The following is a 52,611-nucleotide window of genomic DNA, read 5'->3' as shown; positions in this document are numbered from 1 at the left end:
GTACATGCTTGTGGGACGGCTACCGGGAGATTCCCTACCCGCACGACTGGGCTCGGGCGTCTGCCGATCAAGGCCGGTAGGCTGACCCCATAACTGAACACCCGGGCATCGGCCCGGACCTTTGCCGAGGCGTACGAGCGAGCGCCTGGCACACCGCTCCGAATCAATCAGAAGGGCAGTCCCATGCCTCCTGCTTCCGTGGTCTCTTCCGGCTTCGGCCTCTCCATCGCGACGTGACGTGACGCACCCCTGACCTGGTGTTTCCTCTGCAATCCGCGTCACGTCACTTCCCAGGAGACTGCTGTGCCTTCGTCCGACTCGATACTTGCGCGCGCCGCGTTGGGAGCCGCGAGCGCGTTCGGTTCGGCCTGCCGCTGGTGTACGCGCCGCCGCTACGAGGTCGCCCCGGCGGCCGCGACGGCGTCCCTGACCGGCATGTCGTGGCTTCACCACCTCGACGGCATCAGCCCCACCGAGCATGCCGTCTACGGACTCGTCACGGCCGCCGCCGGCGCGCTCACGGCCGGGGGGCTGAAGCACAAGCACAAGGGCATCGCGACCGCGGGCGCCAGCAGTGTCGTCGTGATGGCCAACACCTGGATCGGCGCCGGGGTCGGCCCGTCGGTGCCGTCCCTGGTCGCCAGCTTCCTGGTGACCGGCGGCGCGTACGCGGCGTACGTGCCGTGGCTGGTGAAGTCGCGCCAGGACCGTCTCGCGCTCCAGGTGAAGGCCGCCAAGGCGGGCGTCACCGCCGAGGGCCTGGGCGACAACGTCCTTACGCCGGGCGTCACGGGCTCGACGACGGAGGAGACCGCGCTCCTGCGGGCCCTGGTCGCGATGCTGGCCGTACCCGCGGTCGATGTGACCTCCTTGGACTACACCCCGTTCGGCTGGCGGGCGGTCGTTGTTCTTCCGGCCGGCCGCAACACCGCCCCGCAGAAGGTCATCGCCCGCAAGGACCAGCTCGCGAACAATCTGGGGCTCGGTGGGAAGCTGCGCCTGGCGAAGGGTGAGAGGGACAACGAACTGGTCGTCTCGCTGTACGAGTCCGACCCGCTCGCCTCCCCCATTCCCTGGCCCGGCCCGTCGACCACGACGTGCCAGGAGCCGGCAGTTCTCGGCGTGGACGCGTTCGGGCAGCCCGTGCTCGCCCCGCTGCTCTACAACCACGTCCTCATCGGCGGAGCGACCGACAACGGGAAGTCCGGCATCCAGAGCGTGCTCATCGCGTACGCGGTCGCCTGCGAGGACGCCGAAGCGCTCCTCATCGACATGAAGCCCGGTGCCGTGGAGTTCGGTCCCTGGCGCGACAGTGCCCTCGCCCTCGCGGACACCCCGAGCCGCGCAATGCAGCTCCTCAAGGGGGTGTGGGCCGAGGTCGAGCGCCGCGGTGCGCTCCTGGCCTCGCTGGGGGAGAAGAAGTGGGTCCCCGGCAAGCACGGGCCGGCGTGGTTCGTGTTCATCGACGAGCTGGCCGAGCTGGTACGCCGCGTACCGCAGGCCGCCAAGCTGATCGAGTCGCTGCTCCAGGTCGCACGGTTCGTGGGCATCACCCTGGTGTGTGCCACGCAGTCGCCCTCGAACCGGGTGTTCGGCGGGTCCACCGACGGCCGCCAGCAGTACCAGCTCCGTATCGGCCTCGGCGCGCGGGAATCCACCACCTCCAACCTGATCTTCGGCCCGGGTGCGTACGGCGACGGCTGGTGCCTGGACGAGCTGGACGCCCCGGGCAAGTTCCTGCGCTGGGACCGCGAGCACCAGGTCCCGGTCGAGGCCCGCGCGTTCTTGATGACCGACGAGGACGTTGCGGCGACGAACCGCCGCTACGCCCCCGCCAAGGCGGACAGCGAGGCCAGGGAGCACCCGCAGCCGCCCCCGGAGCCGGAGGACGACCCGACGCCCCCGAAGCCGCCCACCCCGCCCTCTGGCGGCCCCGGAGGCGGCCGCCCGGTACTCCGCGCGGTGCCGACGTATCCGGACGGCTCGGAGATCGCCGACGAGCGGCATCTCGCGCTGTGGCAGGCGATCGAGAAGGCGGGGCCGGCCGGGATCACGATCGACGCCCTGGTGGCGCTCGGGCTGCCCGAGTTCAATGCCCGCTCGTCGGTGAACGGACCACTGGGGCAGTGGCGCCACAAGGGGTGGGTGATCGAGGCTGGCAAGCACGGGCGCGCGATGGCGTTCCGTACGGTGCCGCGGCTTCCGGTCGCCGAGGTGCCGGCGGCCGCCGAGGACTCCGAGTCGGTCACGATCGGTGGGTGAGGCGGCGCCAGCAGCCCGGGACACTGTCCGGGGCGTGGGCGTAGAGACAGGGATACCGGCGGTCGCGGGCGGCACCGTCCCCGCGACCGCCGTGGTGCGTGTGCCCTCGGGCGGCCCTGTTCTCGTGCCGCTCCAAGGAGGCGCTCGCCCATGCTCCTCTGGAACACTTAAGGCCTCGCCCATGAGGAGGAGCACTTGTACCAGATCCGAGCGATGTGGCACGCCTGGCGCACCGGTCACCGGCCCTGGTCCGATCAGATCTTCTGGCCCGGTGGGTATGGGAGGGTCTGGTTCTGCGACTGCGGTGAGCAGTGGTGGCCCGAAGGCGAGGGCGTCCCCAACTGGCGTGAGAGCACGGTCCGCAGGGAGCGGCCCGAGTGACAGATCCCGGGGAACGCCGCGGCGGTGACTGCGTGGGATGATCTCCGCCATGACCAAAGGGTGGGGAAGAACCGCGGCGAGCGCACTGCTCGCGGCCGCGGTGTTGAGCACGGCGGGATGCGGCGGCGGAGAGGCGGATGCCAAGACGCCCGCGTCGCCGAGTCCGAGCGTCAGCAAGCTGCCGGCGACGGTCCCGGAAGCGGCACGGCTGTACCAGGAAGACCTGCGCGAGTTGCAGATCGAGGGGTGCCCTGCGGACTGTGGGCTGGAGCTCACCGAGGTCTACAACAACGCGGCACTGCTCCGCAAGACGATGCGCGAGTCCGACGCGCCCCTCGGCACGTTCACCGGCGCGTACCGGGCGATGGACGCCCTGACCAAGGGCTACGTCCTGCACGGCCAGGGCGAGGACACGGAGAGCACGCGCCCGCTGGTCCTCGGCCCGGCGTACGAGCTCAACGACTGGCTGACACAGAACCCCGTCGAGTAGCCGCAACCTCTGCCGCTCGTTGACCTGACAGAGGCTGCGAGAGCCGTTCTTTCTATCAACCTTGATAGATAATCAATCAACCTTGATAGGTAAATTCGATGAGCACCGAAAAGTTCTCTTTCGCTATTGATGTCATTCACGCTTCGCGACTTACTGCCATCAAGAAAAAGCATGCGCGGGCTATGGCTAAGCATGCCCAGGAGCTGCGCGGTGAAGGAATGAGTGCGACTGAGGCGCGGTTGACTGTCCGTCGTCTGCGTCCGGAGCTGTGGCCGACGCTGAGTGGCATCGTCGCGCGTGCGGTCGAGAAGCGTCTGGCCGAGCCGGACCTGGCCGGCCCGTGGACGCCGCTGGACCCGGACGAGGAGGAGATCGCGGCTCTCTCGGGTCGCGGGCCGGGCAAGAACTACTTGGGGCACCTGGTCACGCGCACCTATGAGCTGCCGACTGCGCTGGTCAAAGCTCTGCGCACAGCTTCAGTACGGGTGAGCGCCGCGCCCTTGGCGAAACTGGACGAGCTGGGGCTGACCTACAACAGCCTCCACTACAGCGAGGAGGAGCAGCGCCAGCGCGAGGAGTTGATCGAGCTGGTGTTCTCCGCTCCGCGGATCGTGCGCCAGGCCCTGGAGCGGTACGGGCCGTGGCCGTCGGAGGATCACCCGCCGTCGTTCCCGCCAGCCCCGCCTAGCCGTTAATTCAATCAACCTTGATAGAGTAATCCGGCTTCGCGCGGCGCAAAATTACTCCCATTGAGCGAATTCCCGAAGGAGCTTGAATTCTTGTTGTCGGTAGGTTAAGAATTCTCTTGCTTCGGAATTTTGAACATGAGGAGGGCGTTGTGCCTGCTGCCGTACCACCGATTCCGGATCTCCCCCGGTACACGACGTGGGCCGCCGTACCGGAGAAGCTCTACACGAAGACACAGCTCGCGCAGTTGGACCCGCCGCTCAAGCCGGCCGCCGCCCCGGTCGGCCAGGTCCTCTACCACGGCAACTGCTACGCCCCGCTGTACGAGGTGACCACCGCGGTGCCGAAGCGTCGGGTCTCACCCGCGCAGCGCGCCGCGCTCGACCGCGCCCGAGAGTTGCAGTACCGGTGCCAGCGCTGCGGTGTGTGCGAGCAAGCACCGCTCGGCAAGGGCCGGTTCTGCGAGCCGTGCCGGTACGCGATGACGATGTGGGACCAGCACGAGCAGGCGCAGGCCCTCGCCCGCGAGCTGGTCGCCGACCCGGCCGCCGTGCTCCTGGTCGTGGACGTCGAACCCGACTCACTCCCGGAGGCGCAGGGCGTCGCCGTCGTCTCCGTCCACGACCGCCAGGTCCTCTACGCCGCCCCGGCCGGGGAGTACGGCACCCCCGAGCGCGGTGCCGTACTCGACCGGCTCGATGCTCTCCTGGCGGGCCGCCGCGTGGTCGAGGAGCCCGACTTCATGGGCCCGCACAGCCGCTACCCGTGGGCCCTGCTGCGCCTGCCGAACTCAGGGCCGGTCGTCTCCGGCCGCGACCCGCTGCACCCATGGGCCGCGCCTTCCTCGGCGGCCAACGCGAGCGTCACGAGGATCTGGGCAGGGTGGTTCGGCTGGACCGACCGCCGCTCGTCCACGACCGCGTGCGCCCCGTGGGAGTGGAGCGGCGACATCCCGATGCCGTGGACGCGGTCGCTGGACCTGGCGGCTGACGGACGGTCGATGGCCGGTGTGCTGCACCGCATCGCGGACGGCACCGAGCCGGTGTGGGAGCGGGCGGCGTGGACGCTGGACGACCACGGGGTCGGCACCCCGGACAGGAGCGGAGTCTGATGTCGTCGCTTCGAATCATGGACTCCGACCCCGGCAAGGCGCAGCGCACTGCGGCGGCCGTACAGCGCGCCCTGGAAGCGTCGCCGGAGGTCGTCGTCGGCAACGTGTCGGAGAAGGCGAACCACCGGGACGCCGGCCTACGCGTCTTCATGGAGGTGCTGCTGCTGGAGGCACCCACCGGGCGCAAGGACGTCGCCCAGGAGGTGACCGTCGAGCGCGCCGACCGCCCCCGGCAGCGCACGCCCCGGCGGCCACTGCCGCACGGCCGCCGCAGGGAGGGAAGCGCATGACGCCCACCGCCGACGTCTGGCGCTCCCTCGAGGGCGGGAACTTCCGGTCCTGGGGGCAGGAGTAGGGGTCCGAGTAGGAACGGACCAGGAACCCGGTGTTGCTGTCAGAAGTTTTGACAGTCGCTGATCCGGGCCGGCCGTGGCGGCCGGGCACCCCGCCGCCGACGCCGATCGACCCGGACCTGCCGAGCGCGGACATCCGCATCGGGTACGCCCGCTGCTCGACCCTCGGGCAGGAACTCGACTCCCAGCTCGACGCCCTCAGCAAGCACGGCATCCCCAGGGACAAGATCTTCAGCGAGAAGATCAGCACCCGCATCCGCGTACGGCCCAAGTTCGAGGAAGCGCTGCGGACAGCGCGGCAGGTCAAGGCCCACGCCCCGCACTGCCGGGTCATCTTCACCGTGTACGAGATGAAGCGCCTCGGCCGCGACGCCGCCGAACTCACCGCGCTCGCCGACCACCTCACCGCCCACGGCCTCATCCTGGAGATGCTCGCCGGGCCCCTGCCCGGCATCTACGACCCCACCGGTCCGGGGAAGCTGCTGTTCGCGTTCTTCGCGGCGATGGCGGAGACCGAGCGGGAGAACATCCGCGAGTCGACCCTGGAGGGGCTCGACACCGCGGCCCGCAAGGGCAAGCACGGCGGCCGGCCGCCGGTCATCACCGACGACATGCTCCACACCGTGCTCCGCAGGCGGGCGCTCGGGGAGTCCGTCGAGCAGATCCAGCCCGACCTGTTCATCCCCACCGGCAAGCGCAAGGGCCAGAACCCGTCGGTGGCCAGCGTCTACCGGGCGCTGGCCGAGCACGCCAAGCGCGAGGCGTACCCGGAAGCCGTCGAGGCCGCGCACACAGACTTCGCTGCCCTGAAGGCCGGGGAAGTTCCCGGGCCTCGCGGTACGGACGAGGTGCCGCAGATGCCGGGAGCCGTCCAGTGATCCCCGCCCCGCACCGGATGAAGGGCGGCGCCCCGCTTCTCGGAGCGCTGCCCGGACAGGTCGGCCCCTTCGGCCCGTACGGCGCCGACATGCGTGATCCTGGAGACATGGAGATCGAGATCCTGGTCGTGCCGGACTGCCCCCACCAGCAGCTCGCCGAGGAGCGACTGCGGCAGGCCCTGGACGACGCTGGGCTGAACACCACCGGCTTCACCACCCGGGTGGTCACCGACCAAGCCGAGGCCGAGCGGTCGGCCTTCACCGGCTCCCCGACGATCCTGATCGACGGCCGCGACCCGTTCGCCGAGCCCGGCACCACGCCCTCGCTCTCCTGCCGGATCTACCGCACCCCGCAGGGCCCGGCCGGGGAGCCCGGGCTCGACCAGCTCCGCCAAGCCCTCCACGAAGCCGCCGGCACCGCAGCCTGACCGCCGAGGAGCGGCACGACGCACAGGACCCCGACGGTCACCGCCGGGGTCCTGTGCTGTTCAACCCGACAGTGGGCTACAGCGGTTCCGCGGTGGCCAGCGCGTCGCGTAGATCGGCGGGAAGCGCGGGGTGGTCGCGCCAGACGACGCAGGTGTTCAGCATGCTCCGCCAGATCGAGCGGGCCGCCTTCGGGTCGGCGAACGGGCCGCCGAGGGCGTCCAGGAGCAGACGGGCGTAGTGGTTGATGGCCTTGCCCAGGGTCTCCGGGACGCTCAGGATCAGCTCCGCTTCGGCGCTGCGAGGTTCTTCCGCCAGTTCGGGCAAGCACTGCTTGAGCTTGTCGGCGGTCTGCTGCACCTGGTCGGTACCGAACTCGGCGAGGGCGCTCACCTGCTCGGCAGTGGGCAGGGGCGTGACGGTCGTGGTCATGGCTCTGGAGCGTACGGGTGCGGAACCCGGCGGATCAGCCGGACAGGTGAAGTGGCCCGGACGTCACGGGCGGACCAGCTCATGCGTCCCTTCGATCCGAAAGCTACTGGCGGGTTACTTGTCACCTCGTTCGCTGCTCGTTAACGGCACCCCATCTACCGCGCACTCGCCGAGAACGAGAAGCAGGAGGCGTACCCCGAAGCCGTCGCCCAGGCGCACGCCGACTTCGCCGACCTCCAGGACGTCGACGACATCCCTCGCCCCCGCCGGGTCCGTATCCGACGTCCTGGCGACCCGCTCGCAGCCGACGAAGCCGACCTCCGCCAGCAACTCCAGACCCAGCCTCACCCGAACTCGGAGACCGCCACCCAGGAACCATGATCGTTCTCAGCGCCAACCGCTGTACCGATGTTCCCCAAGCCCGAAGTTCGCGGCAGGGTCTGCCACCCCGCCGCCGCCCCGGGCCTAGCGCACGATCTGGCATGAAGGTTCCTCAATCCTCTTACCCGAGATAACTTCGGCCGCCGGTCCCGGGTGCCCGGGACGTAAGGGAGCGAGGTCCCGCAGTCTTCCCCTTCGTGCGCCTGCCTCATCACGGCAGACCGCTTACCGAAGGGAATTTCTATGACCAACTGGACGCCCAAGCTCACCAACGTCAAGGGCACCGACGGCACCGTCGGGACCGGCGAGTACGTCGAGTCGAACGGAGTCGCGACCTTCACCGCCCAGATCGTGGCGAAGACGGAGACCTTCGCCGTGGACTCGGCCGGCTTCGGTCTGACCCTGCCGGTCCCGGCGAAGACCGGCACCCGGTACGTCTTCGCCCTCAGCCTGGACGGCCGCGACGCCGACCAGGGCATCTGGACCGGCGAGGCGCAGATTTACGCCGGCGCGGACGGCAACACCATCGAGCGGCTGCGCACGGTGGGTGACATGGCCAACGGCGCGGCGCTCCAGAACGTGACCCACGTCTACGGCGGCGACAAGGGCGAGATCATCACGGTGACCGGCTCCTACCTCACCGCCTAGTCTCCAGCGGCCCCGTACACGGCGCCGCGCAACCGAGCCCGGCACCCTTCCTCGGGTGCCGGGCTTCTAGCTGCCCTCGCTGCGGGCCCGCAAGGCGGCGGCCGCGGTGTCGAGCGCGGCATGCAGCTCGGGTACGAGGGTGAGAGCGGCGGCCACCACGTCGGCCGGCGCCTCGGGGTCGGCCTGGACGATGCCGAATGCCTCAAGAGGCGTCAGTGGGACGAGTCGGGCGGCCCATGCCCGATGGGCCTTGCCGGAGGCGTAGCGGTCCGTCAGCAGTTCGATGGGAGACAGCGCAGGAGCCTCTTCCGTACCGCCCCGCAGGAGCCAGGCGATGCCCTTGGTGCTGACGAGTTTGCACATCCGTTCATCATCCGGGTACGAAGACGTGCTGCTGACGGAGGCTTCCACCAGGCGGGTCGCCATCGCCCGCTCGCGCTCGTTGCGGGGCCGCGGGTTCTTCACCTTGTCGAGCCACCGCCGGGCCTCCCAGGCGCTGATCCAGGGGAAGTCCTCTGCCTCTTCGGCGGCCATGGCCATCCGGATCGCGGCCAGCGCCCACACGGGGTTGGTGTAGTCGCGGCGGAACGTCACATCCGTCAGGACCTCGGCGTCACGCTTCTTCGCGGCCCGCTGCATCTGGCCGGCCGTGGGGCCGTCGAGCCACTGGATGCTCCACACCCGACGTCTCTCGTCGTACTCAGCCTCGACTTCCCTGGGCCGGAGACCGAACTCCTCCGCGAGCTGGGAGGTGAGCCGGTGCAGGCGCGCCGAGCGGTTAGCGACCGCCATCGGAGGTCATCCCGCCGATAATCCGCACCGTCCGGCCGCTGATCTCGCTGGCGGCCGCTTCGTCCCCGGCGCTCAGGGCCTCGCGGAATCGGCGGGCCTGGTCCTTCTCCGCACGGATCTTCTCGACGGCGGCCGGGTTCTCCAGGTTCTTGATGGGGAAGAGGACGGGACCGAGCCGGCCGCCGTACTGCTGGGCGTACGCGGTGATCAGTTGCAGGGTCTGGTGGGGGTCGACGCCCGGGTCGCGGTAGACCTCGTGCTCCTCGTCACCGTCGAGCGCCACGCTTTCGCTGATACGCCGCTCGAAGTCGCGAAGCGCGGTGCGCAGCGATGCGATCTTCTCGTGCGCGCGTCGCCAGTTGGCGTCTTCGGCGGCCCCCTGGAGCTCGGAGAACTTCTGCACGACGTGCGCGTAGTCCTCGGCGAGATCCTGTTCCTCGCTGGTGCCGCCCACGATCTGGGACAGGTAAGGTCCGTCGGTCATTTTGCGCCCTTCGCCGGGAAGTTGGGGTGCGGCCAGTCTTCCACGGCTACGGTGACCATTCGGGCTCGATGTCGCATTCCCCCGTGTGCGACATCGAGCCCATTCGTTTGCGGCCCGCCCAGTAGGTGGCGTCAGTCCATGTACTCGCGTGGGATGACCAGAGCCGTGGCCGGCTGGTTGGGCGGAGGGCTGACGGTGATCCAGCCGCGTGAGGTCTCGTAGGCGAGGTTGTCGTCGCCCGGGTAGACCGGCTCTGTCTCGCTCGCGCCGTCCCAGCGGACCGCGATGTACTGGCCAGCGGTGTCCTCGATGACGCCTTCGACGCCGGTGTCGTGGCGCTTGAGGCGCCCGCCGATGAGGATGCGTACACCGTGGCGCTCTTCGAGCTGGTAGTACCAGCGGATGTAGATGAGGTCACGCATCTGCCGGCGGACGTTGCGGGCGGCGACTTCGGCCGCGGCGTCGGCGTCCGTCGTAGGTGCACGCGCACGGCTGCTGCGCCGGCTCGTCGTCTTCGAGGTTGTCGTCGAGAAGGTCGTACGGGGCTGTGGTCATACCGGTGCAACGAGCCGGGCCGTGTGGACGTGACGGTCAACGGGTGGTCCGCAGCGCTCCCGGGCGCAGGGGGGTGCCCAGAATGCCGAGGACAAGCGTGCGGTGAGCGGCGTGCAGGGTGCGGATCGCGGCGCGGCGGGCGCCGGGCGGGGGAACGTCGCCGCGGGGGCGGCCGGGCTTGGTGGGGACCCACAGGTAGCCCGGGTCGGTGCCTTCGAGTACGGCGGGGATGGCCTTGCGTTGGCGCAGCCACCGTTTGAGGGTGCGCACGGTGGCGGCGTCGAGAGCCAGGGGGCCTTCCTCCAGGAGGATGCGCGGGGGCTGGTGGTCGAGCTGGAGGTCGGTGGTGTCGAGTTCGGCGAGCTTCCTGATGGGGTACCCGGTGGCCGCGACGAGGGAGGCGAGGGCCGCGGTGCGGATGGTCGTGGCGGCGTTGGCGCCGGTGGGGCGGCGTACGGCGAGGGTGTGGATGATGCGGTCGGCCTCGTCGGGGTCGAGGTGTTCGCCGGTGGGGTTGGGCGGCACCTCCAAGCGCCAGGGTGTGCCCAGGTACTCGGCGAACATGTTGTACGTGATGACGCGGCTGCGGGTGGTTGCTTCAGCGGAGTCGGCGTGGGGGCCGCGCAAGGTGTTGCGCTGGCGTGTGAGGCCGGCTCGGGCGTCTTCGAGCCAGGCGTGGGCGCGGGGGAGAGCCAGGAGGTCTTCGGCGCTCAGATCGCGCGGTGTGCCCTCGGTGTTCAGGGCGTGTTCCAGGTACTCGGTGAGGTAGCGGCCGCGCAGGCGCCGGGTGCCGAGGGCGAATTTGCGCTCCTCCAGGTCTTCGAGGAACGCGCTGATGGCGTCGAGGGCGGGGGTCACGCCGTCAGCGTACGTAAGACGCGGCGCCTGCTTCATGTGGTTGCCGCGCGGAGCGCGTCCGCTTCTTCTGTTCCACGGCCCGCGGACTGCCGTCGGCCGGTTGGGGGGTGTGAAGAGATGCAGCGCGGAGGCGCGGGACGGGGCCCTGCGCGCGCCGGTACGGCGGGGAGGGTGCTTGGCACCGGCGGTCCCCGGCCCCGTCCCGCGCCTCCGCCCCGCTTTGCGCGCCGCAGGCGCGCTCCTTCGGAAGCATGGTTACAGCAAAAAGCAGCTCACGACCGCATCCCGTCCTCCTGCGGCTAGTCCCTGGGTCCGTGTCGGAACGGTACGGTCCGGCTTGGTCCGTTACGGTTCGACACGGACCCAGAACGACCCGCAGGGGATTACGTGCCTGGCTGAGGCAGGATGGTGCTTTTTACTGTAACCACGCCTCTCTGAAGTGGTCGGCGCCCGCCGGCACCAGCGGCAGGGTGATGAGTCCTCGCTGGCAGTCCCCCGGGGGGCGCGTCACCACATAGACGCAGTGGAAGCGCGAAGCGTTACACCTGTGCTGACCGAGATACGGCAGAAAGCCCTGGGAGCTATCGGCGGGTTACTTGGGGGGAAGAGCAACCGTGCCGGATCGTGCGGCAACGGCCCGGCGACGCGATGCCACAGATAACGGGCCATTGCCCGTGGCAGATCATCACGGACAGCACAGGCGCACGATCTGACGTCGAAGTTCCCCAACCCCCTACTTGCTCCCAGGTGCTCGAGTTAGGACTGCAAGGCCGCCTACGCTGGAACCCTCACCTCGGAGGGACCCGATGGCCTACATAGTCACGCTCCAGTTCAAGCCGCCTATCGGCCCGTGCGTCACCGGCTGGTGGGACGACAGCGTGACCGCTGAGCAGAAATGGCGGGAGTGGGTGGGCACCTACGGCAGCCACCCCACCGCCCGTATCCAGCTCGTGGAGCAGACGGCGGACGGCGAGGTGCCGGTGAAGTGCTGGCCACAGGAGACCGGCGAAGTGCGGGCCCTCGCCTGACCCGCCGGTCACCGGCTGGCGACGCGCTCGCGCACGGCCCGACGGACCGGCCCCAGGTCCGCGACTGGGATCATGCCCTGCATCGGCAGGCCGGCGTCCCGCCACATTTGCGCGGCCAGCCGAGCGTCGCCGCCGGCGTCCGCGGTGACGACCTGCTGAGCGATGGAGAACGCGAGCGCGCCTTCCCCGAGGTCCATGAGCCGAGCGACCATCCGTACCGTGCCGAACTCGCCGCGCTGTTTCTTGCTGGCGGCCGTCGGCTCGTTGTACCGGTACACCAGCACCCAGCGGCCCGTCAGCTCCCGAGCCCGCCGGATCATCGCCGCCCCTCGCACTGTCTGCTCCTGCTCGGTGCGGATGGTCTCCACGTTCCCGCTGTCGGGGCGCAGCGTCAGCAGGCCGCGCCGGCTAGGGGACTCGATCTCGACCTTCTCCAGGAACGCCGCGAACGGGTGTGTCTCGTCGAGGGTTTTCATCGACTGCTCGACCTGCCGGGCGCTGAACGCGAGGTCGACGGCCAGGGCCTCGACGCGGCGCAGCCAGGGCGCTTCCTGGCCTTCGGGGCACGGGCCGGCCGCATGCGCTGCGGCGGCCACCAGAGGGGTGTAGTCACTCATTGGACCATCATCCTCTCGCGGCACCGGCGGCCACGCCGCCGGTGCAGGTTCAGGCAATGAGGCCGCGGCGGTGGACGTGCGGCTCGTAGACGGCCAGGAGGATGGCTTCAGCGCGGTCAGGGGATTTCATGCCGCGGGCCTGCATCTGCTTCTTCGACTCCACGACGGCGTGGCCGCCGGCGTTGTTGCCGAGGTTGGGGGTGGTGAGCTGGATGCCTGCGTCGCGGTCGACGCGCAGGCGCAGGCGGCCGGAGCCGGTAGCCGGGTCGGGCTGGAGGAGGGCGCGGGTGGCGAGCCACATCTCGTCCCGCTTGCGGTAGGGCCGCATGACGGCGCCAGGGTCGTCGCGCTCGGGTGATTCGGAGACCATCACACCGATGATCTCGCTGTTGTGCTTGCCGTTGTCACCCCAGACTTCGAGCATTCCGACGGCTCCGTGGCCGAGGCCGTTCTTGTCGATCTTGACGTGGACCTTCGCGGTGGACCCGAGGGCCTGCGCCAGGCGCTCCGCGGCGTGGACCTCTTCGAGGATCTTCTTAGCGACCTTGACCTGGTTGTCGTTGACGCTGCCGCTGGAGTGGTGGCGGTGCTCGATGGCGTCGCCGACGATCCTGTAAATAGTGAATTCGTCGCCGCCGTCGGCCGCCACATCCACGCCCAAGCGCACCCAGGAGCCGCGTCTGACGGTGTGGGTGGCGGTCTCGCCTTGCAGGCCGAGGTCGCACAGGCGAACCCAGCCGGGGCCGGTGGGGTCGTCGTTCTTCTGGGCGTCCTCGACCCAGGTGACGGGGATGACCTTGCCGCCGCCGCCCTTGGGGAACTTGGCGTAGACCTTGGCGATCACGTACGGGTGGTCTTCTCCGTACTCGCGGATCGTGCGGTCCACCCAGTCCATGTCGGGCAGGTGGATCGCGAGAGAGTGCTTCGGTACGCCGGCGGGGCAGTCGTTGCAGAAGGGGACGCGTTCCTTCGTGATCGCGGGGGAGTCGAACGTGGCGATCGGCACCGTGACGGTGGTGGGCTCCTCGGGGCTGTCCCCTTCCTCGCACAGGCCCTCGAACCAGGAGCGCGGGTCGTCCGCCGGCGGGTTGCCGATCGCGAGCATCCGCGCGTCACCGGTCAAGAGGTTGTTGGTGCCGTTGCCAACGCCGCGCCCGATGCCGCCTGCTTCGTCCACGATGATCAGGAGCTTGGGGGTGCCGTGGATGCCCTGCATGGCCGCCTCGTCGTTCTCGGGGGCGGTGAAGCCGTACGCCACGACCACGTCATTGCCGAAGTTGTCCGGCATCTTCCACTGGGTGGTGTCACACCAACCGGGCAAGCCTGCGCGCGCGACGGTCTTGCGGATGTGCGGCCAGAGCTGGTTTCTGACCTGCCGGAACCGGGTGGCGGTCGTGACGATGACCATGGTCCCGGGCGGGTTCACTGCTCCGGCCCACGCGACCAGGCGGCCGGCGATCCACGTCTTGCCGACCCCAAATCCGGCGGGGACGGCGATGCGCTTGTGGAAGGGGACCGCGTCCACGATGTCCCGCTGCTTCGACCAGATCGACTCCCCCAGCACGTCCTCGATGAAGCCCGAGGGGGTGTCGTGCCAGAGGCCGTACATGGTGCCGGTCTCGCGCTCGACCTCGGTGAGGACGTGCGCCAGATCCACCGGGTCGAGCGTCTTGATCACGGCGCGGCGTGTAGCCACCGGGGCACGCAGCAGCAGGTCGGCGATGCTGGAGGCGTCGGAGGAGCGCACGCCCTGGCGCTGCTCCTTCGACGCGTGGGCGGCGACCACGACGGGGGTCGGTGTGCGCGGGGCGGGCATGGCGCGCACGATGCATCGCCTGCGCCGTTAGCGTCCCGGGGTGCCCTCGGCCCACCTGTAGCAGTACCCGCACTTGTACGGGTTGCCGTCGCATTCCTCGATCAGGTGGTAATCGCCTCTGCATCCGCAGTCGCAGCCGCCCAACAGGCCCTTGGCGAACAGCTTCCTGACCTTCGCGAGGAACAGCCGCTCAGGTACGGGCCCCATCGTGGCTTCGAGAGCGGCCTGTACGTCCCAACTCATCCGCCAAGGCACTGTGTCGGGGCTGGGGTGCCGGGCGGGGGTGCTCCGTACGGCCTCGCACAGTGCGTCGTCGGGGATGTCCTTGCACTGCATACGGCGGCCGCCGATGTAGCGGATCGTCGGCCGTTCAGTCGTGAGGAGCATGCGACCTCCGGGAAAGACTGCGGCCCCCGTCCGGACTCACGTCTCCGAACGGTCACCGAGGGAGCGGCGGTTCGAGCGGTGCGTGATTGGAAGGGGGGCCGGTGAGTGAGGCGGGGCGGCCCCGGGGGGGTGGGGCCGCCCCTGGCGGGGGGTGTGACTGACCTACCTCGTGAGGGACTGTGCCCTCACCGCCATAGACGGAGTGAGTCCCCCAGGCGTTACAGGTCTGCCGAAGAAAATTTCCGCGCTACTCCGCAGGGCTCTTCAGTACCCGGTAGACGATCATGAAGTGACGGTCGATGAACTCTGCGATGCGCTCCCCGTCCCATCCGTACGGCTCGGCATGGAGCACCTGGATGGCAGCGTTGCGGATCTTGACGGCCGCCGCGTGCCGGGCTCTCGCTGCCTCGTGCGCCGCGGCGATCTGCGGCAGTTCCTTGTCGGCGTTCTTCACGAACTCCACGCCGGCGGCGCGGGCTGCGGCGGGCTGTTCGGGGCGTGCCGGGAGCTTGCCGTCGCGCGGAAGGCCCAGGGCGCGTCGCTGAACACGGATAAGCCCCTGGCGGGTGATGCCGGCGGAGAGGTCAATGCCGCGGGCGGTGGTGTAGAAGGCGAGGCTGTTCGCGTGCTTGTCCCGCTCGGCCCTCAGAATCGCCATCTCTTCTTCGCCCTGGTCCACGGTCTCGGCCGCCAGGCGCAGGCGTTCTTCCGGGCCGGCGGCGAGGGTGGCGAATTCAGCGTTGACTTCCCGGGTTGCTTCTTCGCGGATCTTCTCGAAGTCCGGGCGGTCGATGGCACCGACTTCGCGGCGCCCGCCTGCGGTGCGTACTGCTTCCTGTGCGGGTTCGAGGAGGGTGACGGCCGCGTTCCGTCGGGCTTCCGCGGCTTCGTACTTGGCGGCAAGCTCAGCAGCGCGCGCCGAGACTCCTGGGGTGTACGGAATCCCGGCGTCTCGTGCGGCCTTGGCTCGGTCCTTCGGCCAGGCCGGCACGATGAGCTGGTTCTCCAGCGTGCCGAGCGCGATGCTGGCGATTCGCTTCATGGAGAGGTAGCTGATGCCGAATTCCTCATAGAGCAATGCCCGCGGCTCGTAGAGGGCTACGGCGGCAACAAGCTGGTCCCGTTCGGGCTTGAGGACGCTCATCTCCATGTACGCCTGGTCGCGGATCTCCTCGGTGCGAGTGCGGCGCTCGAAGGGGTCCTTGATCGCATCCAGTTCGTTGGCGACCTCGGCTGCTGCGTCGGCGCGGAGCTGGTCGTAGTTGATGCTGCTCATGGTGGTATCCCGTTTCCGGGTGCGTGCCCGGAGGCACTGGTGGCAGGGGCCTCCCCTAGCCGTTCATCCTTCGCTTTGAACTGTACACCACGTCTTCCTGTGGGATGGGGTTGCCCCTCGCCAGATCACGGAGCGCGAGCAGCAGCAACTCGTCGTCCAGCGGCGGCCAGGCCGGATCGATCCGGCCCCGGGGCGGGATGGTGCGGGGCGCAGTGCTCGTCACCGGCTCCGCCTCTTGCGCTCGCGGCCGCTGTGAGGGCGCGCCCCGCGGCCGTGCAGGGCACATTCTGCTCGGTACTCGCGGTAGTCGGCCCTGGTCCACATACGGAGGAGGTAGAAGGTGCGGGACGCCACGGTGATCAGCGCTCCCGCCCGTTCGTCATTTCCTAGGACCCACCCGGTGCTGAGCGGCACGTTCCGGCAGGTACGCCACCCGCCGATGGAGAACCGGCCGAAGTCCCGGTACCAGTTTTCGGTGGTCCCGGGCGGAGTGGTGCCGAGGTACGCCAGACCAGTGGTGAAGCCGGCGATGCTGAGGGTGCCTCCGATCGTTCGGGCGTTGCCTTCCTCGTAGACGCGGACGGGGCCAGCGGCGAGGCGAGAGCCGCCGCGCCACAGCAGCAGGTACCAGCGCATCGTCAGGGGAATGGCGCGGGCCTTCATCGCTCACCGCCGACGTGCCAGACGCGGATGGTGTTGCCGCCGAAGTCGATGGCGGACTCCGCGTCCGGCTCAGCGGAGGTGCGAATGGGGGCCCGGGTGCCGTCGGGGTAGAGGACGTACTGGCGGCCGCCGGGGTAGGTGACGGGCATTTCGCCCGGGAGCATCGGGCGGCGGACCTTCCAGCCGGAGCTGTAGGACTCGCGGGGGTGGTCCTCGAACCAGGAGTTGCACGTCCTGCACACGAGCAGCAGGTTGTGCGGCTGGTTGATCCACTCCTCCCGGGCCCCGCCCATGCCGCGGTTGACCCGGTGGTGGATGGTCAGGCTGTTCGCGCTGTTGCAGCGGACACAGCGCGCGCCGTCGCGGTGGTGCACGAGCTGGCCGACCGCGTCCGTGGGGCCCGTGCGGCGTCGAGAGGCCACGGCAGAGTTCTCCGTCCTGCTCCCGTGCGCTGGGCCGTCGAGCGACGGCCGAGGGAAGCGGCGGGAGCGAGGACGTGAAGATGCACGCCGGAGCGGGTTACCGTCCCGGGCCGGCTGCGCTCACGAGCGGCGGCGCTGCTCGTGGACGGCGAGCATGAGTTCCCTGAGGGCACGCTGAGCCGCGACAGGGTCACGCCCGTCGTCGATCGCTTCGAGAGCGGCGGCCGCGGTCTCGCGGACGTGGTGAGGGAGCCCCTCGGTTGCCGTGAGCTGGTAGGCGGCCTGACGGCGTGCCTCGCGCTCGACGGCGGCGACTTTGTCAGGGCCGGAGAGCGGGAAGACGGAGTATGCGTACGCGCTGAGTCCGATCACCACCGTGTCCCCGACCGCGTCGGCGTAGCCGAGTTCGGCGGCCCTTTCGCGACCCTTCTTAATGATCTTGAGGGTCCGGTGGCGGGTCAGGAATGTGCCCAGCGCGCTGCCGCCTCCCATCCCCACTGCGCAGACAGCCGCAAGGACCGGGCCGTCCAGGAGGAAGCCGGTCATGGCGCCGATGCCCGTCAGGCCAGCAGTCCATCCCGCCGCTATCCGAAAGCGGGCTTGCTCGGGTGTGGTGTCCATGGGTGAAGTGTGGCAGCCGGGGCGGGCCGCCGGTGAGCGGCCCGCCTTCGGTCATCGTCAGCCGGCGTCGGCCCGCTGCTCCTGGCGGTGGCGGGCAGTCGTCATCGCGTCGAGGAGCTCGACGGCGTACGGGACGGGGACGTAAGCGACGTGAACTGAACCGATGTCGTTCTCGCCCAGGACCACTTCGTACTCCGCGTTGGTGCTCTCGTCGTCGTAGTTGTACGTACCGGGCCCGGCTTCCTCCAACGGGCCGTCCGCTCCGTCGAACCAGGCGATCCCGAAGACGGCGTCAACGGCTTCGGCGATGACCTCGTTGGGCACGTCGGTGAGTTCGATGGTGGCCCGGGTGTCGTCATCGACGCAGATCTTCCCCTCCCCGAGGACGTTCGGCTCATCGAGGTTGAGGGTGACGGGGCAGCAGTAGGTGGGCGTCTTGGTCGGGGCGAGACCGGGCAGGGCCAGGCGCAGCGCGTTGACCGCGCACTCCTGGGTTTGGTCGAAGGCTTCTTTCCACTGTTCGAGGGCCTTCATGACGGTGGGCTGCATGGCGATGGGTCTCCGTTCGTCCGTACCGGGCGTGCCGCCTGTGTGACCGTCCGGCCTGGAGCGGGTGTGAACGGATCAAGGTGTCGGTGTGCTCATGCTTGCGTCTCGGTGAGGCCGCTTGTCGGCCGAGGAACCCACCTGGTCATGACGGCGCCCGCAGCGGGCCACGGAGGTCCACCACAGGCGAGTTCTTCTTCTTCTTTCGGTTGTGTTGGGTTCTTCTTGTTTACGTGCGCTGCAACGCATCAGACCACATGCGCCACAGCGCATCAGGCCTCGTGCGCTGTGGCGCATGTGGGTTTTACCTCGTGCGCTGTGGCGCATCAGGAAACCCACATGCGCCACAGCGCACGAGGATAAAAAACAGCAGGTCAGAGACGTCCGGTTCGAGGGGTGATGAGGAGCAGCGCACGGACCTTGGAGAGAAGCCGACGGCTACGCCTCTGCTCGATGGTCATGGCTGGGAGAGACGTCCACTCGGCACGCGGGGAGACCATCACCCCACCCGCCCCACCGTCGCGGCAGGCCTTCGTGAAGTTCTCACGCAGCAGCTCGGCGTCGACCGTGCTGTCGGCCGCGCTGATAGAGAGGAGGCCCGGCGTGCTCTCCTGATCGGGCTCCGCAGCCGGCTTCAGGGCTGCGTCCACGGAACTGATGCGCGTGCGCAGAACACCACACAGCCGCTCGAAGTCGCTGGCGTGCACCCCCGAGTCCACCACCTTCTGCCCCAGAGTCAGCCAGCGGGCGAAGGAGCGGTGAGAGATCCCGGCGTACTCGGCAGCCTCAGTCCGGTTCAGCCCGGCCTCGACTGCCTGCACGAGAGACCCGATCAGTGCGGGGCTGATCAGGGACGGGCGGCCGCGGCGCGGCGAAGAGGTGTTCGTCATGGCGCGGAACATAGGCATGCCCCACGCTTTGTGTCCCGGCCTGCCGCCTCGGGCCGGCTGAACGGCGCCAGACACTAACGTCCGCCCCTCAAGGGGTCACACCCCAGCTTCTGGACGGTGCTGCACAACTAGGTGGGCTGGGCCCGATGACGGGGCCGAGACACGCGCCGTACGTGGCGGGGTGAAAGTGTGAGCGGTTCGGGCTCAAGGTGTGGGGGCGGGAGCGTGCAGGGCGTGCACAGCGGCCTGCACGCGGGGGTGACCGGCCCCGTAGCGGCGAACCAGACGATCGGCCGTCTGCGGGCCCGAGAAGTGCGCGGCCTCGTGGTGGGTGGGCACGGTGTCGGCACAGTCCCTACACACGGCGGTGGGCTCGCCGGTGGCCGACGGCAGATCGCTGATCGCGGTGCGCACGGTGGCGACATCGGCCCGGCCGCAGAGCTCTTCGAACCATGTGCCGGGCTCGGGCGCGGGGGTGCCGATCACGACCAGGCGCTGCGGCCCGTTCGCGGCGGTCTCGATCAGCGCGCCGGCGTCGCCGTCGATATGGCTGGTCCCCACCACGACGACGAGCGGGTTGTGCATCCTGCTCAGCGCGAACTCGTGCGCCAGGACTCCGCCGAAGGCGACGTTGTGCTCGTGGCCGAACTCGTCCTTCTGGTGCCACGCGGTGGCATTCCCCACGGTCCCCGGCAGACCAGCACGGTCGATGAAGGCGCGGAGGTGAAACCACACCGCCTCGACCTCCTCCATCTGCGAGGAGAGGACCACCGGCATCTCGTACCCGTATCCACTGACCGCACCGGCCCAGGCGACCAGGAGCGCCGCCGTCTGCGTCTTCGCGCCGCCGAAGCACGTGGGCGCGGCCACCTGCCGGTGGGTGACCACCGCGTCGAGGACCTGGCGCCGCTTCTCCCACACGCTCACCCCCACAACGTCCTCGGCGAACCCGGACGGCGAGTCGTGCCACAGGGCGTACGGGGCGCCGCGCTCTTCGGCGACGGCGGTCATGACAGCGACGAGGTCGGTGTACGGCAGCTTCGCGAGCTGGGCGCGGCGTACGTCGGCCGGCTCGCGAAGCAGCCTGTGGGCAAGCACCGTATGCACCGGGGTCGGGAGGAGGATGTGGCTGCGGCGCGTCTGGACAGCGGCGGCGGCGTATCGCGTGAAGTGGCTGGTCGTCATGGCGCGCACCCTAGGGAGCGCCACGCCTTACGTCGCCCGCTGCTCCTGGCGGTGCGCAGCCCGGTACTTGGCGATCTGCCGGGCGGCGCGCTCGCTGGTGAACCCGTCGGCGGCCTCCAGGGCGGCATCCGGGATCGGATCGTCGTCGGCGTACCCGAGGGCGGGCCGCCCGGCAAGGTGCCCGCACAGGGCGTCCAGGCGGTCCAGGAGCGCGGCCTGGCGCTGCTGGGCCGGGGAAAGTGCACGCCACCAGGCGTAGCGGCCTGCCGGGGTGTCAGGGCGCGAGGGAAGTGCGCGGCGCAGGGCGCCGGCCCGCTCGCTGAGGATGTCCCGCACGGACAGGCGCAGGCCGACTACCGGATCAGCCGCAGGGGCCGCTGGGGCGGTTTCGATGGCCATGCCTGCCACTGTCGCACCGGAGTCTGACAACGCGGCGCGCCCCGGGCGGCGCAGGGCCGTCCGGGGCGCGGAATGTACCTGGGCGGGTCAGCGGCGACCAGCCTTCATGGGCGGTGCGACCCTCGCCGGTGCCGGGGCCGGGGCCGGAGGGTTCTTCAGCGCGGGCGGAGCGGCCGGATTCTTCGGCCGATCCGGCGTCTTGGGTATGGGCGGCTGCTTGACGGTACTGCCCGAGCCCTTCCCCTTCGCCGGATCGCTCGACTTCCGGCGATCCAGGTCCGGGGCGGCGTCAGACCCCAGTTCAACAGCCGTTGAGCGGCCGTGAAGTAGGCACGGCCGGGGCCCGCCCGGCACGATGTCGACTGACCCACTGCGGGAGGTGGGGCACGTCGGCGGCACCGTCTTGTCGGCGGTAACCACGAGCACGACCACGAGCATCGTGATGGAAGCGAGCGCGACGGCGGCCACTGCGAGGGCGGCCAGCACGCGGGTGCGGGAAGAATGGTAGGAGTTCACGGGGGCCTTTCGAGATGGGCTGATCGAAGAGTGCGCTGCTACATGAACGGCTGTGCGTAGGCGGCCTCCGTATAGTGCGGATCGCCGGGGAGGTGCCCCCACTTGTCGGGGATGAGGACCTGCCAGACGGTCACCTGCGGCCCGTACAGCTCCCGGGCGCCCGTGCACTTGGCCGTATCCGTGACACGGCGCAGGCGAACGAGGTAACCGTGCAGCACCTCGTCGAGCTCCAGACCCTCGGCCGGGTCGAGCCCGTCGTTCACGAGCTGTTCGGCGACACAGGTGATGATCACGTGAGCGAGCTCGCCGGACAGGCCCACAGTGGCCAGCTCGTACGCGCGGCCGGGCCGGGCAGCCAGGCCCACGGTGTACGCGAACGGCGGCTCGGTGCTTTCGGGGTCGAAGATCCAGCGGATGGTGTGCTCGGGGAGCAGCGGGATGACCGGCTCCTCTACGGGCTGGTTGTTGAAGTCGAAGAGGGTCATACGGCGCGGGTCCTTCGAACGGGGACGGCAGGGCAGGGGCGCGGCCCTCGGGCCGGCTGGGCAACGGGCCGTGTCAACAACTGCGTGGACACCCCCGTCATCCAGGCCCGGAACGTGTCAGGCGCACCACAGCCGGCCGCGCGCAGTAGCGTCCACACCTGTTCGGCCGTCGCGATCCCCGGCAGGCTGTTCGAGCTGGCGGGGAGCGGCAGCCCATCGGGGACACGGACACCGAGAGCGGCGGCCACGTCCCGGACGAACCACACCGGCTCACCGCCCCGCGCCCGCACCCGGACCGGGGCGTGGGCGTAGTGGAAGACGCGGGTCGCGCTCACCGCCCGGTCGCCTCGGGCAGCAGCGCGTAGGCCATCGAAAGGGCCACTGCCCGCCCTTCCGCGCCACTCACCCGCTCCAGGCGGGCCGCTTCCTCCCGCGCGTGCTCCATGGCCCTCCGGTACGTCTCGGCCTGGTGCTTGTACTCGGAGATCCGGAACACGTGCTGCTCCATGTGGCAGCGGTCGGCGGTGCCCATCATGTGCACCACACCGGCCGCCAGTTTCTGGCGTATCTCGGCGGCCGTGTGGCCCAGCACCCACAGCAGATGCCCCCCGGTCTCCAGGGCGGCGTGCGGTGATACGGGCTCCTCCCCGGCGCGCAGCCGGGCCACCTCGGCGCGCAACGCCCGTACTTCCCTCTCAAGGGCGGCTGCGTCCGGCTGGGGGTTACTGGTGCTGCCCGTGCTGTCGCTCATGGAGTCCTCTCCGATCGGCTGCCGTCGCGTAGACGGAGTGAGGGGGCGAATCCGTTACACCCCGCCGCCGGGGCGCAGCGGGGAGCAGGGGACTGATCAGTCGGTGGCGCTGCCCAGGTTCATTCGGGCGTTCCTTCGGTGAGCTCGGGCAGGGTGTAACCGGCGCGCTTCAGGCGCACCAGGAGCGCTTCGGTGTCGCCGTCCTCGGCAACGTGCTCGGCCAAGAGCCGCAGAACAGTCGCCGGCTCAGGGTCGGACCACTCCAGCTCGCATCGCTTCAGGAACGGGCCGAAGTACGCGGCGTGGTGCTGCTCCTCGGCCCCGTGCGGCGTCCGGTCGCACGTCACATCAACGCCGGCGTCCTCGTCGCGGCCGGGCACACCACACACGCTCTTCTCGCTCACGTCAGCGACCACTTGCCGGACCGCTCGAACTCGCCGGTGGTCAGGTCCACGACCAGGTGGTCACCTTGGGACGGGGGAACAGCGCGGGCATAGTTGGTCAGCAGCCCACGGAACCGCTTATCCCAAGCAGCCTGCTCCGATTCGTCCTCGAAATACCTGAAGTCGACCCGCACCGGCTTGTCGCGCTCTTTGATGTGGACGTAGACCGTGCGGTCGCTCCAATACACCTGCTCCGGGTAGTTCAGGTCAGTGACGAATTCGACGTGCGTGACAGGATGCGTGCTGTCTTGGCACCAATCACGCAGCACGTCAAGCAGCTCCCCTTCAATGCGGTGGTCGCCCTCGCCCATGAGCACTTTGCCCAGGGTGTACAGCTCGTCCCGACTCCAGTGCGCGACCATCGCCAGCACGCGCTCCTTGTCGGCGAAGAACGCGGCGTCCAGGCGGGGCAGCGGGGGCGCGCTGATGGTGGCGCCGTTGGCGAGGGTGACCATGCTGCCCGGCTCGATCTTGGTCACGGTGATGGCGGACGGGTCGAGTCGAGGCGCGGTGGCCGGCTCAGGGGCAGCCGGGGCGGGGGCGCGGCTCACGCCAACCTCGATGGGGCCGCCGGGGTACAGGTTCACGAGGGTCCTTCCAGGGGGCGCGGGCCGGGCTCTGTGCACGGCCCGCGCGGTGTCAGTCGGGGAGTCGGTGAAGCTCGGGGGTGCAGCTCGGCCGCGCCGCCGGCGGCGGGTCAGGCGATGTCGCGGATGACCTTCGCGACGACTGCGGCCAGGGCCTCCAGGGCGTTGAGGGAGCGCGGCGGCATCTCGTCTTCGAGGTAGACGGGCTCCAGGGACGTGGGGCCGAGCACGTACAGGTCCTCTTCGTGGTCGACACCGAGCACCACCAGCTCACCGGCGGGGCTGGTGACATGTCCCCGGGTGCCCCAGCGCTGGGGCATCGAGGTCCAGTCGGGGCCGAGGAGCTCGGCGGCTTGGTGGGCGATGTCGGAGACCGCGTACGGGTACTCGGTGCTGGGCGCGGGCGGGTAGACGGTCATGGGTGCTGCTCCTGGTGGGAAGGCCGCCCGGCGCGCGGGCCGGGCGGCAGGGTGGGCATCAGGCAGTCGGGCGCAGGAGGACCGTCAAGCCGGTCTCGGCTGCGGACCGCGTCTCGTTGAGTTCTGCGAGCGCATCGGTGATGGCCGGGTCCTCGAACCCGTCGATGAACTCGACGGCCGAGCCGTCCGGGTAGCGGGCGGTCGCGTGGTCCGGCTCCAGGTCGAACCTCCAGCTTCCGTCTCGGCGTTCGGCGCGGAAGGTCACGGTCTCCGGCGCGGGCCGGTCGTTGTCCGCGAACCACTCCCGTACGGCATCGCGGAGAGCGGTCTCCAGCTCATTGGGCTGGAGCAACTTGAGGTAGGCGAGGAGAGGCGCGACGAAGGTTCGGGCGACCGCGAGCGCGGGGCGCCGCCAGTGCGGGGAGCTGCTGACGAACCTCCACAGCGCTTCGTCGGCCTCCACGGCTACGAGCCCTTTCGCGCCCGGCACGGCCCCAGGGGCGTGCGCGCCGTCGATGTCGATGAGGGCGCCGTCCGGCCGGACCACGACCAGGTGGACCAGTTGGCAGGCGCACACGTCTTCCACGACGGAGCCGTAGCCGCACTGGTCGGGGTCGAATTTGCACTCCGGCTCGACCAACACGGCCATGGGCCATCCGGTCGCGTCGGCCAGGGCGCGGGCCATGGCCTGGCACTGGCCGTTGGTGAACGCCTTCCGCGCGGCGTCGTCCAGACGGCCGGTGGTGACGGTGAACCGCTTGTGCCACTGGCCCGGCACGGTCACGGTGATGCCGTCGGGGAGCGGCACCAGGGCGGCGAGCCGTTCCATGGCCCCGTCGAGGAAGTCCGACGCCTCGATCGCGGTCGTGGTGCGGCTGTCGTCGTAGTCGGTGAGGGCGCCGTCCTTCACGTCCCCGTCGGCGTCGCGGTACTGGTTGAGGGTCTTCCGCTGGCCGTCGGCCAACTCCCAGTAGCCGCGAAGCAGGTCGACAACGGCGGGGGCGGGAAGTGCAACAGTGCTGGTCACAGGTGTCCTTGTGGTGTGTGCTTTGGGGGCCGCGCCCCGGGCCGGCTGCGGGGCGTCGGCCCGGGGCGGGGAAGGAAGGGGGTCAGTCGGCGGCCGGGTAGACCGGGGTCACGTCGGGCTGCTCGGCGGCGTAGTCCCGCTCGGCGCGGTGAAGGATCTGCTCGGCGTCGTCGGGCGCGAACAGCAGCAACACGTCCGTCACGAGGTCACTGGCCTGCCACGCCTTGGGCTCTTCCGCCTCAGCGGGCCCACACGCGGCCACGTACGTGGCGAGCGCCGCTTGCGCACCGGGCGCGTTCACTCCGTGGCTCCGGCCGCAAGCCGGTCCGCGTGGTCCCCGGCCTTCTCGGCGTACTTCGTGAGGGTGCAGCGAGGGGAGCCGTACGTCCACATGTCCCGTATCGCCTGCCGGGCCTCCAGGTCGGCGGCCTCCGCCTCCGTGACCTCGGTCCGGGCGAACACGGCGCGCATCTCGTCCAAGCGGGTCGTCACGGCGCGGGCCACGCTGCCGAGGAACGGGCCGGACGACTCGCCGCTGATCTCCCGGAAGCGGTCGTTGGCCAGGTGCATGAACCGGGCGGTCGGCGAGCCGTCGAGGGCCGTGAGGGTGACGAGCATCTGGGGCGAGGCGCGGAACAGGTCGCGGGCCATCTCCTTGACGGCGGGGTGCTTGTGCAGGTCGCTGGTGTCCGTCAGCTCGATGACGGCGGGCGCGGCGACGGTGGCGGTGGAAGACACGGGAGCTCCGTTCAGGGGCGTTGCGTGGCGCTGTGCGTTGCGGACGGGAGGGTGCCGGGCGGGAGCGGCTTACGTCGCGCGCTCCCGCCCGGGAGGGGCCGTCAGGCGTCGCTGCCCGCGATGGCCTGGAGGATGCTGAAGCGCTTCTCGGGCCCCTGGCCGGCTGTGGCCCGCTGGGCGTACGCGTACGCCTCGCGCTCCTGTTCCAGCGTCAGGCCGTGCATCTCGCGCAGGGTCTCGAAGGCGGGCGCCTCGTCGGCAAGGAACCGGTACCAGGCGGCGTGCGGGCCGTGGGTCTCCCAGTGCTTGCGGGCCCGGCTCAGAGCGTGCCCGGCGCTCACGGCGTCGGCGAAGCCGTACCGGGACAGTCCGGCCCCATCAAGGCGGCGGTCCACCTCGTCCCAGTCGTGCCCGGCGCGGAGCTGGGCGGAGCGCTGCACGGAGACGACGGGGAAGTCGGCCCAGCGCTCCCCGGTGAACGGGGACTTTGTGTCGAAGAGCACCTGCCATTTGCCGGGGTTCTTCTCCAGCACGACGGGCGGCGTCCGGTGGGATTCGCGGTGCAACAGGTCACGGGCTTCGGTGACCAGCTCGGTCCGGCGGGACATGGTGAGTTTCCCGGCGGTGGCGAGCTGATCAAGGTGCGCCCACACCTTGTTGAAGCCCTCTGGGGTGGCCCACTCGTCGGGGTCGGTCTCCCAGCCGTCGTTGAGGTAGACACCAGGCTGCGCGCCGATCTGGTTCCAAATGTCGGCGGGGGAGAAGCGGGGGCCGCCCTCCACCACGGTGTTCAGAGCGTTGCGCTGGTAGGCGTCCACGACCCGGTAGGCGGCGGGGTGCAGTGCGGCGAAGAGCTGTGTGGCGTCCGCGTACTGCAACGTGCGCTCCGCCGGGGTCAGTTCCTTGGGCGCCTTACGGGCGGGGGCGGTGCCCTGGGCCGACTGCCGGGCCTCGGCACGCTGCTTCAGCTCGGCGGCGACGCGCTTGCCGATGGTGGTGAGGATGCACCAGTTGAAGCCGCCATTGCGGTTGGTCACCTCACGGATGAGCTTCCGGCGGTGCAGGGCGTCAATGGTGCGGTCGTGGACGGTGTACGGGACACGGCCGTCCTTGGCGGCGGCGGTGGCCAGGATCGCGGCGCGGGCGTTCTTGTTGAGGTCCTTGATGATCTCGTTGATGTACGCGGACACAGTTGTCCCCTTTAGGTTGATTCGGAGCGGTTGTTGTCCGGCTCGCTCGCGCCGTCCAACAAGGAAAACTGTACACCACATCTAAGCCCATCGGTAGGGGGACCCACCGCAACGTGAGTCCCCCACCACAGACAGCGGGCTAGCAGGGCTGAGGGTGAACGCGGCCACGGGCCCGCTTCAGCACGCCGGCACGGCGCTCCAGGGGAATCGCCCAGAAGTGAGCGCTGTAGCCGTACGGCCCGTCACCAGGCGCCGGGAAACGGTGCACGACGAGCGTTCCCCCGGGGAACACCTCGGACGGCTCCCTGACCTCGAACACAACCCGGGTGCGCCCCACCCGGCGCACCCACGAATACGTCACCTCCTCGCGCTCGGGCACCTTGAAGCGGGCCGGCCCGATGCTCAGCCGGTACCGAGTGCACGCGGTCGGCACGGCCGGATGATCGTGCTCCCCCTGCCAGTGCCCGCAACGGGCGCAGCACGGCGTCCGGGCGGGCCGCTCGCACGGCACGGCACGGAACACGGGGCCAAGCACCCCGGGGACCATGCCGCCGGTCTGCGGCCACGACAGGGTCACAGTGCCGGTGTCAGGCTCCAGGGCGGCGGCACCGCCGCAGCGGAGCGCGGACGCGAGCAGGGAGCGCACCAGGGCGCCGGACACGGGCACCGCAGCGGCCCGGCGGTCCGCATTAGACAGGGCGTACGCCGTGGCGGCGGCGTCGAGCGGGCGAGAAATCACGTGCGGAGCGGCAAGCACCGGAGTCGCGGCGGTCACTGGCCCGGCTCCTTCGGCGCGGCATCACGCAGCATCGAACTGACGCGTCTCAGCGCGTGGTCAACGTAGGCGAGCGACGACGGACGGACGGGCGCCAACCACTCACCGGTGTGACTGTTGTAGAACTCCCGCGTGGTGGTGCCGCGCGACCGCATGGTCACGACGGTCCGGTCGTCGGACAGGTCCGTGAGGATCTTCCGCAAGAAGTGGTCGATGTCAGCAAGCTGCGTCTTCTGTCTGCGGGTCAAACGAGGCATGAAGGCGTTCCTTTCGGGGCCGCGCCCCGGGCCGGCTGGAGACCCGGGGCGCGGGCACAGGGCGACGGGCTACGGGGAGACAGGCAGCAGCAGTGACGATGCGGGGATGACGAGCACGGCGTCATCGGCGTCCCACACATCGCACCTGCCACTCTCGTCGCGCGCCATCACCACACAGCCAACGGTGGAGGCCGGACCGCAGATGTCGCGGACGTTGCCGCACGTCTCGCATCCACACGCCGGATTCGACGGGGACGGGTCGGCCACGTACGGGGCCATGACCCAGGTCGCGCCCCGGGTCATGCGGCCGGGCGTAGGGAACGAAGAGAATGACGCGAGGACCAGGTCACCGGCGCGCACGTCGCGGGCGAGCATCGGCCGGGCGGCGTACTCGAACGCGCCAGGCGGCAGGGGGCGGAAGTAGATGTTCGCCGGGCGGCGGCGCGCCATCAGCGGTGTGCGTACGGGGTCTATGTCGAAGTGCGTGGGGACGTGGGCGGTCGCGGTCATGGTTCGTTCCTCTCGGGAAGGTTGGCAGGGTGCCAGGAAGCGGGGCTTACGGCCCGGCCCCGGGGCGCGCCGGGGCCGGGCGGGCGATCACTCGTCGGCGTCGTCGGGAAACGGGGAGTTCGACGCGGAGTTGACCAGAAGCGCGAGCGTGGCCCGGACAAGCGCGTCCAGGGCACCGGCGTCGAAGGTGGAGTCCGTGGCGCGTTCCCGCGCGGCGGTAAAGGCCTGCGTGATCTGCGCGGTGGTGAACGTCTCCGGGCCCGGGAGCGCCGGGGCCCCGACGCCGTATGGGTTCAGCACCCCGGTCGTGCGCAACACGGGCTCCCACTCCTCACCCTCCGGCCAGTGCCCGACGTGCACGGTGCCGTTCGCGTACAGGTCGGCGGAGGCGTACATCAGGTCCGGCTCGTCGGCGCGTTCGATGGCGATGTTCAGTGGTGACTCGCCGCTCCCGGCGGGCACGTCGAGGGTGGCCAGGGTGCGGCGGGAGTCATTGGTAATCAGGTATCGCATGGGGATGCCCTCGGGATTGATCGGAGCGGAATGTGGGGCCCGGGGTGCTGCGGGGGTGCCGCGCCCCGGGCTGGGCGGGGACAGGTCAGCGGTGTTCGTCACCGGGGAGATCGGCGCATCCGCTGTTGCCCACGGTCATCACGGTGCTGCGGTGGGGGGTGGCGGGGGCCGCGTCGTCCAGAGCGGCGCCCATGGCGAGCGCGGCGAGGATCAGCAGGGTGAGGAGCAGCAGCGCGGTCGCGACGGCGCGGACGCGCGGCCAGGCACGGCGGATCATGGGCGGTTCTCCGTTCGGGGGGAGAGGGCGCGGCCGGTGCCGCACCCCGGGCCGGCGGGCGATCAGGCGCAGCAGCCGGGAGTGGCGCAGTCGGCGGCGCGGCGGGCGTGCACGCACGTCGTGCGGTCGTCGCCAGTGATGACCCCGTACAACTCGCAGGTGTCTTCCAGGGCGTGAATCAGGTGCAGGGGAACGGGCTCTGCCAAGCTCCAGTTCGAGGCGGTGAGCGCCACGTAGATGGCGGCGAGAAAGTCGAGAGCGGCCTGGGGGATGGTGGAGAGCGCCGTGCGCCGTACGCGGTCCGTCGCGGCCGTGAGCGTCTGCTTCAGGTCCTCGGCCGTGTTCAGCGCGGTGAAGCCGGTCTGCATCAGCGTCTCCGCCGCGTCCCGGTAGGCGTACGTCGGGTTGGTTCGGTCCAGCGGCAGGCCCGCCCCGGTGGACGTGGCCCGCATGAAGTCGTGGTCGGCGCCGTCCGCCTCGTAGACGGCGGCGGCGGTCTCCAGCGGCATGTGGCGGGTGTCAGCAAGCAGGCGCATGGGGTGTCCTTTCGGGACGTGTTGCGGGCATGGGGAGCTACGCGTGGTGGTGCATGGGGACCGGGCGGCCGGTGGGGGGAATGCCGGCCGCCCGGCCGGTCATGGGGGTAGCCAGGGCTACGCGGCGGGGACGTACTCCGCCGTGCGCTGGTACTTGCCGCATCCGGTGGGGAGCGCGGGGTCCGTCAGGCGGTAGATGAAGACCTTGATCCAGCGGCCGTTGGGGTGGCCCTTGCACGGCTTCGTGCGCATGCGGGTCTGGCGCGGCTGGTGCCTGTGGTGCGCCGCCCGGTACTCGGAGGCGACGTGACGGCCGGCCCACGACCCATAGCGATCGATGTCCTTCTCGTCCATCCCGAGCATGGTCAGGTAGTCGCTGACCTTCACACGCTCCGTCATGTCGCGGTAGGCGCGGTTCTGACGGCGGCGGGTGCGGAGTTCGGCGGCGCGGCGGCGGCGGAGGGTGCGGCGTTCGGCAGCAGACACGGGGGTCCCCTTGGTCCTGGAGCCCGGACGGGTGAACGGATCGCTCGTTCCGTTCGCCGTCCGGTTGGTCGGTGTGAACACCACTGTATATGACCAATGACAGAACTGACAACCACATCTAAGAACAGTTGCGGTGCCCCCTATAAGGAGGGCGGAAATTCAGGGTTTCCGAGCGGGTGTTGACATCCATCGGTAGACGTGGTGTACAGTTCAACTCGTTGGACGGCACGAGCGAGCCGGACAACACCCGCTCCGAATCAACCGAAGGGGACACCCATGTCCGTCACACTGGCCAAGATCAGCGACGTAGCCACCGACGAAGCGACCGAGGGCGAAGAGGTCGAATACATCGCCCCCGACCGCGTGTTCATCGCCATCGCCCAGCTCCCCGACGGCCGCGTAAGCGGCGTGGACCTCTACGCCAACGCCCCCGCCGCCGACGAAGCCCTTCCCGCCACCGTGTGGACCGTGGGAGTCCCCGACGTGGACGACACGTACGGCTCCGCCGCCGCCAAGGTTCTCGACCTGGCACTCAGCGGCGACTACCGCGACACCGACGGGCACGGCTGGAGCGAAGGGGAGCGCAAGGCGCGCGCCTTCCACGGTGACCACACCGACGACCGGGCGTTCCTCCGCACCGTCGAAGCGCTGCTCATCCGCGCGGGCTACCTCGACGCGCACGCCGGCCCGGTGCAGTGCCAGGGATACGGGCTGCGCGTCGGTGACGACGACGTGGTCATGAAGTGGGCAGAGGGCTGGAAGTGGGCCGCCCTCGACTCCACCGACATGGACGGCTGGTGCTTGCAGCCCGGAGTGCTCGCCCCCGCCGACGCGTCCCCCCAGCGCGTTGCCAACACCATCATCGACAACCTCACCTGCCTCGGTCACATCCCGTGGACAGACATGCGACTGCGCGACCGCGCCCGCGTCACCGTGCGCACCTTCGGATGGCGCGCCCGGCTCCACCGCATCACCTACCGGCTCACGCGCTTCCGCCGCACCGTCCGGGCCCGCATCACCCGCTGAACCCCGGTCCGGGGCGCACCGCACCCCGGTGCGCCCCGGCCGGCCCACGGCACCACGACGCGACCCCCGACCCCCCCGCGCGCACGCGTAAGACGGTCTCACGGGTTCCACGAACGTTCCTTTGCGCTGGTCACGGCGTTGGGCTCCCGTCTCACGGATGCGCCCCGCCGGCCCCTGTTCCGCCATTCGGCCCTTCCTCGGTTTCCCGGCCCCTCCAGTCCCTTTCCCCTTGGGAGTTCTCTGTGTCTGCTGTCCGTGATGACGCCCGTACCGCCATGTTCCGGCCCCTGACCGACCCGTCCGAAGTGACGTTCTCCGCCTACTCCGTGACCGCGTCGCCCGCCCGGCACCTGAATCCGGGCACCCCCAACCCGCGTCCGATGTCCGGCGCGCTGCTGCGGGCTCTCCTGATCAACGCCATCGAATGCGGGGGCGCACTGGCCCTGGACGACCTGAGCAAGACCGTGGGGTTCACGTACGCCGACGGGACGTTCCACGTCATGGTTCAGGAGGCCCGGCCACTCCCCACGCCCCGTACGCCGGCGTGCGGTGAGTGCGGTCAGTGGAAGAGCGAGCACCGCAACCCGAACGCGACGGCGTGTGATGCCTTCGACGTCCAGCCGCGTCCCGACTCCCCGGCGAACCCCCTGTGCGGGGAGTGCCGTCAGCCGAAGACGCACCACGGGCGCCGGTACACCGTGGCGTGCGGCTCGTTCACCACGTCTCCGCCGCTTCCCGAGTACGCCGACAAGGCCGTAGCCCGGGACATGGAAGCACTGTCGGTCCTGCTGGCTGAGGCCGGCGTGCGGTACGAGCCGCGACGGAACGCGCACGGGGTGTTCCTCGTCCACGCCGATGACGGCCCGTGGGTGCTGTGCAGGATGCTCGACCGTCAGCGCATCCCTGGGTCTCCGGCTCTGCGGTTTTTCGCGGGCTTCCGGGGTGGCCCGTCGAAGACCGTCGGTCCCATGAGTGCGGCAACCGCCGTCCGGTTCTTCGGTGCGAAGGTCCCGCCCTCCGCGTAGCTGTCCCGGGGGTGAGCGCGCCTGTCACCCCCGGGCCCCGCCCCTCCCCCGTTCCGCCGTCTCCCGCACTCGTCCGCGCCGCTCTTCCGTCGCGGCCGTGTGCAGGGCGCGCCGTAACTGTGCCCCGCGAGTCATCCTTCGCCCGCTCGCTTCCCGTACCAATCCTGGAGTACAGCCGTGCTGCTTCTTTCCCCTTCCGTGCTGCCGCTCGTTCCCGTGGCGTTCGCCACCGGTGACCGCATCTTCCACCGCGCTTGCACCCTGGAGCGGCTAGCTTCCGGCACTTGGGCGTCTGTGGAGTGCGGCCCCATGGCCAAGCCGAAGACCGACGCGAAGATCCGTGAGCTGTTCGTGAACCCCGCACGCTTGGCTGCCCTCGGTGTACCGCTGTTCTCCCCGGCCCACGTACCGGCTGACGCCCCGCTTCCCGGGCGCCCAGTGGCCGACGGAGAGAACCCGTACCGAGTGGGTCACGCGTACCTGCTGTGTGTCACCCCCGGCGCAGCGCCGAACCACCTTGCGGGCATTCCGACGGTGCAGCCCGGCCCGTGGGGAACCGCTCAGGCCGCGTTCCTCGCTACGGCAACCCATAAGTGGGGCAAGGAGTTCGAGGTGTCCTTGACGGAGACCGGAACGATTTACCTCCGCCTCCCGGACCTCAGCCTGACGTTCGCCTACGTGCCGGCCGAGGACCCCACCGATCAAGAGGCCATCGGTCTCGTCGCGTACGCCACGCTCTTGTCCGCTTTTCCCCGCGTGGTGACGGCCGCGCTCGACCGGCTGTGACTCGGCCCGGCGGGGCGTACCGCCCGGGTACGCCCCGCCGGCCCGCTCCCTTTCCCCCTGCTCGCTGCCTCCCGGAGGACTCCCGATATGACCACCGGCGTTGCCGTCGACTACCGCACGCCCCTGCTGGCCTTCCGTACCGCCGTACACCGTGTCCGGCAGTCCCCGGAGCCGTCGACCCTCGCCGAGCTGTCCCGTGCCGCCCTGGCACTCCCTGGGGGCCCGCGCGACAAGGTGACGGACGACGAGAAGTACATAGGGCTGCTCCGCACGCTGGAGATCGCCGAGGAGTCGCAGGTCTTCCCCCGCATCGACCACATGGTGGCCACCGTGGAGAACCTGGCCGGGATGAAGCCGAGTTGGTTCCGCCCGCACCAGGCGGAGGCAACGGGGGATGTAGTCCGGCTGCTGGCCATGTGCCACGAGCAGCAGGCCGATATGGAGTCCAGCCGGTTGAGCCCGTGGACCCGCGCGGCCGAGTCGGGAACGCGCCTGCTCGGGATCATGCTGCGGCGGACCGACGCACGTCCGGCCGAAGCCCTGACGGTACGTACCGCCGAGGAGTTCGCCGGACGGCTGCGGACCGCTGTCGCTTACGTCGCGGTCGCCACTGCTGCCCAGTTCGCGGAGTACGCCGCGCGCATCTACGGCCTGTTCCCCATCGGGGGCCGCATCGTCCGGATGAACGGCAGCTACATCGAGTGGTCCCGGGTTCTCGGAACGCGGCGGTACACCTTCGAGCTGATCGAAGCGGAATGGCTCGAAGGATTCCCCCACGGGCGCGTGACCGTCCGGCAGGCCGGTTCGTACGAGCCGATCCGCACGGTCGCGCTGACCACCCGTACCCGGCGCAAGGTCATCGACCGCTTCACCGACTCCCTGTGATCCGCCCGGCGGGGCGTGCGCCCCGCCGGCCGTCGCCCCCTCTTCCATCCCTTAGCCCCTGGAGGACTCGACCATGACCACCACCACCGTCACCGCTGCTATGCGGGAGCTGCTGACCGCCGGGCAAGAAGCCGTGCGCGCCGCCGAGCACCGCGGCTCCCCGGAAACCGTGCAAGGGCTCGACAAGGCTCTGTGCGCGATGCCGCTCCTCGACATGGACGACCAGGCCGACCGCATCCTGCACGAGGCGCTCAAGGCCGTGGCGCGCGCCGAGGACGCCGAGGAGTGGCAGCTTCTCGCCGACGTCGAGCACGCTGTGTCCCGCCTGACGCACGAGCCGGACGGGGCGACGCTGGAGCACCCGGCGGTGTTCGCCGTGGGCAAGCTCGCGATCCAGTGCGGCATCCGTGAGGAGAAGGCGGGCGAGGCCGTGGCGCGAGCGTGGAGCCGGGGCTACATGGCTGGCATGGAGGCCCTGCGTGTGGTGACAGGCGCCATCCGTGGTGAGTGTGACGGCCGCGCCCTGGACAAGGCCGTGACCGAGTTCCTGACCGCCGTCCGGCGCGCGATCCCGTACGTGGCCCTGTACGAGACGCGCCGCGCCCTGGTGGAGTTCGCCCGCTCGTACGCGCTGTTCGTCATCGGGATGCGGCAGACGATGCCGCCCGGCCGGTGGGAGTACGCCCGCCGCATCGGCACCGCCGTGTTCCTGTTCGAGATCGTCCCTCCGTACGTGGAGCTCCACCCGTATGGGTCGGTGGCCATCCGGCGCACCGCAGAGGACGGGACGGCGGGCCCCGTCCGGTACCTGCCGTTCAGCTCCATCGAGGCGCACCACGCCGCGAACGAAGCCCTGTACCGCATCTAGCCAGCCCACCAGCCCACCCGGTCCGGCGGGGCGCGCGCCCCGCCGGCCTGCTGCTCTCTTCCCTCGGCCGCACCCTCGCGGCCGTGAGCAGGGCGCACCGTGCCGCCGTTCCCCCCGCTCGTTCTCTTCTGAGGAGTCTCACCGTGTCGTCCCTTGCCTCTCCTGGTGCCCCTGTACCCGCGTCCATGGCGCCGTTCATGGACGCCGCCCGTTCCTTCCTGTCCGCCGCTTCCCTGCCCGTACTGGACGAGAACTCTCCGCCGGACGCTTCGGGCTTGCGTGTGCTGCCCTACAACGACGTGTGTGTGATGGTCGCCCCGGTCGTCGAGGGGAAGCAGGGCGCTTGGCTGATGACCTCTACCGAGGGGACGAACCGTTGGCGCGTCCTGAACCGGCAGGCGATCGACGTGATCACCGCTGAAGGATGGGAATACGTGGCGGACACCAATGACGGTGGAGCATTCTCCCCGCCGGTTGGGCCTCTGCTCCCGGAGGTGAAGGAGACCATCGGTGTGCTGGAGCGGGATGGTAGGCCCGGGTACGCGGTGTTCGACGTGTCGCCGCATGCGGGCACGGTCAGGATCGACGTCGCGGGCGGCTGGAACTGCCGTGAGCTGTCCATCAGCGATGTGGCGTTGCCCGCGCTGCATGCCGCTGGGTTCGATGTCGAGACTGTTCACGAGGGGGAGGGTTCCGAGAGGCGCGAGTGGCACATCCTTCACCACCTGGTGGTGCGGCCCCCGTCGGAGCGGCGCGAGGAATGGGCGCTCGCGCACCGGGTTCGCCGTCTCCTCCAGGGCTCCCACCGCAACGTGGGGTGGGAAGTGGGTATGACGCCCGCGCTGCCCGAGCACATGCCCGAGGGCTCCGCGCCGGATGCGCACCTGGGCGCCCTGCTGTTCCATTTCTCCGGTCACGCCGTCTACCACCCGGGGGCGTTTGACTACACGCTCCAGGATGCCGGATACGTTCTCGGGCCGAGCCGTTTCAAGTGGTGGCGCCACATGCGCATCCTTCGCCCTGCGCCCGCCGGCGAGTAGCCCGTGCTGACCGCTTCGGGCTGTTGACCGCCCGCCGGGGCCCGGTACGCCGCCGGGTCCCGGCCCACTCCTCCCCGCCTTTGAACGGAGACCAGATCACATGTCCACCAAGGCCGAGCGCGACGGCGTCGCCGAGTTGCTGTTCCGCGAGTTCGGCGAGTACGTCACCGCGCTCAGCACGCACGGCGAGACCTGGCAGGAAGTATGGGGGTCGAAGGTGTGGCCGTCCCGTACCGAACTGTGGTGGCTGTACGGCCGGTTCCTCCTCGCCCGGGAGGCCGCGGCCATCGCCGGCGTCCAGCTCGACGACGAGGAGATCACCCGGCAGTACGAGGAGCGTCTGGCGCTGCGCGACATGTTCCCCGGCGGGATGCCGAGACTGATCGATGGCTGAGGTGAGGGCGTGGGCGGCGTACTCGTCGGCGGGGTAGGCGGGTGGTGGGGTGAGAGGGTCCGGGGTTTCCGGGCCCTTTCCCTTTCCCCAACCTTAGACATGGTATACAGTTTTTCTTGTTGGACGGCACGAGCGAGCCGGACAACACCCGCTCCGAACTCAACCAGGAAGGCACCACCGTGCCCACCACACTCACCTCCCTCACCTTCACCGCCTCGGCCGTAATGGGAGCCGCACGGCAGACTCTCGGCCCCGGTTGGATGACGTTCCCCGCCAACAACGGCAGCATGGAAGGCTCCATCCGCTCCCACAAGGGCCACCGCATCGAACTGCTGGGCGCGCAGAACGGGCTCCTGTTCACTGCGGCCCTCCTGTCTGACGGCACGCGCCAGGAAGCCCACATCGCACCGGACGCACTGACCGCTACGGCGTACGGGAGCGCACTCGCCCGCATGATCACGGACACCATCGTTCCCGCCCACGACGCCCGGTGCCAGGTACTGCGCGCGGTGAGCCGGATCGGTGACGCCCTGGCCGGCTGCGAGCACACCACCGCGTGGGACTTCGGAGCAGCGCACACCGTCTGGGAGCTGACCGGCGGCGGGCGGGCCCACTCGGCGGTCAAGCATGCGCTCGACCGCAGCCCGCACGACGTGTACGAGGGCGGCACCGGCCTGGACGCTTCCGTGACCTTCGCGGACCTCAACATCACTCAGGCCGTCGTGCTGCTGCGCTCCCTCGACCTGACGAACGATGACGTACGCCAGCACGACCGCGTGTACGGGACCGCAGCCCGGATGCTGAAGACAGCGGCCCCCGGGCTGCGCGTCGGTGACATGTACAACTGGCCGACTCTGGGCGGCCGCTGCACCGTGACGATGGGCGTGGACGACATGGTCAGGGTCGAGATCCACCACTCCGATGACCCGCGCATGCGCATCACCGTAACCGGCTCCCTGGACAACCAGCTCGCCGCCATTCGCGCACTCTGACCGCCCGGCCGCCGCACCCCGCGTGCGGCGGCCACGGTCCCCCTTCCTCTCCCTTCCCTCTCGCGGCGGCCGGCTGCGCGCGCCCGTGCGCGGCCGCGCCCCGCCCTGCCCGAAACCGGAGCACTCCGTGACCACTCCCGGCTCCCTTGCCGAACACATCCAGACCAAGCGCTATCGCGATATCGAGCGCCGGCGCCTCACTCACGCGTTGATGACCGCCACAACCCAGCGAGACGCCGCCCGTAAGGCCTTGAACACCCTGCGCGGCAAGATCGAGCACGGACGGCGGCAGGCTGCGGAACGGTCCGCGCTGCTGCCGCTGTACCCGCCTTCCGTGCAGGCGGCCGGTGAAGCGGAGCGGGCCGCCGAAGGACTCAAGGAGCTACAGGTCTGCGTGGCGTACGCGACCGCCGTCGGCGCGGCCGCGCAGGTTGCCCACGAGTCCGCGGAACTGGAACTCGCATGGTTCGAGCGGATCGGCAACAAGCCTGGCGGGCTCTCCCCGCACGGAGAAGCCGCACTGCTCAGAGGGAGCGTCAAGACAGCGGCGACCGCCCCGGGGTACGAACTGGCCCAGCTGCACCCGGAATGGCGTGCCCGAGGCGGCCCGTGGCAGGAGACTGACCGGCGCGTCATTTCGCAGTCCCGCGCCCGTTCGCTGCTCGCCGCGTGGATGGGTCACTGGGAAGCGTGGGTGCTGCATGACGTGATCGGCCGGCTGTTCGTCGCCACCCCGAACATGCGCCTGGAGCTGACCCCCACCGACCTCAAGCCGACGCCCACCGAAGGGGACGCGCTCTCGGCCGCTCTCGGGGCGTACTGCTACCCGGCGTACGCGGACGGCGAGGGCGGGTTCACCTGGATCGTGGTGCCGCTGGACCCGTCCACCCCGGAGCGCGACACGTACAAGGGCCTGCACTTTCGCATCTCCTCCGGCGAACACGCAGACCGGCCCGCGTCCGGCCATGACGAGACCTGGGGCGCCTCGCTCTACGACGGCAACGGCGAGTACATCGACACGCTCGACACCGCGCCCGCCTCCCTCACCCTCGCCCAGGACTCCGCGCACTGCGCCCAGGCCATCGCCGAGTACGCCGCTTCCCACTGACCCGGTGTGCCGCACTGCCCGCCCGCGCCCCGGCACGGGCGGGGAGGTGCGGAACCCCGGTTCCCCTTCCTGTACCAGCACACCGAAAGGCACCGTCATGCCCTCGTCCCCGCCCTCGAACATCGTCAGGAACCCCGCCGCCCTGGCCGCGCACCTGACCGTGCACCAGTTGCCTGGCCAGAGGTCAAAAACCGCCATAGTCCGCCTGCGGGTCGAACGGCGCCGCCGCGCCGCTCCGCTGCCGCAGCCGCTGCCGTTGCCGCAGCGAGCCCACGCGCGGCTGTGGGAGTCCGTCATCCAGGAGATCAAGCGCCGTGGCGGCGAGACGGAGATCGAGGGCAAGTACGGCACCGCCCACCTGGAGGTGGTCGACCGGTTCGACGGCATGGTGTTGATGCACGCCGCGGGCTGGCGCAGCTACGGCAGGCAGCCGGCCCGGTACGCGAGCCTCAGCTACCTGTGGGGCCCGGATGACGCCGGCTCGGGCCCGTGGGCCGCACGCGTTCCCGGGACCGTGACCGCCGTCGCCGCTGCACTCGACTGGCTCACCCCTGCTGAGGTGAAGAAGGCCCTACAGAAGGGTTTGCGGGTCCGGCGCCAGGGCGACGTATACGCGGTCGAGACGACCCGCTCGCACGACGGCACGGGCGCGGACCGGCTACCCGAGTCGCACGAGTGGCGGCCCTCCACCCGCTACCTGATCCATCGCCCCGAGGACGGCCGCCGCCACCGCCCGCTCCGCCTGCCGTGGCCGGTGCGGTTCGTGCAGCAGACCGCCTACGGCATGGGCCGAACCAACGCCCGCTCCGACGCCGACTGACCCCACCCCATCGCTGATCCGGCCGGACCTTCCGGCCGGGCCAGCGAGTCGCCGAGCTGCACGAGACGCAACCCGCGAAGTGACGGTTGCCTGTCCCCGCCCGAGTCACCCACGGCCGGGCAGGGACAGGGAGCCAATCAGTTCGCGGCCCCACCCCTATGACGAGACGGAGATGAAGATGCCCATACCCGAGTCCGCCCGCTTCGGCCCCGGTACGACACCGGAATGGTTGGCGAAGGCCGAGGAGGCAGAGCGCGAGCGGGAGACCCTGGAGGAGCAGCAGCAGCGGGCACGGGCGGCCGACCAGGCGAAGAAGGTGAACACCCACCTTGCCCAGGTCGGCATCACCCCGGCGTGGCCTGCTTCGGCCGGCCGCTGGGTTGCCCCTGCTCTCCTGGTCTACGGCAGCGCCCGGGACGAGACGTACCCGGTGTGGGCCAGCTACCGAGACGACCTCGGCGTGGTGCTGCTCGTCGGTGGTGACGACGAAGGTCGCCGCGCCGAGTTCGCCGGGGAGCTGAACACCGTCGCGGACGTGGTCAGAGCCCACCGTGAGGGTTCGGTGCCCGGGGACGTGGGGCGTCCGGACTGGCGGCGGCAGGCGGAGCAGACAGCGGGCCGCGAGCTGGGTTTCCTGTCGTCGGACGCGGCTGCCTTGTACGACGGGCTGCGCGGGCTTACCGCCGCGGTGCTCGGTCTCCAGCGGGGCCCGAGCGTCGAGGTCGCCACGGGCGCGGAGGTGGATCTCGACTGCGAGTTCCTGCCCGATGACCTGACTCCGCACGGCTTGGTGTCCCTGGGGCTGACCGCCGGGCCGGGGCGCAGCCTGTACGTCGTCAACGCGGACATGGACGTCGCGGCCGTGCGGCGGGTGCAGTTCCAGCGTGAGCACGTGTGGCCGCACCTGCCTCTTACCGCGGACGGTGCGCTCGACCGCAGTCACCCGCACGTGCTCGGCTACGCGGAGATCCGTCGCCGGGTGGAAGCGTTTTTCGCCGAGCTCGGCGAAGACGTGACCCTGTGGGTGAACTGTGGTGCCCAGGACGTGATCCGGTTGCACACGCTGTGGCGTAACGACTGGTCGGTGATGCCGGACACGATCCCGGAGTGGGCGGATGACTTGGAGCGGTTGCGCCGGCTGGCGGGCGGCGTGAAGCTGCCGCCGCATACCGGCCGCCACCACCACGCCCTGGACGACGCCGAGCATCAGCGCCAGGCGCGGGCGTTCCTGCGCAGTCTGGTCAACTGAGCCCGCTTCGGCAGGCGTCCGCCGCACCCCAGCCAGCAGCCCATCCCCTCTTTGCCCTCTTCACACACCCGAGGAACCAGCCATGAACGCCATGCCGCCCACCAGCTACCAGGACATTGCGGGTGCGATCGAACTCGCCGAGACGTACGCCGAGGACGGCGCCCCGCACTCCGCAGCCGACCAACTCGTCGAGGCCCGCAACCTCATCGACAAGATGCTGACGCCTGCGGCCACTGCCCCCACGCCGGCGATGCCCCTGCCGCAATTCATGGAGACGGTGACGGGCGCGCTGGTCCGGCGCACCCCCGCGGAGGTGGCCCAGGTCCCGTGGGTCGCTCAGACCATCAGCGCGTATGCCCCTCACATCAACGCCCTTCGTGAGCTCGCCGAGACAACCGCTCAGCGCTACCAGGCGGCCCTGGTCGACTGGATCGAGGTCCGCCAGGAATGCACATGCGTCGTGACCTGCGCCGAGGACCCTGCGAGTGCCTGCTCGCTCTCCGGTAAGCGCCACGTCCACCCCCTCGACCGTCACGGACGCTTCGGACCGTGCCCGGAGCACCGCGACGCTGTCGGTGACCTGTAGAAATTCCCGAAACTGTCGGGCAGTGTCAGCACCGTCCGGCATCCTGCCCACACAGCGCACGACTACGAAGGAATCCCTGATGCCCACGGTGACGCTCCACTTTCCCCACTGCGATCAAACAGGCGTCGAACTGCCCGAGGTTCCCTACCCGGGGTCGACCTTCCACTGGTGCGAGAAGGACGGGACATCCTGGAGCGCCTGGACGGTGACCAGCATCGACACGAGCGCCGGCCACCCGAGATTCCCGGTAGAGACCGCCTTGACGCTCAACCCGGCGGATGCTGCGGCTGAGCGTCTGGTGAAAGGCACGGGCCCGGCTGCACTCGATGCTCCGGTGGCGGAGCGGAGGGCCGGGCAGATGACCGAGGAAGAGGCCGAAGCCCTTATCGGGCGGCGCCCATCCCTGGCCCCGCTCGGGTCAGCGTGGGTGAGGAGCCTGGTGAATGCGGGCTACAGCGGCTTCCAGCTGGAGCTTCTCGTGAAACAGCTCCAGTCCGCTCACCGCGAGCACCCGGATGCCGCCAGCGATCTGTAGAGACGGCCGGGACTGCTGGGAGTACCGGGCGGTGTCAGTGCCGCCCGACATCCTGCTCCGTACCGTTACGAAAGGACCACGATGAGCAAGGGCAGCGAGCAATCGCGATGGATGATCAGTCGGGGCGAGCCCGGCCCGTACAAGCCGCGGCCCGGCCAGTGGGCCGCGCCGGGCACAGTGCTGCGGGCGGAGCTGTGGGAGAGCGAGGAGCGGCCGTTTCCCGCCGACGCCCCCGGTTACCGGCGCCTGGATGAGCGGCGGGTATCGGCGATCGTCACCACGGTGAGCGAGGACCCACCGGTGTATTGCCGGGATGAGGACGGTGACCAGCCCAGCGACCTGATCGGCGTGGACGGGTGGCTCTTCGTCATCCACGTCCGGCCGGCGACCGCCGAGGAGGCTGCCGACATTCTGGCGAGCGAGGCTGTTGCGGCGCGGTGTGCGCAGCTGGAGCAGCGTCGTCGGAACCTGTTCGGGCGCGGCTTCCCGGGCGACGGGGAGGTGCCGGCGGCCGATGCCGTAGGGGATCTGACGGGAACGGTTGCGGTGCCGTACGGGGCCGAGTTGCGGCGTGGCGTCCACGAGCACTGGCCGGATGATGAGATCCGGGTCAACGCAGCGCGCGGCGAGGTGTGGGCCCTGTACTACAACGGGATGGACGGCGACGACTGGAGCCGCAACAACTACGGCCGTAGTTTCATCGCGGTCCGGTACCCGCTCACCGCGGAGCGGGCCGAGCTGATCAACGAGCTGCGTGCCGAGTACGAGATCAGCACGTGGAAGGCCGGGGGGGTCGGCGAGGCAGCAGCACATGTGCTGATCTTGGCTGGTTGGGACTACAGACGGGCTGTCTCGAAGCTTGGGCGGTTCGCGTTGGAGAGTGAGGAGGATGCCCGTGTGCTCCTGTCTCGCCCGCAGGAGCAGTGGGAGGAGGCGGGGTGGATCGGTTACCACTCGTACGGGTCCAAGCGCTTCACCCCGGCCGACGCGGCGCTGCTGGCTGACGCGGGCATCAGCTACAGCCACGCCTTGCAGCGACAGAAAGCGGGGCACACAACCGCGGCGGAGATCCTGAGCGCGCGGCGGCCGCACATCCCAGACGGTGCGGGCCGCATCGTTGTGGCGCCCCAGCACCCGCGCTCGTCAGCCGCCGTGACCTCGGACCCTGCGTTTGCCCGGGACTGGCTGGACAGGCGGGTGGACTGCTGGAACGCCGACCGCCTGGAGGTGGTCGCCGGCGTGCGGCCGGCGCATGTGGCGTCTAAGTGGTCGCTGTGGGACGACGGTGTCCTGGTCGTCGGTGAGTGGATGATGGAGTATTACCCGGCGGTGCGGTCGGCGGAGCGGCCGGAGATGCTGCCGGAGGCAGCCGTGCAGGCGCTCAATCTGGTGACGTCCAGCCGTACCCGGGTCGACCCGGAGGTGTGGCGGCTGCTGCTGGATGCGACCGGGCACCAGGCGCACGAGCTCGCCAGCGACAGTCACAAGGGCTACCAGTGGGGCAGCAGCAAGGTGCTGCGCCGCCACGACTTCACCACGCCGGGCGGGGTGCGGTCGCTGTGGGAGGCATGGGGCGACGAGGGCGGCATGTCCGGAGGGGAAGGCGACTACGCCGAAAGGTCAGAGGTGTACGCCGATAAAGCTGCGGCTCAGCGTTCGTACACCGCGTGGGAGTTGAGCTGACCGCACCCGGTGTGTCAGTGCGGTGAGGCAAAGTGGTCGGGGCGGAGCCAGTGGAAGTGGCTCCGCCCCGTGCCAGTATCAAGGAGATCTCTGTTGAGTGAGCGTAGGTACCCTCCGGAGTTCACACACGAGCTGTGGATGTCGACTCTGGACTTCACGGTGCACAACGCGGCCCTCGCGTGGGCCGGCATGATGCGCCAGGGGGTGCGCTTCCTGATGCCCCCGCAGGTGGAGGCGCTGCCCCGTGTGGAGGAGCGGGCCGCGGCGTTGGCGAAGGACGAGCGGCAGCGTCTCGCGTCCGGGGATCTCTACTACTTCGACGCGGCGGCCTGTGCTGTGGCGGTTGATGTGGAGCTGCGGCACGAGGGGATCGAACAGATCGTGCCGTCGGCGGCCGGCTTCCTGGTGTGGGAGGAACCTCCCGCGCACTCGCGCAGCGGCATTCCGATTCGGGCAGCCACGTGGGGGGTCGCGTACGACGGCGGTACGTGGGTGTCGTGGTGGAGCGACACCCTGGAGGCGGCCCGGCTCGGCCTGTGCAGCCCCCAGGCCCTCATGGTCAACGGGCCGCTGACGTTCCACGAGGAGACCCACCTTCCGCCGCAGTCCTGGCCTGCCCAGGTCGGCCTTCCCAACGATCCGACGTACGGGATGTTCCGGGGGCTGGTCGGCGCATGGACAGCGATCGACACGAAGGCCGTGGAGGAAAGTCAACTCGCTCCCTTGCCGCGCGTGAGGAAACAGGCCCGGCGTCAGCTCCAGACAGACGCTCGGCCCGTCCGGTGCTTCACCCCGTCGACGTCGGGCGGCGTCACCACCAGCCCGCAGACGATCGTGCGCCGCGCACTGGCCGGCCTGCTTCTGGATCGGCCGTACCCGCGGGAGCTGCCTGCCGATCTGGCACCGTGGCACTGCTACGTGAAGGATGGTGGGCACTGCCTCCTGGTGGTGCTGGACCCCGTTGGAACGGATGGCGTCGTGCTGTCGGCCGGCGGCGCCGTACCGATCGAGGAAGCGTGCGTGCCGGTTCCGGTGAAGGCCGTACTGCGGGCAGGCTGGAGGGTCTCCGAGGACGGGTACGTTCACACGCCGGTGCGCTACGACCCGACGCTCGGCGTGCTCACGGACCCGGAGGACGACGAGTTCTGATCCGTCCCGTACGGTTGGGCGCGCCGATGCTGCTTGCCCAACCGGCAGCAAGAAGGGCCCCAGGGTTTCCCTGGGGCCCTTCTGCGATAGGTGACTGGCCCTACTTCCGTCCCTGGCGTGCGGGGGGAGATCCGGGCTAAGTGGTTCATCTGCTGAGAAGTCGGGAGGCCACAGGGACTGTCGTCACCGCTTCTCCGTGTTCGGGTGATGGTCGAGGAGCCGTTCTTCCGTGGCGAGCATCCACCAGGCGCCGAGTTGGTATGGGGTCTTGAAGCCCAGCGTTTCACGGAGTTCGTTCACGGCACGGTTGACCGTTTTCAGGCTGACGTGGAGGTGAGCGGCGATCCTTGTCTGGTCCCGGCCGGCTTCCAGTTCCCACAGGATTGATCGTTGGAGCGGTGTGGTGACCGCGGTCTTGTTCTCAGCTTCGTTGCCGCGCCATGGGGTGCCTCGTTCCCATTTCTGCCGGTACTGCTCACGCTCATAGCTGATCATCCCTGGGTGCTGGATGTGCCATGCTCCTTCGCGAGGCTCCGCCACGACTCCGCCGAGTTCGGGGCTCTGGATGACTCCGCCGTCCTCGAAGAAGGCGTGCTTGTCGTCGAAGATCATCAGCCGGGAGAATGTTTCGGGAATCGTGCGGACCTGAGCTCCGAGGGCGGTCACCGCGGTGACGTACTCACGTAGGGGTTCGTTGCTGCGCGCACTGGTGGGGTAGAGGATCTTCATCGCAGCTCCGCGTTTCAGGAACTCTGTATCGCGCCGGATGGATCGAGCGAGGGTGCTGGCCTTGCGCAGGCCAGGCTGCGCGGTAAGGGTCTCGTACTTCACCGCGTCCATGGCCCGGATGATTGCGTCATTGGCAAGCTCGATGCCGGGGAGGAAGACATCGCGGGTGCTGTCTGGGATCTGGTGGCGCTGCTCCCGTTCAAGGAGAGCGAGAAGGCTGGGTATGGCAGCCATGCGCTTCAGGTACGCGGATGCGCCGGCCTCGGCCTGCTGGCGTAGGCGGGCCTCGGCCTCCCTGAGATTTGCTTGTATGTAGCGCCCGGGAACCCAGATGTCTTTGAGGACCAGGCCGAGGCTGATCAGACGTTTCAAGTGAGGGTTCTCGGGGTCGACTTCCTCGTTCCGTCCTACTCGGTGGTAGTAGGCCACCTCGTCCGGGGAGAGGGTCAAGGCATCGTTGCGCGCATCAGGATTTGCCGGTTCAGGCATGGTTTATCCCTTCCAAAGTGCGAAATTGCGCACGTACGACATCCTCACCGGTTGATCTTAAGCAACTGCACAGTGTGTCCTGGGGTCAGTTAGTCAAGCGCCATACGCATATGCACCACGACCCCGCCCTGCCCTGCAAAGGAAGATCACATGGCTCACACGCCGCTCCGACTCCGTGCCGCAGCTTCGCTGCTGGCGGCCGCCGCTGTTGCCACCTTGGCCCTGACCTCTGTCGCTTCGAGCAGCGGCGTCGCATCGCCTGAATCAACCCGAGGTTCCGCCGTGACCGCCAACGACACCGACTGGGGATCGCCTGCGCCCGTTTCGCCGGCGGATGAACGTGACACCGACTGGGGATCGCCTGCGCCGACCGTGGTCGTGGCGGCTTCTTTGATGGACAGCGACTGGGGATAGGGAGTGCACGAGGGGAGCGAGGCCGGCAGTCCACGGCCTTGCTCCTCTCGGCCTTCTTCCGGCCCTGGCGGGACATCTGTAGATGAAATGTGCGAGGACAAGCACCATGGGGGTACTGCTGTGACGATTACACCGGAAGGCGTTTCCATTTCGATGGCGCTGCCGAGATCACAGCCGCAGCAGCGTCCCGCCCCCGCCACTGTGCCAACCCGTTGCGCCATCAAGCGCTCGGCACGCTTCGTCGTGAATGCTGACGGCAGCGCCCCGCTTCAGGCACGGGCCGTCGCCCGCTCACTGCTGACCTTGTGTCTCACGAACCCGAATCCCGAGCGGACCATCCGGCGGGTCCAGACGTGCCTGTCCGAACTGGTCGCTGTCGCCTACACCCGGGCACACGACGACACCCTGCTGTGCGCACTCTGGCTGGACACCGAGCACGTCTTCATATCGGTCGAGCACGCCGAGCCCTTGCCCGCCACCCCGGGCGACTGCACCCTTGGTCTGAACGTCGTCAAGACGATCGCCGATGACTACGGCAGCCACGTCCTCGCCGGCGGATACCAGATGTGGGCCGCGATCCGCATGATCTGACGCAGGGTGTTCCCCTGGGGAACACCCTCTGCAAGGGCGGCTCCGGACACGAGCTGACGAGTCCGCATAGACCTTCACCGGGCCATTAGGCATACTGGCAGCAAGCAGCGGAGACCACTCCGCGTACAGGTGTGGAGAGGCCCCCGACATTGCGCCGGGGGCCTCTCTGCTGCGTGGAGCTCTATGCCACGCTGCGTAGGCCCGGGGCGCTGCCAGGCTTCGGCGGCATCTTCTCGTAGCCCGGCACATGGATGGGCGGCGGACCGCCGACTGCGAGCTGCTTGGTCATCTCCGCCTTCAAGTCGTACTCGGACTCGTAGCCGGCGATGGCGGGGTTGAGCGAGTAGCTGTGCCCGCGGCCTTCCGCCGAGCGCAGCACCAGGCCGCGTTCGACAAGGAGTGTCATGGCCTTGCTCATCGCGCTCGGTCCGACTCCGAGAATCGCGTCGATGTCGGTCTGCTTCATCTCCACGTCCCCCCCAGCCTGCTGGAAGCGAACCATCACGGAGAGCACTTTGATCGCCGTCGGTGTCAGCTCCAGCTCGTAGAGCTGACCCAACAGTCCTGTCGTGTTCAGCAGCATGGCATGCATGGCATGAGTCCTCGTGTGTCAGGCGATGTCGGTCTGCGGGAAGAGCGTCAGCTCGGGGTCCAAGTCGTCAGGGAAGCCTGACGCCAGGTGGAGGGCACGGAGTTCGGCGAGGAAGTTCTTCTGCTCCGTACCGTTCCCGTTGTACGCCACCGTGGGATTGAGTTGGTAAGTGCCTCTTTTCTCCAGGCGCAGGAGGTTCTTGTTGCACAGCGCCTTGAGAGGGTGGCCGATGCTCGTGCGCTTCACGCCGATCTCTTCGGCGATCTCGGCGTGTGTCGCCGAGATCAGACCCTTCTTCTGGCGGCCGATCATGTTCGACAGCACTGCGGCCTGCAAGGGGCTGATGATTCGGTGCATCAAGCAGTACGGCAGCACCCGCCGCAGGAAGTAGTTCGAGACGAGGGAGTAGCCCTCTTCTCCCAACATCTCATGCGGTGAGCGTCGGTACACGATGGTCTTGACCTCGTGGATCGGGCCGTTACCGAACTGCTCAGCGATGATCTGGGCCAGGTCATTGTTAGGACCGGGTCCCGCCGGCCTCAGGGCGGTACTGCGAGGTTTTGGCTCAGTTTGCCGGGAACGTAGGGGTCGTGCAGCAGCACCCATGATGATCCTTTCCGGTACAGGTGCCCGGCACTGTACGGCAAAAGTTGCGAGTAGAAGCAACATACGCGCCCGAGAGTTGTCACAGGTTACAACTTTTGCTGTAGCTCATGCTTGCGGGGGTGCGTTGGCGCCCCGAGAGTCACGACGCAGGGTGAGTGAAGCGACGAGCCGTGCTGCGTGGGGGAATGTTGCAGATACTCGCAACTTTCGCTTCCCCGTCACGGTAAGTTGCGAGTATCTGCAACTTTTGCGGGCTCGTGTGGGCGGCCACCGACATTCGGAGAGGCGTAATGTCGGTGGCCGCCGACATTTGCTAAACGAAACATGCAGGTCAGAGGCCCAAAGTTCCCGCATCCCTCTTACTAAAAGGGCCCGTCAGAACTTCCTCGTCTTGCCCACTGTGCTCAACCGTCCCGGTGAACACTCCAACCACCTTCTCCCGGCCCCTGGTTGGCTGCTTTGACATCCGTATGGACGCCTCCTCAGCTGGGCACCGGCGTTCGCTTCTACGCCGATCAACTTAGGCCCAGCGTCCTGGACCTCAGCCACAGAACGTTCACCCTGACGATGCCGGAGCTTGTGATCCGGCGAGGCGGAGGCACCCGCACTCTCACCGGTATCAGCCAAGTTGCTCTGAAGTGAGCGACAACGGCTCGCACATGGGCAGCTACGCTAGTTCCAATGCTTGGGCACTGAGGAGAGCGACTTGCTCCCAAGTGCCGTCACTGCTTCTCGTGCTTCTTCTCGTACGCCGCTGTCGCCAGATCGGCCTGGTACTCGCTCAGCTCCTGGTCGCCGTGGTAGGCGACTGGCAGGTCTTCTTGCGTGTCCCAGATCGCCCAGGGCAATGGGTCGCCTTTGTACCGTTGGCCATCCTGCGGCCGGTACCGAGCTTCGTACCGCGGTTCGGTAGCGTGCCGGTCCGACAACGGGCCGGCGGACTGGAACAGGTCAGTGATCTGCCGCTCGGTATCCGGTGAGGCCGGGTATGGCTCGGCGGACACAGGAGAGTTCGGCGGGGCAGGCCAGAAGTTCGTGTCGATACCCACGGTCAGCAGCTCAGGCAGCGCTGTTCTGGTGCTGCGGGCAAGCAGGTAGGTGGCCTGTTCCTGGCCTGTACCGATGCGGCGTTCGCCCAGCGCGATGTGCATGGCGCGCAGACTCCGGGCGATCCGTGCCGCTTCCTGCTCATCTCCAGCTGCCTGTGCGGTGGCAAGGTGAAGGATGGTTCGCGAGCGCCATGACGCGATGGATTGAGCCTCCGTCATCTGTTGGTCCCTGCGCCGTATCGGAGGGCAAGGGCGGCCTGCCCATAGGTTGTCCGCAACTGATACCGCCATGGCGTCAGCCATCGGTGCAAGTGGTCTCTCAGTACCCTCCCTGGTTGCGGGGTAACCGACCTGCGCCCCTGGTGTCTCCTTACCGCAGGAGACACCGTCCGAACTTGTGCGGGTGCAGCGCTCATCGGTGGGGCACGTCCCGCCGGGTCTGCTGAATCGGGCGCCGGCGTACACGCTTGAACTGAAGCGGCCCTTCCTCGCGACGGACGGTGATCATGCCGCAGCGGCGGCCGGCCCGGAGCAACTTCTCCACCTCGGCCGACGGCAGGCTCATCTGCTGCGCGCTCTCGGCAAGGCACAGCCACGTCTCGAACGGCAACTGGTTGATTCGTTCAACGAAGTGAGCATTCTGCATGAGTGCTTCTCCCCCTGGGTTCTGGTTACGCCGGGTCGCTCGTCCCGGCATCTGGTTGACCAGTGGCGAATAGTGTATGCCAGGTCTGAGAGTCAGAGGGGTGGCCGGATGTGCGCATGGAGCGTTGATTGCTGGGCAGGCGGGGACTCAACGGGCCTATCTTTTTGTAACGCTCGCGTAACGAACGAAATTGAACGCTAGTCTTGTCGCTTCGGTGGTATGGGGGGGAATATCCGAAAACGCCCCGGTTCTAATGGGGGCCAATCCTCTCGGCTGGCGCGAATGAGTCTCTTTGCCTCATTTGTTGATCTTTCGATCACTCGTGCGAACAGAAGGTAGCGCGCTAGTTCTGGCCTGTCGGAAGATGGCATTCCAGAGCGGATCAAAACCTGAGCGAGGCGGTATGCCCCAGACGCCCAGCGCGAACGAAATCACGTCGTGCGACGGTGAGTTCGGGCACCCCTTGGAGGCCGCCGCGGCGTTGGCCGCGCAGGACCCGACCAACAAGGCCGCCCTCGCCGAACTGTTCACCGGCATGTACGAGCCGATGGTGCGCTTCATGCAAGCCCGCATCCAAGACCCGGTCACAGCAGAAGATCTGGCCCAAGAAGTCTTCGTCAAAGTCGTTCAGAACATCCACGGTTACACCGGCGGGGGCATCTTGGCCTGGGTCTGGGCCATCGCCCGCAACGTGTTCAACGACCACTTCCGCCCGATGAGGAACCGCGGGTACGAACAGCCGACCGGCGATTTCTGGCACCTGGACGCCCCCAGCTCCGAGATGGGCCCCGAGGAAACTGCTCAGTGGCGGGAGCTACGCTGCGCGATCAGCAAAAAGCTGGACAAACTTCCCGAACAGCAACGCGAGGTGCTGAGGCTCCGCATTACGTCCGGGCACTCAACTTCCGAGACTGCGGAAATCATGGGCAAGGCAGTGGGTACGATTCGAGTGTTGCAGTGTCGAGCACTCGCAAAGCTGCGAAAGCTCATGCCTGAAGGTGACAGCAACTTGGCCACGTATCTGCTGTCCGCTTCCGATGCGCAGTGGGAAGCGGATGTAATGAACGCAGCACCAGTGATGCTGAGGGAGAAACACGATGCTGGGTCGATGGGATAGCGCCGCAGAGCAGCTTGACCGCTGCTTGTCCGGCGGCGCAGTACCTGACGACCCCGGCATCCGCGGAATGGTCATGGCGGCCAGGGCTCTCGCGCCGCGCCGACCCATCAGCGAGGCCGCTCGTCAGCGCGCCTACGACGCCATGATGCGCGAAGCCGACCGTGGTGCTCGCAAGCCCCTGCATTCCGAATCCTCCGAAGACCTCACCGACCCCGGCGTACACGCGCGGGTCGTAGATGCGGGTCCTGGCCTGCGTCTCGGCATAGCTGACATCGAGGAGGTGGACGACGAGCGCATGGTGCAGATTGCCAAGAACGTCGCCGCGCGCCTGGGGCAGAGCGCGCCGGACCGCAACCAGTGAGCGGTACCACCCAGCAACTGCGCATCCTCGAAGAGGACATGGGCGCGGACGTCATAACCTTCGAGAACCACGAAGAGGGCATCACCTACCTGTTCGTGTGTCCCGACCAGTCCTTCGAGAACGCGGTCAAGAGCATCAGGCGCGTGTGCCCCGAGATGAGCGTGCCGCGAATACAGGCACTCGTCCGTGAGCACTGCAAGCAGATTCGCGAGATGAACGAGCGGCTGGGCACAGATCAGACCGTCCCACGCTTCGAGGCCGCTCCGGACGCCGGCGTTGTTCCTCCCTCCCCGGTGATGAGCGGTGCGCACAGGCGGCCGCGGCCACCACGCTGGGCGCGCATCGCGGCTGTCGCAGCGCCCGCCATCGTGGGCGGAGCTCTCCTCACGCAGTGGCTCCAGCCGTCCGGCAACGGCGCGAAGGCTCCTTCGTCCTCCCCCGCTGCTATCAGCCAAGATGACGTAGTTGCGGACAAGACGTACAGGCTTCCCGACTTCGCCAAGTTCGCCGAGGGCGGGCGCATCCAGTGCGACCCCATCGGGGCGTACGAGGCGAAGTGCGTGGACGAGGACGGCCAGGTGATGACGAGCGAGGCGTCTGTGGGCACCTCGATCGCTTTCACCTTCTCCTATAACTTCGAGAAGGTCGGCTTCCGGATCTTCCCGGACAAAGCTTCGGCCTCCGCCTGGAGTGCGGAGGGTGGCAACAAGGCAATCTTCCAGAACGTCCTTCGCCACGGCCGGGTCGTGCTGTGGGGCACTGACAAAGCACGGCTGCAAGAGTGGAAGCGCATCCTGGTTGAGCAGGACAAGGAAACCAGGGCCGCCAACCATCAAGCGATGTTGAACAGGGTGCCGCTGTCCGCAGTGCCGCGTCTTCCCGACCGGCTTGCCGCCCTGGCGTTCGGCACGCTCAGCGTGACCGAGGAAACGGTGCAGGAGGCTGTTCAGACGGGAAGCACCGAAACTTTGCAGCTCGTGCGAGCTGTGCAGCTTGTGCTGGGCACCGCTGGTGCGAGCGTCCTCGACAATGCGCCGGCAGGTCCGAACGACGCTGTCGCGATCGTTGTGGACGCCTCGCGGCCGCCAGAGGCTACTGACAACAGCCGGGAGGTGAAGAACGAGCCCGTTCCAGCCGCTGTACCTCCTGCTGAAGTTGCTGCCGAGCCGCCCGTGGCCGTTATCCGGGAGCCGGCGCCCAAGCCCGCACCTGCACTGAAACCTGCGCCCAAGCCCAAACCCGCGCCGAAGCCCGCGCCTAAGCCGGAACCTGCGCCCAAGCCGGCGCTGAAGCCTGTGTCTGAACCAGAGCCCGAGCCAGGCCCGAAGTCCACCCCGGAGTCGGAGCCTGCCCAGCCGGAGCCCCAGCCGGAACCCGTCCAGCCGGAGCCGGAGCCCACGGCGGAGCCCGAGCCCACACCTCCGGCCTCAGAGCCCGGACCGGCACTTCCCGTGGAAGCGGTGGCTGACCCTGCTCTCGGACAGCCTGCGGACAGCGAGCTGTTGAGCCTGCCACCCGCATGGGTTGCCGCAGTCTGAACAAACACCTGGGGCCCCGGACTTCGATCCGGGGCCCCAGGTCGTGTGCGCCTGATCAGAACGGCGGCTCGGCCGACACCCACGGGTCATCGGCGACGGAGCGGCCCTGTGCGCCGACTGCGGGGCCCTGCGCCGTGTTCGTCTTGGTGACCTTGGCCGTGGCGTTCTTGAGGCTGGGGCCGACTTCCTCGACGTCCAGCTCGTAGACCGTGCGCTTGACGCCCTCGCGGTCTTC

Annotated in this window: 69 protein-coding genes and 1 pseudogene (1 of these 70 only partly in view); 30 read left to right on the top strand and 40 right to left on the bottom strand. The window is 69.0% G+C overall.

The window, feature by feature from the left end:
• From ACWDZ4_RS20330 to ACWDZ4_RS20290, 9 genes are all read left to right on the top strand, one after another.
• Nucleotides 1-80 carry the final stretch of a hypothetical protein gene (locus ACWDZ4_RS20330; protein WP_451509793.1) on the top strand. The gene continues 490 nt to the left of window position 1, outside the view, so the window shows 80 of its 570 coding nt (coding positions 491-570); its start codon lies off the left edge, out of view; it ends in the stop codon at nucleotides 78-80.
• A gap of 223 nt (nucleotides 81-303) precedes the next feature.
• Nucleotides 304-2,262 (top strand): FtsK/SpoIIIE domain-containing protein, encoded by a 1,959-nt coding sequence (locus ACWDZ4_RS20325; protein WP_451509792.1) that lies wholly within the window; start codon nucleotides 304-306, stop codon nucleotides 2,260-2,262.
• Between the two features lie 195 nt (nucleotides 2,263-2,457).
• Nucleotides 2,458-2,643: a hypothetical protein gene (locus ACWDZ4_RS20320; protein WP_451509791.1), complete on the top strand. Its 186-nt coding sequence runs from the start codon at nucleotides 2,458-2,460 to the stop codon at nucleotides 2,641-2,643.
• A 49-nt stretch (nucleotides 2,644-2,692) separates the two neighbouring features.
• The gene (locus tag ACWDZ4_RS20315; RefSeq protein ID WP_451509790.1) at nucleotides 2,693-3,133 is read left to right on the top strand and encodes a hypothetical protein; all 441 of its coding nucleotides are present in this window, start codon (nucleotides 2,693-2,695) and stop codon (nucleotides 3,131-3,133) included.
• A gap of 98 nt (nucleotides 3,134-3,231) precedes the next feature.
• On the top strand, nucleotides 3,232-3,828 hold the full coding sequence (locus ACWDZ4_RS20310; protein WP_451509789.1) for a hypothetical protein: 597 nt from the start codon (nucleotides 3,232-3,234) through the stop codon (nucleotides 3,826-3,828).
• A 143-nt stretch (nucleotides 3,829-3,971) separates the two neighbouring features.
• Nucleotides 3,972-4,931 carry a hypothetical protein gene (locus tag ACWDZ4_RS20305; RefSeq protein WP_451509788.1) on the top strand — a complete coding sequence of 320 codons (960 nt, stop codon included), beginning with the start codon at nucleotides 3,972-3,974 and terminating at the stop codon, nucleotides 4,929-4,931.
• Entirely contained in the window at nucleotides 4,931-5,221 is a 291-nt protein-coding gene (locus tag ACWDZ4_RS20300; RefSeq protein WP_451509787.1) for a hypothetical protein, read from the top strand. Before ACWDZ4_RS20305 ends, ACWDZ4_RS20300 begins: the two co-directional genes overlap by 1 nt.
• Before the next feature lie 113 nt (nucleotides 5,222-5,334).
• Nucleotides 5,335-6,162, top strand: a complete 828-nt coding sequence (locus tag ACWDZ4_RS20295; protein WP_451509786.1) for a recombinase family protein — start codon at nucleotides 5,335-5,337, stop codon at nucleotides 6,160-6,162.
• Nucleotides 6,159-6,590 (top strand): DsbA family protein, encoded by a 432-nt coding sequence (locus ACWDZ4_RS20290; protein WP_451509785.1) that lies wholly within the window; start codon nucleotides 6,159-6,161, stop codon nucleotides 6,588-6,590. The genes ACWDZ4_RS20295 and ACWDZ4_RS20290 overlap by 4 nt, the downstream gene beginning before the upstream one ends.
• A gap of 76 nt (nucleotides 6,591-6,666) precedes the next feature.
• Here the strand turns inward: ACWDZ4_RS20290 and ACWDZ4_RS20285 are convergent, their stop codons facing one another.
• Together ACWDZ4_RS20285 and ACWDZ4_RS20280 are read right to left on the bottom strand one after the other, a co-directional pair.
• Nucleotides 6,667-7,020: a hypothetical protein gene (locus ACWDZ4_RS20285; protein WP_451509784.1), complete on the bottom strand. Its 354-nt coding sequence runs from the start codon at nucleotides 7,018-7,020 to the stop codon at nucleotides 6,667-6,669.
• Nucleotides 7,021-7,134: 114 nt separating this feature from the next.
• Nucleotides 7,135-7,368 (bottom strand): hypothetical protein, encoded by a 234-nt coding sequence (locus tag ACWDZ4_RS20280; RefSeq protein WP_451509783.1) that lies wholly within the window; start codon nucleotides 7,366-7,368, stop codon nucleotides 7,135-7,137.
• Between the two features lie 276 nt (nucleotides 7,369-7,644).
• On the opposite strand from ACWDZ4_RS20280, the gene ACWDZ4_RS20275 reads away from it, so the two are divergent.
• Complete coding sequence (locus ACWDZ4_RS20275) at nucleotides 7,645-8,049, top strand: hypothetical protein (RefSeq protein WP_451509782.1); 405 nt, start codon at nucleotides 7,645-7,647, stop codon at nucleotides 8,047-8,049.
• Nucleotides 8,050-8,115: 66 nt separating this feature from the next.
• On the opposite strand, the gene ACWDZ4_RS20270 is transcribed toward ACWDZ4_RS20275, so the two are convergent.
• The 4 genes from ACWDZ4_RS20270 to ACWDZ4_RS20255 form a co-directional block, all read right to left on the bottom strand.
• A complete protein-coding gene (locus ACWDZ4_RS20270) occupies nucleotides 8,116-8,841 on the bottom strand; it encodes a hypothetical protein (RefSeq protein WP_451509781.1) in 726 nt (241 codons plus the stop codon).
• A complete protein-coding gene (locus ACWDZ4_RS20265; RefSeq protein WP_451509780.1) occupies nucleotides 8,828-9,325 on the bottom strand; it encodes a hypothetical protein in 498 nt (165 codons plus the stop codon). The genes ACWDZ4_RS20270 and ACWDZ4_RS20265 overlap by 14 nt, the downstream gene beginning before the upstream one ends.
• A gap of 131 nt (nucleotides 9,326-9,456) precedes the next feature.
• Nucleotides 9,457-9,747 carry a hypothetical protein gene (locus tag ACWDZ4_RS20260; protein WP_451509779.1) on the bottom strand — a complete coding sequence of 97 codons (291 nt, stop codon included), beginning with the start codon at nucleotides 9,745-9,747 and terminating at the stop codon, nucleotides 9,457-9,459.
• Nucleotides 9,748-9,916: 169 nt separating this feature from the next.
• Entirely contained in the window at nucleotides 9,917-10,738 is an 822-nt protein-coding gene (locus tag ACWDZ4_RS20255) for a hypothetical protein (RefSeq protein WP_451509778.1), read from the bottom strand.
• A gap of 806 nt (nucleotides 10,739-11,544) precedes the next feature.
• Here ACWDZ4_RS20255 and ACWDZ4_RS20250 point away from each other — a divergent pair.
• The gene (locus ACWDZ4_RS20250) at nucleotides 11,545-11,766 is read left to right on the top strand and encodes a hypothetical protein (RefSeq protein ID WP_451509777.1); all 222 of its coding nucleotides are present in this window, start codon (nucleotides 11,545-11,547) and stop codon (nucleotides 11,764-11,766) included.
• 8 nt (nucleotides 11,767-11,774) lie between these two features.
• Here the strand turns inward: ACWDZ4_RS20250 and ACWDZ4_RS20245 are convergent, their stop codons facing one another.
• From ACWDZ4_RS20245 to ACWDZ4_RS20110, 28 genes are all read right to left on the bottom strand, one after another.
• Nucleotides 11,775-12,383 carry a hypothetical protein gene (locus ACWDZ4_RS20245; protein WP_451509776.1) on the bottom strand — a complete coding sequence of 203 codons (609 nt, stop codon included), beginning with the start codon at nucleotides 12,381-12,383 and terminating at the stop codon, nucleotides 11,775-11,777.
• Between the two features lie 49 nt (nucleotides 12,384-12,432).
• A complete protein-coding gene (locus ACWDZ4_RS20240) occupies nucleotides 12,433-14,199 on the bottom strand; it encodes a hypothetical protein (RefSeq protein ID WP_451509775.1) in 1,767 nt (588 codons plus the stop codon).
• 27 nt (nucleotides 14,200-14,226) lie between these two features.
• Nucleotides 14,227-14,586, bottom strand: a complete 360-nt coding sequence (locus tag ACWDZ4_RS20235; RefSeq protein ID WP_451509774.1) for a hypothetical protein — start codon at nucleotides 14,584-14,586, stop codon at nucleotides 14,227-14,229.
• A 247-nt stretch (nucleotides 14,587-14,833) separates the two neighbouring features.
• Entirely contained in the window at nucleotides 14,834-15,862 is a 1,029-nt protein-coding gene (locus ACWDZ4_RS20230) for a hypothetical protein (RefSeq protein ID WP_451509773.1), read from the bottom strand.
• 55 nt (nucleotides 15,863-15,917) lie between these two features.
• Nucleotides 15,918-16,085, bottom strand: coding sequence for a hypothetical protein (locus ACWDZ4_RS20225; RefSeq protein WP_451509772.1), 168 nt, complete (start codon nucleotides 16,083-16,085; stop codon nucleotides 15,918-15,920).
• Nucleotides 16,082-16,525 (bottom strand): hypothetical protein, encoded by a 444-nt coding sequence (locus ACWDZ4_RS20220; protein WP_451509771.1) that lies wholly within the window; start codon nucleotides 16,523-16,525, stop codon nucleotides 16,082-16,084. Before ACWDZ4_RS20220 ends, ACWDZ4_RS20225 begins: the two co-directional genes overlap by 4 nt.
• Nucleotides 16,522-16,947: an HNH endonuclease gene (locus ACWDZ4_RS20215; protein ID WP_451509770.1), complete on the bottom strand. Its 426-nt coding sequence runs from the start codon at nucleotides 16,945-16,947 to the stop codon at nucleotides 16,522-16,524. The genes ACWDZ4_RS20220 and ACWDZ4_RS20215 overlap by 4 nt, the downstream gene beginning before the upstream one ends.
• 120 nt (nucleotides 16,948-17,067) lie before the next feature.
• Nucleotides 17,068-17,568 carry a hypothetical protein gene (locus tag ACWDZ4_RS20210; RefSeq protein WP_451509769.1) on the bottom strand — a complete coding sequence of 167 codons (501 nt, stop codon included), beginning with the start codon at nucleotides 17,566-17,568 and terminating at the stop codon, nucleotides 17,068-17,070.
• 57 nt (nucleotides 17,569-17,625) lie between these two features.
• Nucleotides 17,626-18,117 (bottom strand): hypothetical protein, encoded by a 492-nt coding sequence (locus ACWDZ4_RS20205; protein ID WP_451509768.1) that lies wholly within the window; start codon nucleotides 18,115-18,117, stop codon nucleotides 17,626-17,628.
• 371 nt (nucleotides 18,118-18,488) lie between these two features.
• Entirely contained in the window at nucleotides 18,489-19,004 is a 516-nt protein-coding gene (locus ACWDZ4_RS20200; protein ID WP_451509767.1) for a hypothetical protein, read from the bottom strand.
• A gap of 204 nt (nucleotides 19,005-19,208) precedes the next feature.
• Nucleotides 19,209-20,189: a hypothetical protein gene (locus ACWDZ4_RS20195; RefSeq protein WP_451509766.1), complete on the bottom strand. Its 981-nt coding sequence runs from the start codon at nucleotides 20,187-20,189 to the stop codon at nucleotides 19,209-19,211.
• Nucleotides 20,190-20,216: 27 nt separating this feature from the next.
• Nucleotides 20,217-20,588: a hypothetical protein gene (locus ACWDZ4_RS20190; RefSeq protein WP_451509765.1), complete on the bottom strand. Its 372-nt coding sequence runs from the start codon at nucleotides 20,586-20,588 to the stop codon at nucleotides 20,217-20,219.
• Between the two features lie 554 nt (nucleotides 20,589-21,142).
• On the bottom strand, nucleotides 21,143-21,589 hold the full coding sequence (locus ACWDZ4_RS20185; RefSeq protein ID WP_451509764.1) for a DUF4262 domain-containing protein: 447 nt from the start codon (nucleotides 21,587-21,589) through the stop codon (nucleotides 21,143-21,145).
• 331 nt (nucleotides 21,590-21,920) lie between these two features.
• Nucleotides 21,921-22,340, bottom strand: coding sequence for a hypothetical protein (locus ACWDZ4_RS20180; protein WP_451509763.1), 420 nt, complete (start codon nucleotides 22,338-22,340; stop codon nucleotides 21,921-21,923).
• Between the two features lie 119 nt (nucleotides 22,341-22,459).
• Complete coding sequence (locus ACWDZ4_RS20175) at nucleotides 22,460-22,744, bottom strand: hypothetical protein (protein ID WP_451509762.1); 285 nt, start codon at nucleotides 22,742-22,744, stop codon at nucleotides 22,460-22,462.
• Nucleotides 22,741-23,370: a hypothetical protein gene (locus tag ACWDZ4_RS20170; RefSeq protein WP_451509761.1), complete on the bottom strand. Its 630-nt coding sequence runs from the start codon at nucleotides 23,368-23,370 to the stop codon at nucleotides 22,741-22,743. The genes ACWDZ4_RS20175 and ACWDZ4_RS20170 overlap by 4 nt, the downstream gene beginning before the upstream one ends.
• Before the next feature lie 110 nt (nucleotides 23,371-23,480).
• Nucleotides 23,481-23,789 carry a hypothetical protein gene (locus ACWDZ4_RS20165; RefSeq protein ID WP_451509760.1) on the bottom strand — a complete coding sequence of 103 codons (309 nt, stop codon included), beginning with the start codon at nucleotides 23,787-23,789 and terminating at the stop codon, nucleotides 23,481-23,483.
• Nucleotides 23,790-23,847: 58 nt separating this feature from the next.
• Nucleotides 23,848-24,816 carry a hypothetical protein gene (locus tag ACWDZ4_RS20160; protein ID WP_451509759.1) on the bottom strand — a complete coding sequence of 323 codons (969 nt, stop codon included), beginning with the start codon at nucleotides 24,814-24,816 and terminating at the stop codon, nucleotides 23,848-23,850.
• Nucleotides 24,817-24,898: 82 nt separating this feature from the next.
• Complete coding sequence (locus tag ACWDZ4_RS20155; RefSeq protein ID WP_451509758.1) at nucleotides 24,899-25,117, bottom strand: hypothetical protein; 219 nt, start codon at nucleotides 25,115-25,117, stop codon at nucleotides 24,899-24,901.
• A complete protein-coding gene (locus ACWDZ4_RS20150) occupies nucleotides 25,114-25,554 on the bottom strand; it encodes a hypothetical protein (RefSeq protein WP_451509757.1) in 441 nt (146 codons plus the stop codon). Before ACWDZ4_RS20150 ends, ACWDZ4_RS20155 begins: the two co-directional genes overlap by 4 nt.
• Before the next feature lie 101 nt (nucleotides 25,555-25,655).
• Nucleotides 25,656-26,744, bottom strand: coding sequence for a hypothetical protein (locus tag ACWDZ4_RS20145; protein WP_451509756.1), 1,089 nt, complete (start codon nucleotides 26,742-26,744; stop codon nucleotides 25,656-25,658).
• 139 nt (nucleotides 26,745-26,883) lie between these two features.
• The gene (locus ACWDZ4_RS20140; protein WP_451509755.1) at nucleotides 26,884-27,519 is read right to left on the bottom strand and encodes a hypothetical protein; all 636 of its coding nucleotides are present in this window, start codon (nucleotides 27,517-27,519) and stop codon (nucleotides 26,884-26,886) included.
• Nucleotides 27,516-27,776, bottom strand: a complete 261-nt coding sequence (locus ACWDZ4_RS20135; protein ID WP_451509754.1) for a hypothetical protein — start codon at nucleotides 27,774-27,776, stop codon at nucleotides 27,516-27,518. The genes ACWDZ4_RS20140 and ACWDZ4_RS20135 overlap by 4 nt, the downstream gene beginning before the upstream one ends.
• Before the next feature lie 69 nt (nucleotides 27,777-27,845).
• Nucleotides 27,846-28,286 (bottom strand): hypothetical protein, encoded by a 441-nt coding sequence (locus ACWDZ4_RS20130; protein WP_451509753.1) that lies wholly within the window; start codon nucleotides 28,284-28,286, stop codon nucleotides 27,846-27,848.
• Nucleotides 28,287-28,373: 87 nt separating this feature from the next.
• Nucleotides 28,374-28,799: a hypothetical protein gene (locus ACWDZ4_RS20125; RefSeq protein WP_451509752.1), complete on the bottom strand. Its 426-nt coding sequence runs from the start codon at nucleotides 28,797-28,799 to the stop codon at nucleotides 28,374-28,376.
• A gap of 85 nt (nucleotides 28,800-28,884) precedes the next feature.
• Nucleotides 28,885-29,076: a hypothetical protein gene (locus ACWDZ4_RS20120; protein ID WP_451509751.1), complete on the bottom strand. Its 192-nt coding sequence runs from the start codon at nucleotides 29,074-29,076 to the stop codon at nucleotides 28,885-28,887.
• Nucleotides 29,077-29,138: 62 nt separating this feature from the next.
• Nucleotides 29,139-29,612, bottom strand: a complete 474-nt coding sequence (locus tag ACWDZ4_RS20115) for a hypothetical protein (RefSeq protein ID WP_451509750.1) — start codon at nucleotides 29,610-29,612, stop codon at nucleotides 29,139-29,141.
• A 117-nt stretch (nucleotides 29,613-29,729) separates the two neighbouring features.
• Nucleotides 29,730-30,098: a hypothetical protein gene (locus ACWDZ4_RS20110; RefSeq protein ID WP_451509749.1), complete on the bottom strand. Its 369-nt coding sequence runs from the start codon at nucleotides 30,096-30,098 to the stop codon at nucleotides 29,730-29,732.
• A gap of 276 nt (nucleotides 30,099-30,374) precedes the next feature.
• Here ACWDZ4_RS20110 and ACWDZ4_RS20105 point away from each other — a divergent pair, with 276 nt between their 5' ends.
• The 15 genes from ACWDZ4_RS20105 (at nucleotide 30,375) to ACWDZ4_RS20035 (ending at nucleotide 44,244) form a co-directional block, all read left to right on the top strand.
• Nucleotides 30,375-31,124: a hypothetical protein gene (locus ACWDZ4_RS20105; protein ID WP_451509748.1), complete on the top strand. Its 750-nt coding sequence runs from the start codon at nucleotides 30,375-30,377 to the stop codon at nucleotides 31,122-31,124.
• A 242-nt stretch (nucleotides 31,125-31,366) separates the two neighbouring features.
• A complete protein-coding gene (locus ACWDZ4_RS20100; protein WP_451509747.1) occupies nucleotides 31,367-32,149 on the top strand; it encodes a hypothetical protein in 783 nt (260 codons plus the stop codon).
• A 216-nt stretch (nucleotides 32,150-32,365) separates the two neighbouring features.
• Nucleotides 32,366-32,935: a hypothetical protein gene (locus ACWDZ4_RS20095; protein ID WP_451509746.1), complete on the top strand. Its 570-nt coding sequence runs from the start codon at nucleotides 32,366-32,368 to the stop codon at nucleotides 32,933-32,935.
• Nucleotides 32,936-33,022: 87 nt separating this feature from the next.
• Complete coding sequence (locus tag ACWDZ4_RS20090; RefSeq protein WP_451509745.1) at nucleotides 33,023-33,820, top strand: hypothetical protein; 798 nt, start codon at nucleotides 33,023-33,025, stop codon at nucleotides 33,818-33,820.
• A 73-nt stretch (nucleotides 33,821-33,893) separates the two neighbouring features.
• Complete coding sequence (locus ACWDZ4_RS20085; protein WP_451509744.1) at nucleotides 33,894-34,688, top strand: hypothetical protein; 795 nt, start codon at nucleotides 33,894-33,896, stop codon at nucleotides 34,686-34,688.
• 197 nt (nucleotides 34,689-34,885) lie between these two features.
• The gene (locus ACWDZ4_RS20080) at nucleotides 34,886-35,728 is read left to right on the top strand and encodes a hypothetical protein (RefSeq protein ID WP_451509743.1); all 843 of its coding nucleotides are present in this window, start codon (nucleotides 34,886-34,888) and stop codon (nucleotides 35,726-35,728) included.
• Between the two features lie 100 nt (nucleotides 35,729-35,828).
• A complete protein-coding gene (locus ACWDZ4_RS20075) occupies nucleotides 35,829-36,122 on the top strand; it encodes a hypothetical protein (protein ID WP_451509742.1) in 294 nt (97 codons plus the stop codon).
• A 119-nt stretch (nucleotides 36,123-36,241) separates the two neighbouring features.
• Nucleotides 36,242-37,114: a hypothetical protein gene (locus tag ACWDZ4_RS20070; protein WP_451509741.1), complete on the top strand. Its 873-nt coding sequence runs from the start codon at nucleotides 36,242-36,244 to the stop codon at nucleotides 37,112-37,114.
• A 211-nt stretch (nucleotides 37,115-37,325) separates the two neighbouring features.
• On the top strand, nucleotides 37,326-38,222 hold the full coding sequence (locus tag ACWDZ4_RS20065; protein ID WP_451509740.1) for a hypothetical protein: 897 nt from the start codon (nucleotides 37,326-37,328) through the stop codon (nucleotides 38,220-38,222).
• A gap of 97 nt (nucleotides 38,223-38,319) precedes the next feature.
• Nucleotides 38,320-39,042, top strand: a complete 723-nt coding sequence (locus ACWDZ4_RS20060) for a hypothetical protein (RefSeq protein WP_451509739.1) — start codon at nucleotides 38,320-38,322, stop codon at nucleotides 39,040-39,042.
• Nucleotides 39,043-39,220: 178 nt separating this feature from the next.
• A complete protein-coding gene (locus tag ACWDZ4_RS20055; protein ID WP_451509738.1) occupies nucleotides 39,221-40,291 on the top strand; it encodes a hypothetical protein in 1,071 nt (356 codons plus the stop codon).
• A gap of 82 nt (nucleotides 40,292-40,373) precedes the next feature.
• The gene (locus ACWDZ4_RS20050; RefSeq protein ID WP_451509737.1) at nucleotides 40,374-40,877 is read left to right on the top strand and encodes a hypothetical protein; all 504 of its coding nucleotides are present in this window, start codon (nucleotides 40,374-40,376) and stop codon (nucleotides 40,875-40,877) included.
• Nucleotides 40,878-40,956: 79 nt separating this feature from the next.
• Complete coding sequence (locus ACWDZ4_RS20045) at nucleotides 40,957-41,412, top strand: hypothetical protein (protein WP_451509736.1); 456 nt, start codon at nucleotides 40,957-40,959, stop codon at nucleotides 41,410-41,412.
• 81 nt (nucleotides 41,413-41,493) lie between these two features.
• Nucleotides 41,494-43,095 (top strand): hypothetical protein, encoded by a 1,602-nt coding sequence (locus tag ACWDZ4_RS20040; RefSeq protein WP_451509735.1) that lies wholly within the window; start codon nucleotides 41,494-41,496, stop codon nucleotides 43,093-43,095.
• 93 nt (nucleotides 43,096-43,188) lie between these two features.
• Nucleotides 43,189-44,244: a hypothetical protein gene (locus tag ACWDZ4_RS20035; protein WP_451509734.1), complete on the top strand. Its 1,056-nt coding sequence runs from the start codon at nucleotides 43,189-43,191 to the stop codon at nucleotides 44,242-44,244.
• A gap of 183 nt (nucleotides 44,245-44,427) precedes the next feature.
• Here the strand turns inward: ACWDZ4_RS20035 and ACWDZ4_RS20030 are convergent, their stop codons facing one another.
• The gene (locus ACWDZ4_RS20030) at nucleotides 44,428-45,462 is read right to left on the bottom strand and encodes a hypothetical protein (RefSeq protein ID WP_451509733.1); all 1,035 of its coding nucleotides are present in this window, start codon (nucleotides 45,460-45,462) and stop codon (nucleotides 44,428-44,430) included.
• Nucleotides 45,463-45,996: 534 nt separating this feature from the next.
• On the opposite strand from ACWDZ4_RS20030, the gene ACWDZ4_RS20025 reads away from it, so the two are divergent.
• Entirely contained in the window at nucleotides 45,997-46,467 is a 471-nt protein-coding gene (locus tag ACWDZ4_RS20025; RefSeq protein ID WP_451509732.1) for a hypothetical protein, read from the top strand.
• Between the two features lie 181 nt (nucleotides 46,468-46,648).
• On the opposite strand, the gene ACWDZ4_RS20020 is transcribed toward ACWDZ4_RS20025, so the two are convergent.
• The 4 genes from ACWDZ4_RS20020 to ACWDZ4_RS20005 form a co-directional block, all read right to left on the bottom strand.
• On the bottom strand, nucleotides 46,649-47,050 hold the full coding sequence (locus tag ACWDZ4_RS20020; RefSeq protein WP_451509731.1) for a hypothetical protein: 402 nt from the start codon (nucleotides 47,048-47,050) through the stop codon (nucleotides 46,649-46,651).
• 27 nt (nucleotides 47,051-47,077) lie between these two features.
• Entirely contained in the window at nucleotides 47,078-47,485 is a 408-nt protein-coding gene (locus ACWDZ4_RS20015) for a replication/maintenance protein RepL (protein WP_451509730.1), read from the bottom strand.
• Nucleotides 47,486-48,387: 902 nt separating this feature from the next.
• Nucleotides 48,388-48,933, bottom strand: a complete 546-nt coding sequence (locus tag ACWDZ4_RS20010; RefSeq protein WP_451509729.1) for a hypothetical protein — start codon at nucleotides 48,931-48,933, stop codon at nucleotides 48,388-48,390.
• Between the two features lie 193 nt (nucleotides 48,934-49,126).
• Entirely contained in the window at nucleotides 49,127-49,360 is a 234-nt protein-coding gene (locus ACWDZ4_RS20005; RefSeq protein WP_451509728.1) for a hypothetical protein, read from the bottom strand.
• Between the two features lie 403 nt (nucleotides 49,361-49,763).
• Between ACWDZ4_RS20005 and ACWDZ4_RS20000 the strand changes: the two genes are divergently transcribed.
• The 3 genes from ACWDZ4_RS20000 to ACWDZ4_RS19990 all read left to right on the top strand — a co-directional run bounded on the left by ACWDZ4_RS20000 (nucleotide 49,764) and on the right by ACWDZ4_RS19990 (nucleotide 52,376).
• Nucleotides 49,764-50,477 (top strand): RNA polymerase sigma factor, encoded by a 714-nt coding sequence (locus ACWDZ4_RS20000; protein ID WP_451509727.1) that lies wholly within the window; start codon nucleotides 49,764-49,766, stop codon nucleotides 50,475-50,477.
• Between the two features lie 73 nt (nucleotides 50,478-50,550).
• Nucleotides 50,551-50,838, top strand: a complete 288-nt coding sequence (locus ACWDZ4_RS19995; protein ID WP_451509726.1) for a hypothetical protein — start codon at nucleotides 50,551-50,553, stop codon at nucleotides 50,836-50,838.
• Entirely contained in the window at nucleotides 50,835-52,376 is a 1,542-nt protein-coding gene (locus ACWDZ4_RS19990; protein ID WP_451509725.1) for a hypothetical protein, read from the top strand. The genes ACWDZ4_RS19995 and ACWDZ4_RS19990 overlap by 4 nt, the downstream gene beginning before the upstream one ends.
• 55 nt (nucleotides 52,377-52,431) lie before the next feature.
• Here the strand turns inward: ACWDZ4_RS19990 and ACWDZ4_RS19985 are convergent.
• Nucleotides 52,432-52,611 (bottom strand): annotated as a pseudogene (locus ACWDZ4_RS19985) (single-stranded DNA-binding protein); the annotation flags it as partial.

This window comes from Streptomyces sp. NPDC003016 (assembly GCF_053591455.1).
The sequence above is the reverse complement of the archived record's forward strand: the minus strand, read 5'-3'. Positions and strand labels throughout refer to the sequence as shown.

What these genes read in the sequence shown, in the direction of transcription:
- ACWDZ4_RS20315 (WP_451509790.1), top strand. Translation starts at nt 2,693, where the DNA reads ATGACCAAAGGGTGGGGAAGAACCGCGGCGAGCGCACTGCTCGCGGCC.
- ACWDZ4_RS20310 (WP_451509789.1), top strand. Translation starts at nt 3,232, where the DNA reads ATGAGCACCGAAAAGTTCTCTTTCGCTATTGATGTCATTCACGCTTCG.
- ACWDZ4_RS20300 (WP_451509787.1), top strand. Translation starts at nt 4,931, where the DNA reads ATGTCGTCGCTTCGAATCATGGACTCCGACCCCGGCAAGGCGCAGCGC.
- ACWDZ4_RS20285 (WP_451509784.1), bottom strand. Translation starts at nt 7,020, where the DNA reads ATGACCACGACCGTCACGCCCCTGCCCACTGCCGAGCAGGTGAGCGCC.
- ACWDZ4_RS20275 (WP_451509782.1), top strand. Translation starts at nt 7,645, where the DNA reads ATGACCAACTGGACGCCCAAGCTCACCAACGTCAAGGGCACCGACGGC.
- ACWDZ4_RS20270 (WP_451509781.1), bottom strand. Translation starts at nt 8,841, where the DNA reads ATGGCGGTCGCTAACCGCTCGGCGCGCCTGCACCGGCTCACCTCCCAG.
- ACWDZ4_RS20265 (WP_451509780.1), bottom strand. Translation starts at nt 9,325, where the DNA reads ATGACCGACGGACCTTACCTGTCCCAGATCGTGGGCGGCACCAGCGAG.
- ACWDZ4_RS20260 (WP_451509779.1), bottom strand. Translation starts at nt 9,747, where the DNA reads ATGCGTGACCTCATCTACATCCGCTGGTACTACCAGCTCGAAGAGCGC.
- ACWDZ4_RS20250 (WP_451509777.1), top strand. Translation starts at nt 11,545, where the DNA reads ATGGCCTACATAGTCACGCTCCAGTTCAAGCCGCCTATCGGCCCGTGC.
- ACWDZ4_RS20245 (WP_451509776.1), bottom strand. Translation starts at nt 12,383, where the DNA reads ATGAGTGACTACACCCCTCTGGTGGCCGCCGCAGCGCATGCGGCCGGC.
- ACWDZ4_RS20240 (WP_451509775.1), bottom strand. Translation starts at nt 14,199, where the DNA reads ATGCCCGCCCCGCGCACACCGACCCCCGTCGTGGTCGCCGCCCACGCG.
- ACWDZ4_RS20235 (WP_451509774.1), bottom strand. Translation starts at nt 14,586, where the DNA reads ATGCTCCTCACGACTGAACGGCCGACGATCCGCTACATCGGCGGCCGC.
- ACWDZ4_RS20230 (WP_451509773.1), bottom strand. Translation starts at nt 15,862, where the DNA reads ATGAGCAGCATCAACTACGACCAGCTCCGCGCCGACGCAGCAGCCGAG.
- ACWDZ4_RS20220 (WP_451509771.1), bottom strand. Translation starts at nt 16,525, where the DNA reads ATGAAGGCCCGCGCCATTCCCCTGACGATGCGCTGGTACCTGCTGCTG.
- ACWDZ4_RS20210 (WP_451509769.1), bottom strand. Translation starts at nt 17,568, where the DNA reads ATGGACACCACACCCGAGCAAGCCCGCTTTCGGATAGCGGCGGGATGG.
- ACWDZ4_RS20205 (WP_451509768.1), bottom strand. Translation starts at nt 18,117, where the DNA reads ATGCAGCCCACCGTCATGAAGGCCCTCGAACAGTGGAAAGAAGCCTTC.
- ACWDZ4_RS20200 (WP_451509767.1), bottom strand. Translation starts at nt 19,004, where the DNA reads ATGACGAACACCTCTTCGCCGCGCCGCGGCCGCCCGTCCCTGATCAGC.
- ACWDZ4_RS20195 (WP_451509766.1), bottom strand. Translation starts at nt 20,189, where the DNA reads ATGACGACCAGCCACTTCACGCGATACGCCGCCGCCGCTGTCCAGACG.
- ACWDZ4_RS20190 (WP_451509765.1), bottom strand. Translation starts at nt 20,588, where the DNA reads ATGGCCATCGAAACCGCCCCAGCGGCCCCTGCGGCTGATCCGGTAGTC.
- ACWDZ4_RS20185 (WP_451509764.1), bottom strand. Translation starts at nt 21,589, where the DNA reads ATGACCCTCTTCGACTTCAACAACCAGCCCGTAGAGGAGCCGGTCATC.
- ACWDZ4_RS20180 (WP_451509763.1), bottom strand. Translation starts at nt 22,340, where the DNA reads ATGAGCGACAGCACGGGCAGCACCAGTAACCCCCAGCCGGACGCAGCC.
- ACWDZ4_RS20165 (WP_451509760.1), bottom strand. Translation starts at nt 23,789, where the DNA reads ATGACCGTCTACCCGCCCGCGCCCAGCACCGAGTACCCGTACGCGGTC.
- ACWDZ4_RS20135 (WP_451509754.1), bottom strand. Translation starts at nt 27,776, where the DNA reads ATGCCTCGTTTGACCCGCAGACAGAAGACGCAGCTTGCTGACATCGAC.
- ACWDZ4_RS20130 (WP_451509753.1), bottom strand. Translation starts at nt 28,286, where the DNA reads ATGACCGCGACCGCCCACGTCCCCACGCACTTCGACATAGACCCCGTA.
- ACWDZ4_RS20125 (WP_451509752.1), bottom strand. Translation starts at nt 28,799, where the DNA reads ATGCGATACCTGATTACCAATGACTCCCGCCGCACCCTGGCCACCCTC.
- ACWDZ4_RS20120 (WP_451509751.1), bottom strand. Translation starts at nt 29,076, where the DNA reads ATGATCCGCCGTGCCTGGCCGCGCGTCCGCGCCGTCGCGACCGCGCTG.
- ACWDZ4_RS20115 (WP_451509750.1), bottom strand. Translation starts at nt 29,612, where the DNA reads ATGCGCCTGCTTGCTGACACCCGCCACATGCCGCTGGAGACCGCCGCC.
- ACWDZ4_RS20105 (WP_451509748.1), top strand. Translation starts at nt 30,375, where the DNA reads ATGTCCGTCACACTGGCCAAGATCAGCGACGTAGCCACCGACGAAGCG.
- ACWDZ4_RS20090 (WP_451509745.1), top strand. Translation starts at nt 33,023, where the DNA reads ATGACCACCGGCGTTGCCGTCGACTACCGCACGCCCCTGCTGGCCTTC.
- ACWDZ4_RS20085 (WP_451509744.1), top strand. Translation starts at nt 33,894, where the DNA reads ATGACCACCACCACCGTCACCGCTGCTATGCGGGAGCTGCTGACCGCC.
- ACWDZ4_RS20080 (WP_451509743.1), top strand. Translation starts at nt 34,886, where the DNA reads ATGGACGCCGCCCGTTCCTTCCTGTCCGCCGCTTCCCTGCCCGTACTG.
- ACWDZ4_RS20075 (WP_451509742.1), top strand. Translation starts at nt 35,829, where the DNA reads ATGTCCACCAAGGCCGAGCGCGACGGCGTCGCCGAGTTGCTGTTCCGC.
- ACWDZ4_RS20065 (WP_451509740.1), top strand. Translation starts at nt 37,326, where the DNA reads ATGACCGCCACAACCCAGCGAGACGCCGCCCGTAAGGCCTTGAACACC.
- ACWDZ4_RS20060 (WP_451509739.1), top strand. Translation starts at nt 38,320, where the DNA reads ATGCCCTCGTCCCCGCCCTCGAACATCGTCAGGAACCCCGCCGCCCTG.
- ACWDZ4_RS20055 (WP_451509738.1), top strand. Translation starts at nt 39,221, where the DNA reads ATGCCCATACCCGAGTCCGCCCGCTTCGGCCCCGGTACGACACCGGAA.
- ACWDZ4_RS20050 (WP_451509737.1), top strand. Translation starts at nt 40,374, where the DNA reads ATGAACGCCATGCCGCCCACCAGCTACCAGGACATTGCGGGTGCGATC.
- ACWDZ4_RS20045 (WP_451509736.1), top strand. Translation starts at nt 40,957, where the DNA reads ATGCCCACGGTGACGCTCCACTTTCCCCACTGCGATCAAACAGGCGTC.
- ACWDZ4_RS20040 (WP_451509735.1), top strand. Translation starts at nt 41,494, where the DNA reads ATGAGCAAGGGCAGCGAGCAATCGCGATGGATGATCAGTCGGGGCGAG.
- ACWDZ4_RS20030 (WP_451509733.1), bottom strand. Translation starts at nt 45,462, where the DNA reads ATGCCTGAACCGGCAAATCCTGATGCGCGCAACGATGCCTTGACCCTC.
- ACWDZ4_RS20020 (WP_451509731.1), bottom strand. Translation starts at nt 47,050, where the DNA reads ATGCTGCTGAACACGACAGGACTGTTGGGTCAGCTCTACGAGCTGGAG.
- ACWDZ4_RS20015 (WP_451509730.1), bottom strand. Translation starts at nt 47,485, where the DNA reads ATGTTGGGAGAAGAGGGCTACTCCCTCGTCTCGAACTACTTCCTGCGG.
- ACWDZ4_RS20010 (WP_451509729.1), bottom strand. Translation starts at nt 48,933, where the DNA reads ATGACGGAGGCTCAATCCATCGCGTCATGGCGCTCGCGAACCATCCTT.
- ACWDZ4_RS20005 (WP_451509728.1), bottom strand. Translation starts at nt 49,360, where the DNA reads ATGCAGAATGCTCACTTCGTTGAACGAATCAACCAGTTGCCGTTCGAG.
- ACWDZ4_RS20000 (WP_451509727.1), top strand. Translation starts at nt 49,764, where the DNA reads ATGCCCCAGACGCCCAGCGCGAACGAAATCACGTCGTGCGACGGTGAG.
- ACWDZ4_RS19995 (WP_451509726.1), top strand. Translation starts at nt 50,551, where the DNA reads ATGGCGGCCAGGGCTCTCGCGCCGCGCCGACCCATCAGCGAGGCCGCT.